This window comes from Microbacterium sp. Au-Mic1 (assembly GCF_021341785.1).
Lineage (GTDB): Bacteria > Actinomycetota > Actinomycetes > Actinomycetales > Microbacteriaceae > Microbacterium.
The window spans coordinates 1-57671 of record NZ_JAJTTF010000011.1 but is presented as its reverse complement, the minus strand read 5'-3'; the positions used below and the strand labels follow the sequence as shown (position 1 = coordinate 57671).

The 57671-nt window shown below is 68.9% G+C and carries 51 protein-coding genes (1 of these 51 running past the window's edge); 31 read left to right on the top strand and 20 right to left on the bottom strand.

The window, feature by feature from the left end; translation table 11 throughout:
* From LXM50_RS14575 to LXM50_RS14545, 7 genes are all read left to right on the top strand, one after another.
* Positions 1-277, top strand: the end of a protein-coding gene (locus tag LXM50_RS14575) for a glycosyltransferase family 39 protein (protein ID WP_233312185.1). The gene continues 1799 nt to the left of window position 1, outside the view; 277 of the gene's 2076 nt are visible here — the last part of the coding sequence; its start codon lies off the left edge, out of view; its stop codon occupies positions 275-277.
* A gap of 26 nt (positions 278-303) precedes the next feature.
* Entirely contained in the window at positions 304-1137 is an 834-nt protein-coding gene (locus LXM50_RS14570) for a response regulator transcription factor (protein WP_233312184.1), read from the top strand.
* A complete protein-coding gene (locus LXM50_RS14565; protein ID WP_233312182.1) occupies positions 1134-2657 on the top strand; it encodes a cell wall metabolism sensor histidine kinase WalK in 1524 nt (507 codons plus the stop codon). Before LXM50_RS14570 ends, LXM50_RS14565 begins: the two co-directional genes overlap by 4 nt.
* Before the next feature lie 59 nt (positions 2658-2716).
* Positions 2717-4219 carry an L-serine ammonia-lyase, iron-sulfur-dependent, subunit alpha gene (locus LXM50_RS14560; RefSeq protein WP_233312181.1) on the top strand — a complete coding sequence of 501 codons (1503 nt, stop codon included), beginning with the start codon at positions 2717-2719 and terminating at the stop codon, positions 4217-4219.
* A 55-nt stretch (positions 4220-4274) separates the two neighbouring features.
* Entirely contained in the window at positions 4275-4862 is a 588-nt protein-coding gene (locus LXM50_RS14555; protein WP_233312179.1) for a TetR family transcriptional regulator, read from the top strand.
* Positions 4863-5075: 213 nt separating this feature from the next.
* A complete protein-coding gene (locus tag LXM50_RS14550) occupies positions 5076-5849 on the top strand; it encodes an ABC transporter ATP-binding protein (protein WP_233312177.1) in 774 nt (257 codons plus the stop codon).
* Positions 5846-6580: an ABC transporter permease gene (locus LXM50_RS14545; RefSeq protein WP_233312176.1), complete on the top strand. Its 735-nt coding sequence runs from the start codon at positions 5846-5848 to the stop codon at positions 6578-6580. Before LXM50_RS14550 ends, LXM50_RS14545 begins: the two co-directional genes overlap by 4 nt.
* On the opposite strand, the gene hrpB is transcribed toward LXM50_RS14545, so the two are convergent.
* The 8 genes from hrpB to LXM50_RS14505 all read right to left on the bottom strand — a co-directional run bounded on the left by hrpB (position 6577) and on the right by LXM50_RS14505 (position 14824).
* Entirely contained in the window at positions 6577-9171 is a 2595-nt protein-coding gene (hrpB, locus tag LXM50_RS14540; RefSeq protein ID WP_233312174.1) for an ATP-dependent helicase HrpB, read from the bottom strand. The two genes, LXM50_RS14545 and hrpB, sit on opposite strands and share 4 nt — an antisense overlap.
* Positions 9172-9243: 72 nt before the next feature.
* The gene (locus LXM50_RS14535; RefSeq protein ID WP_233312173.1) at positions 9244-10848 is read right to left on the bottom strand and encodes an SPFH domain-containing protein; all 1605 of its coding nucleotides are present in this window, start codon (positions 10846-10848) and stop codon (positions 9244-9246) included.
* A 126-nt stretch (positions 10849-10974) separates the two neighbouring features.
* Complete coding sequence (locus LXM50_RS14530; protein ID WP_233312171.1) at positions 10975-12321, bottom strand: HNH endonuclease signature motif containing protein; 1347 nt, start codon at positions 12319-12321, stop codon at positions 10975-10977.
* 126 nt (positions 12322-12447) lie between these two features.
* Complete coding sequence (locus LXM50_RS14525; RefSeq protein WP_233312169.1) at positions 12448-12876, bottom strand: MarR family winged helix-turn-helix transcriptional regulator; 429 nt, start codon at positions 12874-12876, stop codon at positions 12448-12450.
* A gap of 335 nt (positions 12877-13211) precedes the next feature.
* Positions 13212-13640, bottom strand: a complete 429-nt coding sequence (locus LXM50_RS14520; RefSeq protein WP_233312168.1) for a hypothetical protein — start codon at positions 13638-13640, stop codon at positions 13212-13214.
* Positions 13627-13854, bottom strand: a complete 228-nt coding sequence (locus LXM50_RS14515) for a hypothetical protein (RefSeq protein WP_233312166.1) — start codon at positions 13852-13854, stop codon at positions 13627-13629. Before LXM50_RS14515 ends, LXM50_RS14520 begins: the two co-directional genes overlap by 14 nt.
* 47 nt (positions 13855-13901) lie before the next feature.
* Complete coding sequence (locus LXM50_RS14510) at positions 13902-14348, bottom strand: VOC family protein (protein ID WP_233312165.1); 447 nt, start codon at positions 14346-14348, stop codon at positions 13902-13904.
* A 47-nt stretch (positions 14349-14395) separates the two neighbouring features.
* Entirely contained in the window at positions 14396-14824 is a 429-nt protein-coding gene (locus tag LXM50_RS14505) for a hypothetical protein (protein ID WP_233312164.1), read from the bottom strand.
* Between the two features lie 123 nt (positions 14825-14947).
* Here LXM50_RS14505 and LXM50_RS14500 point away from each other — a divergent pair, with 123 nt between their 5' ends.
* A complete protein-coding gene (locus LXM50_RS14500; RefSeq protein ID WP_233312163.1) occupies positions 14948-15508 on the top strand; it encodes an ABATE domain-containing protein in 561 nt (186 codons plus the stop codon).
* Positions 15509-15642: 134 nt separating this feature from the next.
* On the opposite strand, the gene LXM50_RS14495 is transcribed toward LXM50_RS14500, so the two are convergent.
* The 7 genes from LXM50_RS14495 to LXM50_RS14465 all read right to left on the bottom strand — a co-directional run bounded on the left by LXM50_RS14495 (position 15643) and on the right by LXM50_RS14465 (position 23330).
* Positions 15643-17250 (bottom strand): ABC-F family ATP-binding cassette domain-containing protein, encoded by a 1608-nt coding sequence (locus tag LXM50_RS14495; protein ID WP_233312161.1) that lies wholly within the window; start codon positions 17248-17250, stop codon positions 15643-15645.
* A gap of 26 nt (positions 17251-17276) precedes the next feature.
* Positions 17277-18392, bottom strand: coding sequence for a radical SAM protein (locus LXM50_RS14490; RefSeq protein ID WP_233312159.1), 1116 nt, complete (start codon positions 18390-18392; stop codon positions 17277-17279).
* The gene (rpmF, locus tag LXM50_RS14485) at positions 18389-18574 is read right to left on the bottom strand and encodes a 50S ribosomal protein L32 (RefSeq protein ID WP_233312298.1); all 186 of its coding nucleotides are present in this window, start codon (positions 18572-18574) and stop codon (positions 18389-18391) included. Before rpmF ends, LXM50_RS14490 begins: the two co-directional genes overlap by 4 nt.
* 669 nt (positions 18575-19243) lie before the next feature.
* Positions 19244-20629, bottom strand: coding sequence for a DJ-1/PfpI family protein (locus tag LXM50_RS14480; RefSeq protein ID WP_233312158.1), 1386 nt, complete (start codon positions 20627-20629; stop codon positions 19244-19246).
* 59 nt (positions 20630-20688) lie between these two features.
* Positions 20689-21633 carry a GlxA family transcriptional regulator gene (locus LXM50_RS14475; RefSeq protein WP_267920943.1) on the bottom strand — a complete coding sequence of 315 codons (945 nt, stop codon included), beginning with the start codon at positions 21631-21633 and terminating at the stop codon, positions 20689-20691.
* Between the two features lie 294 nt (positions 21634-21927).
* Positions 21928-22599 carry an SGNH/GDSL hydrolase family protein gene (locus tag LXM50_RS14470; protein WP_233312156.1) on the bottom strand — a complete coding sequence of 224 codons (672 nt, stop codon included), beginning with the start codon at positions 22597-22599 and terminating at the stop codon, positions 21928-21930.
* On the bottom strand, positions 22596-23330 hold the full coding sequence (locus LXM50_RS14465; protein WP_233312155.1) for a FadR/GntR family transcriptional regulator: 735 nt from the start codon (positions 23328-23330) through the stop codon (positions 22596-22598). The genes LXM50_RS14470 and LXM50_RS14465 overlap by 4 nt, the downstream gene beginning before the upstream one ends.
* Between LXM50_RS14465 and LXM50_RS14460 the strand changes: the two genes are divergently transcribed.
* From LXM50_RS14460 to LXM50_RS14390, 15 genes are all read left to right on the top strand, one after another.
* Positions 23256-24422 carry a 2-hydroxyacid dehydrogenase gene (locus tag LXM50_RS14460; protein ID WP_233312154.1) on the top strand — a complete coding sequence of 389 codons (1167 nt, stop codon included), beginning with the start codon at positions 23256-23258 and terminating at the stop codon, positions 24420-24422. The genes LXM50_RS14465 and LXM50_RS14460 overlap by 75 nt on opposite strands.
* 44 nt (positions 24423-24466) lie before the next feature.
* Positions 24467-25846, top strand: coding sequence for an ABC transporter substrate-binding protein (locus LXM50_RS14455; protein WP_233312153.1), 1380 nt, complete (start codon positions 24467-24469; stop codon positions 25844-25846).
* Positions 25847-25932: 86 nt separating this feature from the next.
* Positions 25933-26811, top strand: coding sequence for a carbohydrate ABC transporter permease (locus LXM50_RS14450; protein ID WP_233312152.1), 879 nt, complete (start codon positions 25933-25935; stop codon positions 26809-26811).
* A 134-nt stretch (positions 26812-26945) separates the two neighbouring features.
* Entirely contained in the window at positions 26946-27755 is an 810-nt protein-coding gene (locus LXM50_RS14445) for a carbohydrate ABC transporter permease (protein ID WP_233312151.1), read from the top strand.
* 2 nt (positions 27756-27757) lie between these two features.
* A complete protein-coding gene (locus LXM50_RS14440; protein ID WP_233312149.1) occupies positions 27758-29764 on the top strand; it encodes a TIM-barrel domain-containing protein in 2007 nt (668 codons plus the stop codon).
* Positions 29761-30651, top strand: coding sequence for an NAD(P)-dependent oxidoreductase (locus tag LXM50_RS14435; protein WP_233312147.1), 891 nt, complete (start codon positions 29761-29763; stop codon positions 30649-30651). The genes LXM50_RS14440 and LXM50_RS14435 overlap by 4 nt, the downstream gene beginning before the upstream one ends.
* Positions 30641-33319, top strand: a complete 2679-nt coding sequence (locus LXM50_RS14430) for a right-handed parallel beta-helix repeat-containing protein (protein ID WP_233312146.1) — start codon at positions 30641-30643, stop codon at positions 33317-33319. Before LXM50_RS14435 ends, LXM50_RS14430 begins: the two co-directional genes overlap by 11 nt.
* A 22-nt stretch (positions 33320-33341) precedes the next feature.
* On the top strand, positions 33342-34487 hold the full coding sequence (gene dgoD / locus LXM50_RS14425; protein WP_233312144.1) for a galactonate dehydratase: 1146 nt from the start codon (positions 33342-33344) through the stop codon (positions 34485-34487).
* Positions 34481-36262, top strand: coding sequence for an exo-alpha-sialidase (locus LXM50_RS14420; RefSeq protein WP_233312142.1), 1782 nt, complete (start codon positions 34481-34483; stop codon positions 36260-36262). Before dgoD ends, LXM50_RS14420 begins: the two co-directional genes overlap by 7 nt.
* A gap of 58 nt (positions 36263-36320) precedes the next feature.
* The gene (locus tag LXM50_RS14415) at positions 36321-36956 is read left to right on the top strand and encodes a bifunctional 4-hydroxy-2-oxoglutarate aldolase/2-dehydro-3-deoxy-phosphogluconate aldolase (RefSeq protein WP_233312140.1); all 636 of its coding nucleotides are present in this window, start codon (positions 36321-36323) and stop codon (positions 36954-36956) included.
* 73 nt (positions 36957-37029) lie between these two features.
* Positions 37030-39144, top strand: coding sequence for an alpha-galactosidase (locus LXM50_RS14410; protein WP_233312138.1), 2115 nt, complete (start codon positions 37030-37032; stop codon positions 39142-39144).
* A 78-nt stretch (positions 39145-39222) separates the two neighbouring features.
* Positions 39223-39933 carry an FCD domain-containing protein gene (locus LXM50_RS14405; RefSeq protein WP_308192532.1) on the top strand — a complete coding sequence of 237 codons (711 nt, stop codon included), beginning with the start codon at positions 39223-39225 and terminating at the stop codon, positions 39931-39933.
* Positions 39934-39981: 48 nt separating this feature from the next.
* Entirely contained in the window at positions 39982-40533 is a 552-nt protein-coding gene (locus LXM50_RS14400) for an RNA polymerase sigma factor (RefSeq protein ID WP_233312134.1), read from the top strand.
* A gap of 103 nt (positions 40534-40636) precedes the next feature.
* A complete protein-coding gene (locus LXM50_RS14395) occupies positions 40637-41011 on the top strand; it encodes a nuclear transport factor 2 family protein (protein ID WP_233312132.1) in 375 nt (124 codons plus the stop codon).
* Between the two features lie 134 nt (positions 41012-41145).
* Positions 41146-41772, top strand: a complete 627-nt coding sequence (locus LXM50_RS14390; RefSeq protein WP_233312130.1) for a nucleoside/nucleotide kinase family protein — start codon at positions 41146-41148, stop codon at positions 41770-41772.
* A 54-nt stretch (positions 41773-41826) separates the two neighbouring features.
* Here LXM50_RS14390 and LXM50_RS14385 read toward each other — a convergent pair whose 3' ends face one another.
* The 4 genes from LXM50_RS14385 to LXM50_RS14370 all read right to left on the bottom strand — a co-directional run bounded on the left by LXM50_RS14385 (position 41827) and on the right by LXM50_RS14370 (position 47424).
* Positions 41827-42228 (bottom strand): hypothetical protein, encoded by a 402-nt coding sequence (locus LXM50_RS14385; RefSeq protein WP_233312129.1) that lies wholly within the window; start codon positions 42226-42228, stop codon positions 41827-41829.
* A gap of 2 nt (positions 42229-42230) precedes the next feature.
* On the bottom strand, positions 42231-42686 hold the full coding sequence (locus tag LXM50_RS14380; protein WP_233312127.1) for a hypothetical protein: 456 nt from the start codon (positions 42684-42686) through the stop codon (positions 42231-42233).
* Between the two features lie 35 nt (positions 42687-42721).
* Positions 42722-46126 (bottom strand): glycoside hydrolase family 32 protein, encoded by a 3405-nt coding sequence (locus tag LXM50_RS14375; protein WP_233312125.1) that lies wholly within the window; start codon positions 46124-46126, stop codon positions 42722-42724.
* A 254-nt stretch (positions 46127-46380) separates the two neighbouring features.
* Positions 46381-47424 (bottom strand): LacI family DNA-binding transcriptional regulator, encoded by a 1044-nt coding sequence (locus LXM50_RS14370; RefSeq protein ID WP_233312124.1) that lies wholly within the window; start codon positions 47422-47424, stop codon positions 46381-46383.
* 113 nt (positions 47425-47537) lie between these two features.
* Between LXM50_RS14370 and LXM50_RS14365 the strand changes: the two genes are divergently transcribed.
* The 5 genes from LXM50_RS14365 to LXM50_RS14345 all read left to right on the top strand — a co-directional run bounded on the left by LXM50_RS14365 (position 47538) and on the right by LXM50_RS14345 (position 51763).
* Positions 47538-48641, top strand: coding sequence for a substrate-binding domain-containing protein (locus tag LXM50_RS14365; RefSeq protein ID WP_233312123.1), 1104 nt, complete (start codon positions 47538-47540; stop codon positions 48639-48641).
* Positions 48642-48709: 68 nt separating this feature from the next.
* Positions 48710-49759 carry an ABC transporter permease gene (locus tag LXM50_RS14360; protein ID WP_233312121.1) on the top strand — a complete coding sequence of 350 codons (1050 nt, stop codon included), beginning with the start codon at positions 48710-48712 and terminating at the stop codon, positions 49757-49759.
* Positions 49756-50538 carry an ATP-binding cassette domain-containing protein gene (locus LXM50_RS14355; RefSeq protein ID WP_233312119.1) on the top strand — a complete coding sequence of 261 codons (783 nt, stop codon included), beginning with the start codon at positions 49756-49758 and terminating at the stop codon, positions 50536-50538. The genes LXM50_RS14360 and LXM50_RS14355 overlap by 4 nt, the downstream gene beginning before the upstream one ends.
* Entirely contained in the window at positions 50535-50834 is a 300-nt protein-coding gene (locus LXM50_RS14350; protein WP_233312118.1) for a putative quinol monooxygenase, read from the top strand. Before LXM50_RS14355 ends, LXM50_RS14350 begins: the two co-directional genes overlap by 4 nt.
* Entirely contained in the window at positions 50831-51763 is a 933-nt protein-coding gene (locus tag LXM50_RS14345; RefSeq protein WP_233312117.1) for a PfkB family carbohydrate kinase, read from the top strand. Before LXM50_RS14350 ends, LXM50_RS14345 begins: the two co-directional genes overlap by 4 nt.
* Before the next feature lie 50 nt (positions 51764-51813).
* Here the strand turns inward: LXM50_RS14345 and LXM50_RS14340 are convergent, their stop codons facing one another.
* Positions 51814-53385: a Na+/H+ antiporter gene (locus tag LXM50_RS14340; RefSeq protein ID WP_233312115.1), complete on the bottom strand. Its 1572-nt coding sequence runs from the start codon at positions 53383-53385 to the stop codon at positions 51814-51816.
* A gap of 295 nt (positions 53386-53680) precedes the next feature.
* Between LXM50_RS14340 and LXM50_RS14335 the strand changes: the two genes are divergently transcribed.
* The 3 genes from LXM50_RS14335 to LXM50_RS14325 all read left to right on the top strand — a co-directional run.
* Positions 53681-55087 carry an MFS transporter gene (locus tag LXM50_RS14335; RefSeq protein WP_233312113.1) on the top strand — a complete coding sequence of 469 codons (1407 nt, stop codon included), beginning with the start codon at positions 53681-53683 and terminating at the stop codon, positions 55085-55087.
* 10 nt (positions 55088-55097) lie between these two features.
* Positions 55098-57311, top strand: a complete 2214-nt coding sequence (locus tag LXM50_RS14330) for a molybdopterin oxidoreductase family protein (RefSeq protein ID WP_233312112.1) — start codon at positions 55098-55100, stop codon at positions 57309-57311.
* Positions 57308-57671, top strand: a 364-nt coding sequence (locus LXM50_RS14325) for an FAD-dependent oxidoreductase (RefSeq protein ID WP_233312110.1), incomplete at its 3' end; no start/stop codon positions are given. The genes LXM50_RS14330 and LXM50_RS14325, both read left to right, overlap by 4 nt.

Genomic DNA, 57671 nt, shown 5'->3' with positions numbered 1-57671 from the left:
GATCGGCTCGCAGACCGCAGCCGGCTACCAGCTGGGCACGGGGGCGGCCGTGATGCCGATCGGCGGATTCAACGGCAGCGATCCCTCGCCGACGCTCGCCCAGTTCCAGGCCTACGTCACGGCGGGACGGATCCACTACTTCATCGCCGGCGGGCGGATGGGAGGATCGAACGGTGGCGGCGACGCGTCCGCCCAGATCCAGCAGTGGGTCGAGGCGAACTTCACGGCGAAGACCGTCGACGGCGTGACGGTCTACGACCTGACGGCGCAGAATTGAACCGGCAGGGGCGAGGGGAGCAGATCATGGCCGATGCCACGACCGAGTCCGGATCCGCCGCGACGTCGATGCCGCTCGGACTGCCGCCGGTGGTGCGGGCAGACGGATCGCCGGCACGGGCGCTCGTGGTCGACGACGAGCAGGCGCTCGCCGCGGCGGTGGGCGAGTCCCTGGGAGCCGATGGCTGGGAGGTGCGGATCGAGCACCGCGGCCGGAGCGCCCTCATCGCGGTGCGCGAGTTCCAGCCCGACGTGGTCGTGCTCGACATCATGATGCCCGACATCGACGGGCTCGACACCCTCGAGCGGATCCGTGCGATCCGGCCCGAGATCAGGGTGCTGTTCCTCACGGCGCTGGACAGCCACGACGACCGCATCGCAGGGCTCCGCGCCGGTGGCGACGACTACCTCACCAAGCCCTTCGCGATCGCCGAGCTGCAGGCGAGAGTACGGGTGCTGGCCCGCAGCGCCGCGGCGATCGCCCGGCCCGCCGAATCGCAGCTGCGGGTCGGCGACCTCGCGGTGGACAAGGGCGAGTCGACGGCCGAGCTCGCCGGATCGCCGCTCGAGCTGACGCCCACCGAGTTCGAGCTGCTGCTCCTGCTCGCCAACAACGCCGGGCGGGTGCTGCGGCGGGCTCAGATCCTCGAGGCGGTCTGGGGGTACGACTTCGGCACCGAGTCGAACCTCGTCGAGGTCTACGTGTCGAGCCTGCGCCGAAAGCTCTCCGCATCGACGGTGCTGAACCTGGAGACCGTGCGGCTGGTCGGCTACGTGCTGCGCGTCGCGGACGGTGCGGGCGGCGGTACGGTCCCGGTCGACGGTTCCGGTTCCGGTTCCGGAGCCGGGGGAGGCGCATGAGACGCCCTCGCAGCCTCCGCCTTCAGGTGGTGCTCATCGCCTCGGCCCTGGTCGCGGCGGTGAGCATCGTCGTCGGCGTGGTCGCGGTGCTGTCGCTGCACGACTACATGCTGGGTCAGGTCGATGCCCGCCTGAACGGCGCGGCCGCGCGCGGGGCGGACATCGCCGGGGGTCGGGGACCGGGTTCGACGCCCGGCTCGACGCCTCAGAACACCCCGGGACCCACCCCGGCGCCGACGCCGCCGGCCACGCGCCCCAACCGCGACGACGTGGTCGGCGCCCCCGGCCAGTCCGCCGGCACGATCACGGCGATCTTCCGCGACGGCACGTTCGAGATCGGCGGCTGGATCGCATCCGACGGTGTGCGGCACGACCTCACCGCCGCGCAGAAGACGCTCCTGGCGACGCGCCTCCCCACCGGATCCGCGGATCGCACGGCACCGGTCACCCTCGACCTCGGCGGCTCCCTCGGCGCGTACCGGGTCGCCGGGCGCACGACGCCGACCGGCGTGGGCGTGGTCACGGCCCTGCCGCTGGAGTCGGTCACCGCCGTGACAGGGCGGCTGACACTCGTGGTGGCACTGGTGGGCATCGCCTGCATCGTTCTGGCGATCGCGGCCGCGGCGGTCGCGATGGGCCGGGCGCTGCGCCCGCTGCGCCGCGTCGCGCACACGGCCGCCGCGGTCACGGCGGTGCCGCTCGATCGGGGAGAGGTGCGGCTCGCCGAGCGCGTCGAGGCGCGCGACATCGCCTCGACCGCCGAGGTCGGCCAGGTCGGCGCCGCTCTGAACGACATGCTCGACCACGTCGAGAACGCCCTCGCGCAGCGCGAGGCGAGTGAGTCGACCATGCGGCGCTTCGTCGCCGACGCCAGCCACGAACTGCGCACCCCGCTCGCGACGATCCGCGCCTACGCCCAGCTCTCGAGCCGATCCGACGCCGAGGAGCGGGAGGTCCGCGGCAACGCGGCGCTCATCGATGTCGAGGGCGTGCGGATGGGGGCGCTCATCGATCAGCTGCTCGTGCTGGCGCGCCTCGACGCGCTGCCCGAGCTGGCGCGCGACGAGATCGATCTGCGGCTCCTCGTCGCCGAGGCCGTGCTCGCGGCCCGCCTCGCGGGCCCTGACCACGCATGGGTGATGGAGCTCGGCGAGGATCCCGCGCTCGTGCGCGGCGACGCGGCGGATCTGCGCCGTGTGGTCGACAACCTCCTCGGCAACGCCCGGGTGCACACTCCGGCCGGAACGACCGTGCACGTGCGGCTGGATGAGGTGCGGACCGGGCACGAGGTCGGATCCGTGCGCCTCACGGTCTCCGACGACGGACCCGGCCTGCCCGCTGCGGTGCGAGAGAGCGTGTTCGAGCGCTTCGCCCGCGGCGAGACCTCGCGTTCGCGGGAGGGCGGAGGCACCGGTCTCGGCATGGCGATCGCACGTGCCGTGGTCGAAGCCCACGGCGGTGTCGTCGCGATCGGACCGGGCCCCGGCGCGACGTTCGTGGTGACGCTGCCCGCCGTGTGAACGGCGTTGCCGTCACCGGACGCGGATCCGGGAGCCTCCGCGCGGATTACGCTGGAGGGGTGACTGCGTACGTCTCGGCCTTCGATCTGTTCTCCATCGGTGTAGGACCTTCGAGCTCCCACACGGTGGGCCCGATGCGTGCCGGCGTCGACTTCGCCGCCCGGCTCGCCGCGGACGGCACGCTGGACCAGGTGGCCCGCGTCACCTGCTCGCTGTACGGATCCCTCGGCGCGACCGGCCTCGGTCACGGCACGCCCGACGCGGTCGTCGCGGGCCTGCGCGGCCTCACTCCCGAGACCTGCGATCCCGCGGACGTGCGCCGCGCCTGGGCCGATTGGACCGACGGATCCTCACTCGCGCTGAACGGCACGCACGACATCGTGTTCGCCAAGGACGACATCACCTTCGAGCCGCGCACGCGCCTGCCCGGCCACCCCAATGCGATGACGCTGCGCGCCCTCGACGCGGACGGGATCCATCTCGCGCAGGAGACCTACTACTCGATCGGCGGCGGGTTCATCCGCCGTGACGGCGAGGAGGCAGGACGCTCCCTGGGCAAGGCCGCCTTCCCCTTCGCGTACAAGGACGCCGCCTCGCTGCTCGAGCTGTGCGACGAGAACGGGCTGACCATCGCCGAGCTCGCGCGGCGCAACGAGACCGCACTGCGCAGCGAGGAGGAGGTCGCGGCCGGGCTCGACGCGATCTGGAACGCGATGGCCGCCTGCGTCGACGCGGGCCTGCACGCCGAGGGCACGCTGCCCGGCATCCTCAAGGTCAAGCGTCGCGCCGGTGCGATCCGGGAGCAGCTGGACGAGGTCGAGTCCGACGGGCACCCCGCCGTTCCCGGCGAGTGGCTGGGCGCATTCGCGCTCGCCGTGAACGAGGAGAACGCCGCGGGCGGACGCGTGGTCACCGCGCCCACGAACGGCGCCGCCGGGATCCTGCCCGCCGTGGCGATGTACTGGTGGCGCTTCCTCGCCGACTCCGGACTCGGCGCGGGCAATGCGGTCACCCCGTACGGGGAGCTGGTCGGCAGCGCCCTGCTCGGCTTCGGCGCGGAGGCCTCGCTCGTCGCGGTCGGTGCGCTCGAGGATCCCGAAGAGCTCGCGGAGGCCAACCGTCGTCGCGGCATCCGCCGATTCCTGCTGACCGCGACCGCGCTCGGATCCCTGTTCAAGGCGAACGCGTCGATCTCCGGCGCCGAGGGCGGCTGCCAGGCCGAGGTCGGATCCGCGTGCGCCATGGCCGCGGGCGGGCTGACCGCCGTGATGGGCGGCACGAACCGGCAGATCGAGAACGCCGCCGAGATCGCCATGGAGCACCACCTCGGGCTCACCTGCGACCCGATCGGCGGGCTCGTGCAGATCCCGTGCATCGAGCGCAACGCGATCGCCGCCTCCACGGCCGTGACCGCGGCCCGGCTCGCGCTGCGCGGCGACGGCCAGCACTACGTCTCGCTGGACGCCGTCGTCGAGACCATGCGGCAGACCGGCCTGGACATGTCGACCAAGTACAAGGAGACGAGCGAGGGCGGCCTCGCGGTGAACGTCATCGAGTGCTGAGCCGAGTTCTGAGCCCCGGTGCGCGCCCTGTGCGCACCCGTCGTAGGGTGAGCAGATGAGCACGACGCGTCGCCGCGGGCGCCCCAGAGGGGAGTCCGGATCCCGGGAGCGGATCGTCGTCGCCGCGGAGCACGAGTTCGGCGAGAACGGCTACGACGGCGCCACGATCCGCGCGATCGCAGCGCGCGCGGAGGTGGACTCCGCGCTGGTGCACCACTACTTCGGCGCCAAGGCGGATCTGTTCGCGGAGGTCGTCGGCATCCCGCTGCGCCCCGATGTGGACGTGCCGGCGATCGTGCAGGGGCCCCGCGACGAGGTCGGCGAGCGCGTGGTGCACTATGTGCTGGAGGCGTTCGAGCGCCCGGACGTGCGCCGGCGCGGAGTGACGATGATCCGCGTCGCGCTCGGATCCAAGGCGATGTCGCCCGTGCTGGTCGGCTTCCTCTCGCGTGAGCTGATCGGCCGGATCACGGCGCTTCTCGAGGTGCCCGATGCCGCGCTGCGGGCCACGCTCGTCGCCTCTCAGATGGCCGGGCTGATCGTGACGCGGTACGTGGTGAGGCTGCAGCCCATCGCCGATGCCCCGATCGACGAGCTCGTCGTGCGCATCGGGCCGACGATCCAGCGCTACCTGTTCGACTGACTCGGCCTTGCGCCCCGCCTCGGGCTGGGGTCGTTGAGCGAGGACGCCGCAGGCGACCGAGACGAAACGGGGCGATCGTGCGGGGCGCCGCGTTTCGTCTCGCTCCTCGCTGCGCTCGGTGCTCGCTCAACGACCCCGGGGGAGGCACGTGTCGGTGCGCGCAACGACCGTAGACCCTTGACCCTCGCCCCTCCCGGATCCATAATTCATCACATGATGAATAACGCGGTGGTGATCGACGGGCTGCACGTGCGGCGCGGCCGGCACGACGTGTTCGACGGCCTCGCGCTGACGATTCCCCGCGGCGAGGTGACGGGGCTGCTCGGCCCGTCGGGCTGCGGCAAGACGACGCTCATGCGCGCGATCGTGGGCGTGCAGCGGATCCGCTCGGGGAAGGTCGAGGTGCTGGGGCTGCCCGCGGGATCCGGCGCCCTGCGCCACAGGGTCGCCTACGGCACGCAAGGCGCCGCCGTGTACTCCGACCTCACGGTGCGGCAGAACCTGCGCTACTTCGCCGCGGTGCTCGGGGTCGACCATGCCGACGCCGACCGTGTCATGGAGCAGGTCGGGCTGACCCCGTACGCCGGGCAGCGGGTCTCCGCACTCAGCGGCGGACAGGCGAACCGGGTGTCGCTCGGGGTCGCGCTGCTGGGCTCGCCCGAGCTCGTGGTGCTCGATGAGCCGACCGTCGGGCTCGACCCGGTGCTGCGCGCGGAGCTGTGGGACCTGTTCCGCCGGATCGCGGAGGCCGGCACCACGATGATCGTCTCCAGCCACGTGATGGACGAGGCGCTGCGCTGCGACCGGCTGCTGCTCATGCGCGAGGGGCGGATCGTGTCCGACACGACGCCGGCCGAGCTGCTGGCGGACACGGGCAAGACGGATCCCGAGCAGGCGTTCCTCGTGCTCATCGCCCGGGACGAGGCCGCGGAGAGCGGTGCGCAGCCGCATACCCGTCGGCAGCAGCGTGAGGCGGCGGCATCATGAACCCGCGCCGGCTGTTCGCGACGGCGGGCCGGGTGCTCGCGCAGCTCCGTCACGACCCGCGCTCGATCGCGCTCATGGTGGTCGCGCCGAGCCTGCTGGTGGGCCTCTTCGCCTGGCTCTTCACCGACACCAAGGGCGTGTTCGACACGTTCGGCGGAGCGATCCTCGGCCTTTTCCCTTTCATCGTGATGTTCCTCGTGAGCTCGATCACGACCCTGCGCGAGCGGCGTTCGGGCACGCTCGAGCGGCTCATGACGACCCCGCTCGGCAAGGCCGACTTCGTGCTCGGCTACGCACTCGCGTTCGGGCTGATGGCGGTGCTGCAGGCCGTCGTCACGGTCGCGTTCGCGGTGTACGTGTGCGGGCTCACCGTGGACGGGCCGCTCTGGCAGCTCGGGCTCGTCGCGGTCGTGGACGCGCTGCTGGGCACCTCGCTCGGACTGCTCGCGAGCGCGTTCGCGCAGACCGAGTTCCAGGCCGTGCAGTTCATGCCGGTGCTGGTGTTCCCGCAGATCATCCTCGGCGGCCTGTTCATGCCGCGGGACAAGATGCCCGACGTGCTCTACACGATCTCCGACAGGCTGCCGCTCAGCCATGCGATCGACGCGATCCAGGCCGTGACCGCGGGCACCGGGGATTGGGACCTGTGGCGTCCGGTGCTGATCGTGGCCGGCTTCGCTGTGGCGTTCCTCGTGCTCGCGCCGCTCACGCTGCGCCGGCGCACGTCCTAGTCGCGCGCGGCGCGGTTCTTCGTGTGCCGGGTCGGCGCGGCCTGCCAGGGGTCCTCCGGCCAGGGATGCTTCGGGTAGCGCCCGCGCATCTCGGCCCGCACCTGGGCATAGGGCCCCGACCAGAACGACGCGAGGTCGCCGGTCACGGCGAGCGGGCGCCCGGCGGGGGAGAGCAGGTGGAACAGCACCGGGACACGTCCGCCGGCGAGCCGCGGAGTCTCGGCCCAGCCGAAGCACTCCTGCAGCTTCACCGCGACCACGGGGCGGGCGGCGGGGTCGTCGTGGGGTGGATACTCGATCCGGATCCGTGATCCGCTCGGCACCTCCAGGCGCTCGGGTGCGAGCGCGTCGAACTCCGCGGCGGCGGGCCAGGGCAGCAGCCGGCGCAGCGCCGGGCCGAGGTCGATCCGCGCCGTCGGGGTTCCGGTCGCGAGTGCGTCGATCTCCGGGCCGAGCCAGTCGTCGAGGGCGGCGGTCAGGGCGGCGTCCGAGACGTCGGGCCATCCGGATCCGATCGCGTGGTGCAGCAGGGCGAGCCTGCGGCGCAGCTGATCCGCCGTCTCGGACCAGGCGAAGACGTCGAGGCCGTGCGTGCGCAGGGCGCGCCGCACCGCGTCGCGGCCCTCCTCCACGCTCGGCCGCATCGGCACCGATGAGCGCACGATCGCACCGATCCGGCGTTCGCGGCGGGCGACGACCCTGCCGTTCGCGAACTCCGCTTCGACCCGGTCCGTGACCAGGTGGTCGGCGGCTTGCGCGGCCTGCGTCTCGGTGATCGCGGCGGCCGCCCGGATGACGGCTCCTGATGCGCCCGCCACGCGGCCGGAGGCGCGTGCGACGTCGGCGACGGCCAGCCACTCCACCTCCGCCAGTGGCGGCCGCACGCCGGCGCGGGTTCCGGAGGCCAGGAGGAACGTCGCCCCGTCCGCAGTGCGTTCGACCCGACGGGCCACACGTGCGGGGAAGGCCAGAGCGATCACGAGTCCCGCCTGGTCGCCCCCGGTCTCCGCTGACGGAGTCCGCGGCGCCGGCGCGGAGGACGGTGCGGATGACGGCGGCGGCGGAATGAGGCGCCGCAGGCGGTCGGCCTCCCGGGACCAGCGACGGGATTCGGGTCCGCGGCCGTTGCGCAGGGTGATGATCGCAGCCGCCACATCCGCCTCGGGCACGCGCAGGTCTCCGCCGAGCAGAGCGACGACCTCGGAGGCCAGCCGGGAGCCCACGAGGCGGCCGCCGTCGATCAGCGCCCGCGCAAGGCGCGGGTCGACCGGGATCCGGGCGAGCGCGCGTCCTTCGTCGGTGGCGCGGCCGTCGGCGTCCGTCGCGCCGAGATCGTGCAGCACGCGTTGCGCCTCGGCGAGGGCGTCGGCGGGGAGCGGATCGATCAGGCGCAGCCCTGCTCCGCCCGGTGCACCCCAGCACGCCAGGAGCAGCGCGGCATCGGCGAGGTCCGCCGTCGCGATCTCCGGGGCGGGCCGGGCGGGCGCAGCCGCGTACGTCCGCTCGTCGAGGCAGCGGATGACCGTGCCCGGCCCCTGGCGGGTGGCACGGCCGGCCCGCTGCACGGCGGAGGAGCGGGCGGCGCCGGCGGTCACCAGCCCGCTCATGCCGCGGGCCGCGTCGCGCTGCGGGAACCGGGACAGGCCGCTGTCGACCACGACGCGCACCCCCGGGACTGTGAGAGACGACTCGGCGAGCGAGGTGGTGACGATGATGCGCGGCGCTGGGGACGCGTCCCGGCCGCGGATCACCGCGTCCTGCGCCGCGGCCGGGATCTGCCCGTGCAGTTCCCGGACGTCGAAGCCTCGCTCATCGTCGCGCAGGCGGCGCGCGATCTCGGCGACCTCGCGCGCGCCCGGTGCGAACACCAGTACGTCGGCCCAGGGGTCGTCGCGGGCGAGATCCCGCGCGGCCTCGGCCGCGGTGCGGGCCACGTGGTCGAGGAAGCCCCGGGTGACGCCGCGCTCGTCCAGCCGCGGCACGGGGCTCGGCGCCCAGCGCTCGGTGAGCGGATACGCGGGGACGGTGTGCTCGACGATCGTAGCCGGCGCGTGGTCGTCGCCGATGACGGCGGCGATCCGCTCGGCCTCGAGCGTGGCCGACATCGTGACGAGGGTCAGATCGTCACGCAGCTCGCGCACCTCGCCGAGCAGCCCGATCAGGAGGTCGGTCTCGAGGGCGCGTTCGTGCACCTCGTCGATGACCACGGCATCCACGCCGTCCAGACCGGGATCGTCGAGCATCCGGCGCAGCAGCACGCCCGCGGTCACGAACTCGACGCGGGTGTCGCGGCTCATGGCGTGTTCGCCGCGGACGGTGAAGCCGACCCTGGTTCCGAGCGGGGATCCGTCGAGCTGTGCGAGCCGTCGTGCGGCCGCACGGGCCGCGACGCGGCGCGGCTGCGTGACGATCACGCGGCCCGGCGCGCGGGTGGCGAGGAGGGGAGGGATCAGCGTGGTCTTGCCGGTTCCGGGCGGCGCGCTGATGACGACCGCGGTTCCGGCGTCGAGCGCCGTGGCGACCTCGTCGAGCGCGGCGGCGAAGGACAGCCCCATGCCGATCGAACGCAGGTCGAAGGGCGTGGCGGTCATCCGTCCAGTCTGCCGCGAAACGCGAACGGCGCCCGGACCCCGAGGGATCCAAGCGCCGTCCGTCGGGTGGGACTACTCCGTGGCCTCGGCGGCTTCCTTCGCGGCGGCAGCGCGCGTGGTGGGCGCGGACCCCGGTGCGGTCGGCTGGTGCGACTCGGACTGGGCGAGGCCCGCTCCGAAGCCGCGGCCGACCGCCTGGCCCTGGATGATGCCGGCGAGGTCGAGCCCCGTCGCGGCGTGGACGCTGTCGAACACGCTGCGCAGGGCCTTGGCGCTGTCGCCGCCGACCACGCTGGAGGCGCCGTCGTCGCCGGATCCGCCGATGATCGACACATTGCCGATCGTGGAGTATCCCTTGGCGAACTCGGCCATGATCGACGGCAGCACCTCGAGCACGCGCTGCGAGAGGAACGCCTCCTGGTTCGACGCGATGGCCTTCGCCTCGGCCTCGACGGCGGCGGCCCGGGCCTCACCCTCGGCGCGGATGGCGTCGGCCTCGGCCGTGGCACGCACGCGGCGGGCCTCGGCCTGCGCGTCGGCCTGAGCGCGCAGCGAGGTGGCCTCACCCGTGGCCTTGGCGACCGCAGCGGCCGCCTCACCGTCGGCGCGGGCCTTGTCGGACTGCGCCTGCTGCTCGGCGATCCGGGTGGACGCCTCGGCCTGCTTGACCTGCTCGATCGCGGCGGCCTCGGCGGCGCGCTCGCGGGTGTAGAGCTCGGCCTGGGCGCGGGTCTCCGCCTCGTAGCGCTGGGCGTCGGCGACGCGCTTGACGTCGGCGTCGAGCTGGGCCTGCTTGTTCTCGGCCTGCTGCTGCAGCACCGCCTGCTCGGACTGCGCGCGGGCGAGCTGCTCTGCCTGCTCGGCCTCGGCGCGCGCCCGGCCGACGCCGGCTGCGGCGTTCGCGGTGTTGGTGTCGAGCGCGGTCTGCTCGACGAGGTTCGCCTCCTGGTTGGCGATGTACTTCTGGTTGATCGCGCGGTCGGCGTTGGTCTGCGCGATCTCGGCGGCCTGACGCTTCGCCTGGATCTCCGGCGCGCCGAGCGACTGGATGTAGCCGACCTTGTCGGTGATGCCCTTGATCTGGAACGAGTCCAGGATGAGGCCCTGCTCGGCGAGCTCCTGCGAGACGTCCGCGGCGATCTGGTCGGAGAACTTCTTGCGCTCCCGCATGAGCTCCACGACCGAGAGGGTCGCGACGATGCCGCGCAGCGCACCTTCGAGCTGCTCGGTGGTGAACTGCTCGATGGCCTTGTCCTGGGAGGCGAAGCGCTCGGCGGCGCGGCGCACGAAGATCGGGTCGGATCCGATCTTCACGATCGCGACGCCGTCGACGTTCAGCGTGACGCTGTCGAGCGACTGCGCCTCGGCGTTCAGCAGCACCTGGCGCGAGCGCAGGGAGATGATCTCGTGACGCTGCGTGATCGGGTTGACCAGCGACTTGCCGTTCACGATGACGGTGACCGGCGACTCGGACATCTCGGAGCTCGTGGATCCGTCGGGCAGCAGGGTGGCGCGCTGCACCTTCTGCTTGCGGCCCGAGATCACCAGCGCCTCGTCGGCGCGGGCGACCTTGATCCAGCTGCGTGCGAGCAGCAGCACGACGAGAAGGACGATGACGACGCCGACGATCGCGGCGCCGATGATGATGAGCAACCCGACGAGGGCGGCGGGGTCCATATGCACTCCTGTGTTCTCCGGTCGCCCTGGGTGAGGGCGTCACGAACGACTATGCCAGAGCCTATGAAGCAGCCGTGAACGGTGGTGGGCCGCGCCGTTGGGGCGCGGAGTGATTCCCGACCCCCCTCAGGCCGCGAGGTCGAAGCGTGCTCTGCCCCCGAGCCGTGGTGTGCGGCCGGGATCGACGTGAGGGGGCGGGATGAACCAGACCCGGCTGCGCTTGCCCTTGCCTTCGATCCGGATCTCCCAGTCGTTGTCGTGGATGCGATGGTGGCAGCTCTCGCAGAGCAGGATCCCGTTCTCGAGGTCCGTGGGCCCGGCGTCGCGTCTCCACCAGCGGATGTGATGGGCTCGGGTCATCGACGGCGGCAGCCCGCACATCGCGCAGCCTCCGTCGCGCTCGGCGAGGGCGAGGCGTTGTGCGGTGGTGAAGAACCGCAGTCGCCGGCCGTAGTCGAGGACCTCGCTGTCCGTTCCGAGCACGCAGGGGATGACTCCGCCGCTCGCGGCGAGCTGTCGGGCGGCGCCGATGCTGAGCGGCAGATCGGATCCGTCGATCGTGGCGTAGCCGGTGCCGTCGGTGAGGTCGTTCAGGTCGACCCGCACCACCACGGTCGCACCCGCCAGAGCGGGGGCGTCGTTCTCGCAGCCGAGCGCGTGGGCGCAGATCGCGCTGAGCGCCTCAGCGCGCAACGCCGCGACGGAGCGATGGTCGACATCGGACGCGTCCGGGTCCAGCTGACCCTTCTGGGCTGCGAACAGCGCCGACACGTATCCGTTCACAGCGGCGACGATCGGGGCCCCGTGAGCGGCGTCGAAGTCGCCGTCGAGATGGATCCGGCCGTCGCGCTCGTAGAGGGACAGCGTCTGGCGGTCACGCTGATCCTGTTCGCGCGGGGCGACGCCATCCGGGTCCAGCCACGCCTCGGCGCGGGTGACCAGCCGACGTACATCGTCGTGGGACAGGCCTGCAGCCCTGTCGACCAGCAGCTGCTCGGCTTCGATCGTCCGCGTCGATCCGATCTTCAGGCGCACCCTGTCGAGAAGCGCGATGATCACCGCGACGGTCTGAGCGCTCAGCGCACCGGAGGAGAGGGCTTGCTGCGCCGCCGGGTACTTCGCCGGCACCGGTTCCCCGACCAGGTTCGTGCGCGGTGCCGTCGCTTCGCCGACCTTCACCAGTCGTGATGCGTCGCCCGTGGTCGCACCGGTCGTCGTGGCGATCAGCTGTGCGGCGTTGCGGAACCCCTGCTCCTTCGCCATCGACTCCGCGCCCAACTCGGTGCGGGACTCATGAGCCACGCAGGCGGCGACTTCGGCGAGCATCGCGCCGGATCGGCGATGCAGAAGCCCGAGTGCCTCCGTGACAGCCATCAGCTGAGTGCGCGAGAGCGCACCCGCCTCACCGGCGCCACCCCACACCTCATCGAGACGCTGCAGCGCCTCGTGCAGGGGATGGAGATGTCCGGTCATGCATCGATTCTACGCCGGGCCACAACAAGATTCAAATATATATACGAATCTGTGGACAAGTCGCCTGCCTTTTGGCCTGTGCGGAACGAGTGTTGAAGCAACTGTCTTTCGTATCTTTGATCGAAGTCAGCGCTTGCGCAGCTTCTCCGCCAGCGTCGTCAGCGTGCGCAGTTCCTCGTCGTCCAGGGTCGACATGCGCTCGGCGATGGAGCGTCCGTGCGCGGTTGCGAGCTGGCGGAAGGCGCGCCTTCCCGCTTCCGTCGCGTGCACGAGGGATCCGCGTCCGTCCTCCGGATCCGGGCACTTCTCGAGCAGTCCGCGAGCGACCATCCGGTCGACGAGTCGCGAGACGCTCGGCTGGCTGATCAGCATGTTCGCCGTGACCTCGCGCAGGCGCGCCGTGTGGGATGCGCAGCGGGTGACGGTGAGCAGCACGTCGTACTCGGCTGCCGAGAGCTCGGCGCCGTCGAAGTCGGTCGACATCTCGGTGAAGATCTCGTGCTGGGCGCGGAAGAGGGTCTCCCACGCGGCCAGGGCCAGCTTCCGGTCGCTCATCGCCTCAGGATATCCGCCCGCGCGGACAGGGGCCGCGCGCAGTAAAGGCCGGTCGGAGAGGCTCCCGACCGGCCTTTGTCCCTTGCACCAAGAGTGTCCTGCAATCACATGCGGTGAGAGCCACAGCAAACTTTCACCGTGCGATCACTGTATAACGGCGGGGTAACGAATGCAACGGTTTGGTCACGGTCTGGGTGGATTCATAAGTTCCACCCTGTCGTCGTTTCTCACCGGACGTGTGAGTGTCGCTCGGAGCGGTGAGCGCGAGTCCGTCAGGAGGCTCACGTCCGAAGGATGTGGATGCTCGGCTTGCGGGCGGGACCGCTCGCCGGGCGCTATTCGGCGAGGTCGTAGCCGCCGAGGTCCCACGCGCCAGGGTCGTAGGCCTGCGAGACGCTCGAGGGGTCCGATGCGGGGGGCGCCGTGTTCGCAGCGTCGGGCATCCACACGTTGTCCAAGAGGAGTGCCGCGCCGTAGGCGGCGATGGTCGCGAGAGCCGGGACGCCGAACCAGGCGAAGACCTGACGTGACGCGGGATCACCCCGTCGCGCACGGCGGACCGATCGCTGCCATTGCTGACGCCGCTGTTCATGCCGGTCGAACAGCAGTCCGAGCTGTGACGGACTGAGCTCCACGAACGAGTCGATCTCCGCCTCCTGGATCTGACCGCTCCGCGACCGTGCCAGGCGACGCTCGTACGATTCGACGGCGGCGATGTCCACGCGCAGAGCGCGCCTCGTCTCGGCGGCCTCACGAAGCCCCATCGCGCTCACCGCCTCGGGGTGCGTCGGTGAGGGCCTCGGCGGGCGCGATCCGCAGGCCGCGCTCCTCGAGCTGTCGGACCATGTGTGCGGCATACCACTCCGGCCATTGCTCGTCGTAGATGCCGCCGAGATCCTGCGCTTCGTATGCGCCGTGCGCCGTCGCGGCGGCGCGCAGCAGATCGAGAACGAGTGGAGTCGTGTCGATTGTGCTCATGTCGGGAAGACCTTTCGCGTTCGTGGGTTCGGTGTGGGGTGCGTCGATCAGCGCCCGGGGAGGCGGTTGATCACCTGCTGCAGGATCCACTCGTTGCCGTCCGGATCCGCGAAGGACGCGTACGACGCATAACTGTCGTGGTCCGGGCTCGGCCCGGTGACCCGGTTAGCGTCGCCGGCCCAGTGGAAGACGCCGTCGGCGTCGTGCCAGATCTCGCTGACGGCGGCGCCGCGGGCCAGGAGCTCGGAGCGCGCGTTGGCGAGGTCGGGAGTGACCAGGTGCAGTCCGCGGGTGGATCCGGGAGTCGCAGTGGTGAGCTTGTCGCCGAAGATGATCGACGCGGTCCCGGCGCCGGGAGGGGTGACCTGGACCACGCGCAGGCCGCGGTCGGTGGTGAAGTCGGCGTCGAGGCGGAATCCGAGCCCGGTGTAGAAGGCCTTGGTGCGGTCGACATCGGTGACGGGGAGGACGAAGATCTCGAGGGTGAGCTCCATGGCAGTGCGTATTCCTGTCTCGTGCGGCTGTGTGCGGAAGGATGTGGTCAGCGCGCCTGCAGCGCAGTCGCGAAGGACTTCTTGAGCGAGGTCGGCCCGACGAGGGGGAGCAGGGCGGCGAGCATCCTGCCTTTCACGCTGCGGGGTTCGCGCACCAGTTCTACGTCGACGAGGGTGCCGTCGGCGACCGGCGTGAGCCGGAAGGTCCAGCCGCCGCCCGCTCCGAACAGCTTGGAGTCGTGAGTGGTGACATCGACGCGGGTTCCCGTTGTGTCCCACTCGTAGCGCGAGCGTTCCCAGGCGGCGTCCGTTCCCTCGGTGACCTCTGCCCAGTTCTCGCCACGGTCGTGCACCTGCAGGTGATCGAGATCGATGGACGGCCAGATGTCGGCGCGCGTCGCGCTGAAGTCGGTGAGCACGGCGAACGCCTGCGTGGCGGGAAGGGCGGAGGTCAGCTGGAAGCGGACGGTGGTCATCGAGGGCTCCATTCAAAGTAACTGGTTGGACTGGTTATGAGTATGTGGGATCCGGCGTAACCTGTCAAATGGGTTATTTGAAGATGTGGCCCTGAGGAGAGGATCACCTGTCAGACTGGTTACATGAACCATGCTTTCCCCTGCGGAACCCCCGCCCTCGACTTCGTGGGCACTCTGCGGGCGCGGCGCAATGCCGCGCCGCTCGAGAAGCTCGACAGCGATGCGATGCTCGATGCCTGGTTCATCGAGGCGGGGCTGGTCGACGAGGCACCGGGCGCTGCCGGTTCCGACCGGGATTCAGCGATCGAACTGCGGGAGGCGATCTACGATGTGGTCACTGCACGCAGGCTCGGCGAGAATCTGCCGGCGCATGCGGTGGACATCGTCAACGTCCACGCTGCGGAGGTGCCGATCGGGGTGCGACTGGATGGGCTGGATCCCACTGCGGTTCGCGTGCGTCGTGGCGGCACAATCCGACAGGGGCTCGCCGCCCTCGCCCGCCAGACCGTCGAGATCGTCGGTGGTGAGGAGGCGGCCTTGCTGCGTGAGTGTGCCCGCCCGGAGTGCACCCAGGTGTATCTCGATCGGTCGCGGGGTCACCGCCGGGAATGGTGTGCGATGAAGACCTGCGGCAACCGCGTGAAGGCGTCGAAGTTCCGAGAACGCCACAGGCCGGACGCATAGCGGTTGCGGGGGTGCTGAAGCGCCCGCGACGGTTCGACCCCTGTGACAGGCCCAAGGGCCGAACCGCCGCAACCGGCCGGCGCGGCTCATTCGGCGATCGACGTCGCCGCGTGAGCAACCGCGTCGGCCACCGCCTATGCGCCGAGATCCTGACGTTGAACCATGGTCCCGTCTGCTCCGAGCTCAAGGATCGTGTCGATGCCGATCCGCTTGAGGAATGCCGCGTCATGGCTGACGATGAGCAGCGCCCCGCGGTAGGCGTCGAGCGCCTCGGCGAGCTGCTCCACGCTCGCGATGTCGAGGTTGTTGGTCGGCTCGTCAAGGATAAGCAGTTGTGCGGGCGGCTCGGCGAACAAGAGCCGAGCGAGAGAGACGCGGAAGCGCTCACCGCCGGAGAGCGTGCACACGGGGCGGTCCACACTGTCGCCACGCAGCAGCAGGCGAGCGAGCTGATTGCGAACGGTGCCTGACGGGGTCTGCGGCGCGACGGCTTGCACATTCTGCATCGCGCTTGCTCGGTCATCGAGAGCATCGAGGCGCTGAGGCAGAAAACCCACAAGGTCGGTGAGCAGTCGGCCGTGCGGGCGTCCGGGTACCGGATCCGAGGCGTGGAGGAGCTGATCGATCAAGGTCGACTTGCCGGCACCGTTCGGACCGACGAGAGCAACACGTTCCGGACCCTGGATGACGATCGTCTCACCGTGATCCGCGAGCTCGGCGATCCGTCGGCCGCGAGGGACGTCCGGATCGGGGAGCGTCAGATGGATATGCTCCTCGTCGCGTACGCGCGCATCGGCAGCGTCGACCGCGGCCTGGGCCGACTGCACCTTGCCGTCGAGCGTGGACCGCAGTGTGCCGGCGGAGGTCTGAGCCTTGCTGGCGCGGTTTCCGGCGAGGATCTTCGGGATGCCGCCGTCCTTCTGCGTCTTCTTGCCAGTGCGCTCCCTGCGGGCGAGCTTGGTTTCGATCTCGATGCGTTGCCGCTTCTCGACCTTCAGCGCCTGCTGCGCTGCGCGGGCCGCCTGCGCCGCCGCGGCTTGTTCTTGTTCCTGATGCGCGCGCCAGGCACTGTACGGGCCGCCGAAGGTGCTCAGTGCGCCGTCGTGCAGTTCCGTCGTGCTGTCCATGCGTTCGAGCAGCTCGAGGTCGTGGCTGACGATGACGAGCGTGCCAGGCCACTGATCCACGAACTCGGCCAGTTTCGCACGCGTCACACGGTCGAGGTTGTTCGTGGGTTCGTCGAGCAGCGTGATCGGGGTACGGCGGACGCGCAGTCCGGTGATCGCGATGAGCATCGCCTCGCCGCCCGAGACCTCAGCGACGCGGCGGTCGAGGTCGGCGGCGGAGAAGCCGATCTGATGCAGGGCTTCGTCGGCGCGGGACTCGATGTCCCAGTCGTCGCCGATCGTGTCGAAATGGCGCGCATCCACGTCGCCGGACTCGATCGCGGCGATCGCTTCGAGGACAGGGCGGATTCCGAGCAGATCCGCGATGGGGGCGTCCCGGCGCAGGGTTAGCGTCTGCGGCAGATAGCCGATCTCGCCGCCGACGTCGATGCGTCCCTTGGTCGGCTGCAGTTCTCCGGCGATGAGTCGCAGCAGCGTGGATTTGCCGGCGCCATTGCGTCCGACCAATCCGGTGCGCCCGACGGGGAAGGTGCCGGAGATGCTGTCCAGTGCGAGGGAGCCATCGGGCCATTCGAGGGTCAGGTCACGCAGGGTGATCGCGGGGGCAGGAGCCATGGCGGGTCTCTTTTCGTTGTCGGGAATCACCGCTGCGGCGATGAAGGATTCAAGGTGTATGTCTGAGGTGCTGCCACGGGAGGCGGCGATGCCAGGTACTTCGCGTGAAGCTGACCGCAAGCCGCATCGATGGCCGTGCCGAGTTGGCGTCGTCGCGTCGCGCGGACGCCTCGAGTCTGGAGGCCGCGCACGAAGTCATCGACGCGGGCTGAAGATGGTGCTCGATAGTTCGCGGTGAGACCTGCAGCTTCGTTGTAACGAATCACGCTCACATGAAACAGATCCGGCCGTGAGCGAGTCAGGACCAGGTCGGCGAGGGTTCGGAGGTCGTCATGGCGGTCATTGACGCCGGCAATCAGCAGATAGGCGAGATACACCTTCCGCCGGGTGCGCGCGACGTGCTCATCGAGGACGCTGAGATTTCGTTCCAGCGAGAAACGTTCCTCCAGAGGAATGATCCGTGCTCGCTCTTGCGGGAACGGCGAGTGCACCGACAGCGTGATATTCACCTGAGGGTGCTCCTGGACGAGTCGTTCGAGGTTGGGTGCGAATCCGACCGTAGAGACGGTGATACGTCGTGCTGCCATCCCTGCGTACTCGGCGTTCGTGAGCAGAGTGAGAGCGTCGAAGATCTGGGGATTGGCGAGGGCCTCTCCCATGCCCATGAACGCCACGCTGGCCGGGCGAGGCGCCCCCGATCGCGTCCACTGCGGGTGCATCACCTGGGCGACGATCTCATCGGCGGTGAGGTTGCGGAGCAAGCCGATCGCTCCTGTGGCGCAGAATGTGCAGCCCAGTCCGCAGCCGGCTTGCGAGGAGATGCACATCGAATCCCACCCAGCCCGGTAATGCGAGACCACCGTCTCGATGCGCGCCCCGCTGTCGGAGGCGAACAGCACCTTCTCGACATGATCGTCGCGCTGGACGTCGAGCACCGAGAGCGGATGCAGGTGTGGTCCGAACCGCGTGGTGAGGTCGGAGCGCACCCGGGAGGGCAGGCTCGCGACATCGGCGAAGGTCTCCGCTGTCGACTGCTGCCAGGCCATGAGGAGCTGGCGGAATCGGAATGCGGGTTCGCCCGACTGCGCGAAGTGCTCTCTGATCTGCATCCATCGGCTACGGGCGGTCAGGGCGCTGTTCATGAGCTCTCATCGCGTCGGGGCTGGACCAGTCGTCCGCGGTAGAAGCCGCAGCGCTGGCAAGCGCGATGAGGGGGCGTAATTCGACCGCACTCGGGATTGGTGCAGGTGGTGAGCGCGGGGGCCTGCGCCTTCCAGTGCGCGCGGTGGTGAAGGGTGCGAGAACGAGATTTTCGGTGCTGCATGATGTCTTTCCGGTACGGGTCGGATGCCGCCGGGTGGGCGGGCCGGGCTACCGGATCACGGAGTGGCGCGCCAAGGGCTGCGCGGGCGCGCGAGTACACGCGCTGCAGAGGCTGTCATCGAGCGGACCCGCCTGGGTGCGCGACGACCACATCAACAGATGCGATGAGGTCGGATGGCCAGGCGCGACGAACCGTGATCAGGTGAGGTCGAGCGTGCCAGCAGAGCAGGACTGATCATCGGCGCCAAGACAGGCGAACAGGAGTCCCTCAGGAACAGGCAGGCCTCATCGTCCGCGCACAGGAGCGCGTGCAACCGGAGGCGCCGCCGACAGCTCGGCGGCTAGTGTCTGTCGACCTCACTGAGTTCCATGCCGCCCAGCATACCGGCTCATGGAGGGACATCGAATCGCGGGCGTGTCGGATTCACTCGAGGGGTACCCCTCGCACCGCGAGGCGTTGTCTTCTGCGGTCGGGTCATCACTTGAGCGGTTGATTGCTCGCCTGCCCTGCTAGCAGCAGCGACTACCCGGAGTCCATCCCGAAGCCGGGCACGGGGGAGGAGCCCTGGTCCGCCGTGCGCACGCAGGCGAATCGTCAGGCGGTGGTGCTCGGGGGTGCGCAGGGTCTGGAGCTGTCGGTGACGGTGCTGCCCGGTCCACACGCGGAAGCCTAGGGAGTCGACGCCAGGTCCCCGTCGTCCGTCACGGTTCGAGCGCGTCCCGCCTGACGCCGCCGCATCCGGCCGATCGCCACAGGGAGGAGTCCGACGGCCGCGCTCACGAGGAGCGCGAGGATCGCGAGCACGGAGATACGGGTCGGGAACCCGCCGCCGGCGGGCAGCGCCGGGAGCGGGTACTCGATGTACTTGGCTGCGGTCGTGGCGACGGAGCGCCCTTCCGTACGGGCGATGTCGGCAAGCACCGGATCGAAGCTGGTGTTGCCGCCATTCGCGGTCGCGGCGGGAACGAACACGGGCACTCCGGGTGCGGCCTGGGTGAGCTGTGACGACGTGACGCCGGGGATGACGAGGCGGTCGATGGGACCGGCGTCGGTGATCGGGGTGGCGAGCAGTGTCATCCCGTGGCGGGTGGTGACCTCGCCCGTCTCGGCGACAGGGATGACGTGGGCGGTGAACGCGGCGCCGCCGTACAGCTCGGCGGCGGCGGCGACGTCGATCTCGTCGACGCCGGGAGTGAGGCCGAGGCCGTAGCGCGGTTGCCCCCAGGGGAGCGTGGCGCCGAGCACGTACGGGTAGTCGGCCGGTGAGACGGTGTTCACGGGAATGTCGGTTCCGCCCTCGGGCTGCCAGTGGGGATATCGGACGTCATCGGCGATGCGCACGGCCTCTGCGGTGCCGGCGAGCCGCTGTACGACGTGCAGGCTCGCGGCGATGCCGGAGCTCACTCCGGCGGTGGTGAGGACGTTTCCGTCCTCGACCCAGCGCTGGCCGCTGATCCAGGTCGTCTCCGGATGAGTCGCCCTCATGTCGTCGAGGTCGGACCAGAACGAGGTGGCCCTGCGTCCGTCGAGTACGGCGGTCTCGACGAGCACTCGGGCGCCGGCGCATACCCCCATCACCGTGCGGTCCGAGGCGTGCGCGGTCTCGATAAAGGCCCGAAGGTCGGCTTCCTCGGTCGCAGCAGGATCGCTGATCGCCGGGACGACAACCAGATCCGGAAGGGTGAGCCGCCCCGAGGCGTAGTCCTCGTACGCGGCATCCGGCACGACGGTGAGCCCGCCGGACAGTGCGACCGGTGCGCGGGACGAGGAGACCGTGCGGACGTCGAACCGTTCCGAGGCTGCGAAGACCCCGTACGGGCCCATCGCATCGGTAGCGACGGTTCCGTGTCGCCCCAGCAGGACCGCCACCTTGATCCGGTCGCCCTGCGCCGTTTTGGTCGTGCTCGCCGCGGTCGGCGGGTGCGGGGGTTCGAGCGCGGAGAAGTCGTGAGCCATGGTCGTGGCGAAGCCTGCGGCGGCGATGCCGGCGAGGGTGGCGGCGCCGAGGACGAGGCCGCTGACCGTGAGGAGGGCGCGACGAAGGACGGTATGCATGCAGGGCTCCGGGAGAAGAGAAGAGAAGAGAAGAGACGGGGAAGAGGGCGAGCGCGGGATCAGCGGCGCACGGCGTTGCGGTAGGCCCGCGGTGAGACGCCCTTGACCTGCCGGAAGGCGCGCCGAAGCTGACGGGGATCGCCGTATCCGCAGGCGAGCGAGATGTCTTCGATGGACAGGTGGGTGGAGGACAACAGGGTCTTGGCGTGACCGATCCGGAGCGTCTGCTGATACTGCAACGGCGTCATACCGATCGTGCGCACGAAGTGGTCGGTCAGCGTTCGAGGGGCGACATGAACCGCGGCGGCGAGCTCGGCGAGCGTGTGGCGTCCGGCGAAATCGTCGGACAGAAGCTGCTGGACCGCTTGCACCTCGGGCACGACATGGTCGCGCAGCTCGACGAAGGGACTGGTCGGCACTTCCGCTCCGTTGCGCCGGAGGTACACCACCAGCTCGCGCGCGACGCGGGCGGCGAGGGCCGAGCCGTGATCGCGCTCGACGATGGCCAGCGCGAGATCGATCCCCGAGGCGATGCCGGCGCTGCTGAGGACCGGCCCGTCCATCACGAAGAGGACGTCATCGATGACCCGCGCCCGAGGGTAGCGATCGCGCAGATGCTCGAGCACGCTCCAGTGCGCGGTGCACCGGCGTCCGTCGAGCAGGCCGGCCTCGCCGAGCACGAACGCCCCTGTGCATACCGACGCGATCTGTGCGCCCGCCTCCGCGGCTTCGCGGATCCAGGTGATCGCGCGCGGATCGATTTCCTGAGAGATCGTCAGGTCTGCGCCCGGCACGAGCACCAGATCCCCGTGGGTCGCGGAGGGCAAGGGCCCCAGCGCCGCCAACGTCAGCCCCTGGGCCGAGACGACCGAGGGGTCGGCGGCGACGAACGACACCTCGTAGTCGGCGCCCAGGTGCGTTGCGGCCGAAAGCACCTGAACCGGACCGGACAGATCCAGCACATTGACATGAGGAAGGACCAGGACGAGGACGCGGGGCGGCATGACTTCAACCTATGACGATCCTCGCTGGTCGACCAGGCCGCTTCTGGTGGGTCTGCCGGACGTATCCGGCAGGCGTCGAGTCCGAGGTCGTGAGCTAGCGGAGTGGATCTCCGGGCCGCGACGACAGGGTGGCGATGAGCTGTTCCGCACCCGTGCGGGCTTGAGCGGTGCGCTCCGGGGACGGTTCCAGATCGTTGGAGTAGGTGTTACCAAGAGCGAGTGAGGGCGCGGCTTAGGCGGTGGCATCGAACCGGCTCGCGTACTCCGCGGACAGCTCCCACGCGAAGATCGTGATCAGCGAGTGCTGGATCGAGCGGTATGCCCGGGGTGCGATCTCTTGGATATCGGGCATCGTCCTGCGACGGCGAGCCATGCGTCGGCGATGAGGCGATGGCCGCGCGGAGACGGGTGGATGCCGTCCGGCGCGAGGTCCGCAGGATCGAGCTCGGCGGCTGCCTCGATGAAGAGTCGGCTGAGCGGCACCACGGGAGTGCTGTATTCCGTGCCGAGCATGTTGATGATGCCGATCTTCTCCTCCAGCTCGCTGAGCCAGCCCCACTGGCCGGGCTCGACCGGCAGGAGGAAGGGCTCCATGAGAATCGCCCGGGTGCCACGGGTGTGTGCTCCGTCAAGAATCGTGCGCAGATCCGCCGCAAACGCATCCGGCGGTGTGTAGTCGTCCCTGTCGAAGTGGCGCCACACATCGTTGATGCCGATGAGAACGGTGAGCGTATCCGGCTGCGCCGCGACCACGTCGTTCCAACGGCTACGAAGGTCGCGGACCCGATCGCCTCCGATGCCCAGGTTGACGATGCCGGCAGGCGAAGTGCGCTCAGCGATCATTCGAACGTAGCCCTCGCCGAGCGCGTTGCCGCCCGGACGGCGCCGGCCCGCCTCGGTGATGCTGTCACCGAAGAACACCAGAGTGTGTGCCATCCCTGGAGTGGCTGGGGTCGTCGCGGTCACGAGAGTGCCCCCGACCGGTCCCAGTGCCCGAGCGCGGCGCGCGCCTCGCCATGGGCCTCGCGGATGAGGGTGCGCGATGTCGACTCCACGTTCGGGTTGGCCGTGGCGATCTCCTCGACAAGGCGCTCGTGCATGTCCAGTCCTTTCGTCGTCTCCTCGACAAGCGGGAACACCAGAGTCTCCCGAGTTCTCACGGCTGCCGCGATCACGGTGGTGAAACAGCCGAACATCTCATTGCCGGAACGCGTCAGCAGTTCCGTGTGGAAGAGGACATCGGCCTCTGTGAAGGCGTGGAGATCGCGCGCGGCCATCGCCTCGCGCATGCGCGTGATGAGCGCGCGAAGCTCTTCGACCGCATCGGCGTCGGCGAGCCCGGCGATGAGTCGCGCCGCCACCGGCTCGACGGCGAGTCGGGTCGCGTAGAGCTCCTCGACCTGGTTCGACCTGTCGTCGCCGTGAAGGCGCCAGGAGATCACGTGCGGATCCAGGAAGTTCCACAGAGCCCTCGGAGAGACGCGCGTGCCGATCCGCGGGCGGGCCTGCACGAGTCCCTTCGACTCGAGTGCGCGGAACGCTTCCCGCAGCACGGACCGTGAGAGGCCCAGATCCAGTGCCAGCTGGTCGGGCGCGATCGGTGCACCGATCTCGAAGTCTCCTTGAACGATCGCGCGTCCGATCTGTTCGACCGCCTGGTCATACAGTCGTGCGCCCGATGTCGGCGAGATGGTCATGTCTCTCACGTCACTCCTGTCTGCGCCACCGTCTCAGAAAAGTTCGCTCGGACGGTTGACGCTAGATCATTTAAACATAATAATCTGATTATTCGAGAATCGATCGAGGAGAAACTGTTGCACGTAATCGTTGCTGATCCCATGCAGGTGCGCTTGGCGGAAGAGCTGCGCGCCGCGCTTGGCGAAGGCGTGAGCTGGGAGTTCCTTGATCGGCCGGAGCACATCGCGCACGCGTCGATGGATGCCGATGTCTTCGTGGGTTCACGGATGGACGCGGACCAGATCCGTCAACGCTCGAAGCTGAGGCTCATTCAGGTCGCCGGTGCCGGATACGAAGGAATCGAACTTTCCGCTGTGCCCCGAGACGTGGTCGTGGCCAACACGTCGCATCACGGGCGGGCGATCGCGGAGTACTGCCTGATGTCGATGCTCGCCCTCTCACGCAACCTCCTCGTCGAGGACGGCGCGCTCCGAGAGGGGACTTGGCTGTCCGTGTTCCAGGATCCGACCGCGCCGGTGCATGACACGCTCGCCGGCAAGACCGTGGGGATCATCGGCTACGGAGAGATCGGCAGCCACATCGGAAGGCTCGCCCGCGCGATCGGTATGCGGGTCGCGGCGGTCCGGCGGAATCCGCAGTCGACGGCCGCCGACGAGCTCGACTGGGTCGGCTCTCCCGATCAACTGCCGTACCTGCTGCGCACCTCGGACTTCGTCATCGTCACGGTGCCGCTCACCGAGAGCACCGTGGGGCTGATCGGCGAGAAGGAGCTTGCGCTCATGCCGAGGAACTCCGTGCTGATCAACGTGGCTCGTGGCCCGATCGTCGACGAGGAAGCGTTGTATGCGGCTCTGCATGAGAAGAGAATCCGAGGGGCGGCGATCGACGTCTGGTGGCGATACCCCGCAGAGGGGAACCGTGCAGATCCATCGAAGCTGCCATTCGGAGCCCTTCAGAACGTCCTCGTCACCCCGCACACCTCCGGCGTGACGACCGACGTCTTCCACAACCGCATGAAAGATGTCGCCGCGAACATCGCGGCGTTGCGAGACGGGCTTCCGCTGCGCAACGTCGTCGTCCCGGCGCGCTAGAAACACACCCGAGCACGTACACCACTCACAAACAGGAGCAATCAATGAAGATGACCCTCAGATGGGGAGCGGTGCTTGCCGCGACCGCGGCCATCGGGCTGGCGCTGTCGGCCTGCACCGGGTCGGGAAGCCCGGATCCCAGCAAATCGGCAGAGCCCGTCACCATCACGGTGATGGGCATCCCCGCGACCACCAAGCCCGCAGCGCGTCAGGCGTTCATGGATGACATCGCCGCCTTCGAGAAGGCGAACCCGAACATCACGGTGACCCCCACGGATGAGAAGTGGAACGCCCAGTCGTACGTCACCGAACTCGCAGGCGGCACGGCGCCCACTCTGCTGTGGGTGCCGCTCACCGATCCGCCCGGGCTCATCGCTCGGAAGCAGGTGGCAGACCTCACCGACGACTTCCACGGGCTCTCCGCCTCCAAGCAGTTCAACGCGAAGGTGCTGGAGCCGTTGAAGAGCAACGGAAAGCTCTACGGCGTGCCGACCGCCGAGTATGCGCTCGGCCTGGCCTACAACCGCGATCTCTTCACGAAGGCTGGCCTCGACCCGGACAAGCCGCCCGCGACCTGGGCGCAGGTGGAGGCCGCCGCCAAGAAAATCACCGATGCGACCGGCGTTCCCGGCTTCGCGGAGATGACCGCGAAGGGCTCAGGCGGCTGGCATCTGACCGCCGGCACCTACTCCTACGGCGGGACGATGGAGACCCTCGGCAAGAACGGCAAGTACTCGGTCCAGGTGGACAACCCCGACGCCGTCTCGTACCTCAAGCAGCTTCAGGCGATGCGCTGGAAGGACGGCTCGATGAGCGCCAACGCGCTGCTCGGCTACGACGACATCAACAGCGGGTTCGCGGCAGGCAAATACGCGATGATCATCTCCGCACCCGACTACTACACCAACTACATTCAGCAGTATCAGGGCGACCCGAATGCGTTCGGCATCACGGCCTATCCGCAGTCGGGCGGGAACACCACCCTCGCCGGTGGAAGCGTGGCCATGGTCAACGCCAAGGCGACGAAGGCCCAGACGGCCGCGGCTGTCAAGTGGATCGACTATCGCTGGCTCCGACCCCAGTACGACGCTGCGGCCGCGGCGAGCGTGGCGAAGTCGAACGCGGCCGCGAATATCCCGGTCGGCATTCCCGCGGTCCCGTTGTTCAACACCGCAACTCAGGACAAGATCGCCGCAGCGATCAAGCCATACGTCACGATCAAGACGGCGAACTTCGAGCCGTTCGTCACCGGGACGGCGAAGCTCCAGCTGAAGGCTGAACCGCCGATCGCGGCGCAACTCGTCTACCAGGCGCTCGACCCCGTGATGCAGGCCGTGCTGACCCGGCAGGATGCCGATCCGGCGGTGGAGCTGAAGAAGGCGCAGTCCTCTGCGGAGCAGGCTGTCGCCCAGGCGCAGCAGTGACAATGAGCATTGACGCCCTGGGGGAGGCTGCGGCGTCGCCGTCAGCCTCCCCCGGAGGGACCCCTTCGGCGCCGGCCCCTCCGCAGATGAAGCGACCCCGCCGCTGGCGGCGTGACCTGGCGGCACTCCTCTTCCTGCTGCCAGCGCTCGTGCTCTTCGGTGTCTTCTCGTGGTGGCCGATCCTGCGGAGCCTGCTCCTGAGTGTCCAATACAACAACCTGGTGGATCCGCCGAAGTGGGTGGGGCTCGAGAACTTCGTGCACGTCTTCGCGGACCCGATGCTGCTCACTGCCGTCGCGAACACCGTGAAGTTCGGGGCGCTCTCCGTCCTCATCGGCTTCCCTCTCCCTCTGCTGCTGGCGATCATCATGTTCGAGCTTCGAAGACTGGGTGGGGTTTTCCGGGTGCTCGTCTACATCCCCGTCATCATTCCGCCGGTCGTGTCGGTGCTGCTCTGGAAGTTCTTCTACGACCCCGACAACGGGCTCTTCAACACTGTCCTCGGCGCGTTCGGGCTCGGCCCGATTCTCTGGCTGCAGACGCAAGCGACCGCACTTCCGAGCCTGGTCGTTCTGATCGTGTGGGCGGGGGCAGGTAGCACCGTCCTACTGTTCCTCGCTGCTCTGTCCGGAGTGGCGCCCGAGCTGTACGAAGCGGCAGAGGTCGACGGCGCGTCGATCTGGCGTCGTGTCTGGCACGTCACTCTTCCTCAGCTCAGGGGGATCATGCTGATCCTCCTGCTCCTGCAGATCATCGGGACCCTCCAGATCTTCACCGAGCCATACGTGATGACCGATGGAGGCCCGGAGAACTCGACCGTGACGATCCTGATGCTCATCTACCGCGCGGCATTCCTCAACGGCGACTTCGGCTATGCGACCGCACTGAGCGTGCTCCTGGCCATCGCCCTCGGAATCGTCTCGGCCGTCTACCTCCGCCTCACGCGGTCTTGGAGCAAGAACTGATGTCAGCAGAAATGCAATCGCCAATGCTGAACGACCAGCATCCCCGCCGCAGACGGAAAGCGCCTGAAACCGCCGTCCGCAGCGTCATCTCGCCCGCAGATCTTCGTCGGCCGGGCGTGCGCGCCGGAGTCCGCTTGACCCAGGCCGTGCTCCTGGTCCTCGTCGCGCTCGCCGGCGTCGGACCCCTGTGGTGGCTTGTGAAAGCTGCTCTGTCGGGCACCCAGGAACTCCTGAGGAATCCCGCATCGCTGTGGCCCGGGATCACTCAATGGTCCAACCTCGGCGACGCCTGGACTCAGCTCGACATCGGGCACTACCTGCTCAACACGGTGGTCTACGCCGTCGGTGCCGCCCTCACCCAGGTCCTGGTCGCCGTCACAGCGGGATTTGCGCTTTCGGTACTGCGACCCCGATTCGGCCCCGTCGTCTACGGCGCGATCCTCGCGACGCTCTTCGTCCCCGGTACCGTCTCGCTCGTCGCGCTCTACCTCACGATCATCGATCTCCCCGGCCTTCATGTGAGCATCGCGAACACGCCGTGGGCGATCTGGCTGCCCGCCGGCGCGCACGCGTTCAACGTTCTGATCGCGAAGCAGTTCTTCGACACGCTTCCGCGTGAGCTCTTCGAGGCCGCTTCGGTGGACGGTGCGAGCTCGCTCCGCATGTTGTGGCAGATCGCCATGCCGCTCTCGCGCCCGATGATGTTCGCCATCGGCCTGCTGTCGCTGATCGGCGCATGGAAGGACTTCATCTGGCCCCTCATCGCGATGAGCGACCCCACCAGGCAACCCTTGTCCGTGGCTCTTCCCCGGCTCGCTCAGAACGCCGATCAGGCCCTGGTGCTCGCCGGGATGCTGATCTCGACCATCCCGCCGCTGATCGTCTTCATCATCTTCCAGCGCCAGGTCGTGCAGGGCGTCGGCTTCAGCGGGCTGAAGGGCTAACCGTGACACACGACGACACTGCGATCATCGAGCGCCGTCATCGGGGCGAGACGCTCCGGGTCGAACCCTGGGGGCCGGACGCCATCCGGGTGCGGGCGACGAGACGCGCTCGTATCGACGAGACACGCCTCGGCGGGCTCGAGCACGGATCCCCATCGTCGACGGGAACCCTCACCCGCTCCGACGACGGTGGAGCCGCTCTCGAGAACGGGCGGATTCGCGTCACCGTCGATCCTCGAGGGAATCTCACGTTCACGGATCCCGTCGGTCGGATCCTCCTGGCCGAGGATCCCCAGACGCTCGCGTCGACGCCTCCGCGCTACAGCCGCCGCGAGGGCGGATCCACGCGACTGGACGTGCGCTTCGCCGCACGCGCGGAAGAGCGGCTCTTCGGGTTGGGGCAGCAGCAGCACGGTCTTCTGGATCAGAAGGGTGCGGTCATCGACCTGATCCAGCACAACTCGAACGTGTCCATTCCGTTCCTGCTGTCGAACCGCGGCTACGGCCTCCTCTGGAACGACCCGAGCCCCGGCCGGGTGGAGCTCGGCCGCAACCGTACGCAGTGGTCGGCGCAGAACTCCGAGCAGGTCGACTACATCGTGATCGCGGGGGAGACACCGGCCGACATCCTCGGGCGCTACACCGGCCTCGTCGGGCGCGCTCCCCGCTTCCCGGACTGGGCGTCCGGATTCGTCCAGTCGCGTCTGCGCTACGCCTCACAGGAGGAGGTGCTCGCGGTCGCTCGGGAGCACGTCGGCCGAGGCCTGCCGCTCGCCTCCATCGTCATCGACTACTTCCACTGGAACTTCTTCGGCGATTGGTCCTTCGACGAGGCCCTCTGGCCCGACCCCGCGGCGATGGTCGCAGAACTGCGCGACCTCGGCGTCGAGCCGCTCGTCTCGGTGTGGCCCGCCGTGAACGAGAGCAGTCGCAACTTCCGCGCCATGGAGCGCTCCGGTTTCCTCATGACGCGGTCCGAGGGGCTGGGCGTCGCCGCACGGTTCCTGGACACGGGCCAGGACGGACCGGCGTTCCTGCACTTCTACGATCCGAGCAATCCCGACGCGCGCGCCTTCGTGTGGGACGCCGTGACACAGGGATACCGCCGTCACGGCATCGAGAGCTTCTGGCTCGACGCGTGCGAACCCGAGATCGTGCCTCAGGAGCCGTCGCAGTGGGACTATGCCGCCGGCCGCGCGGACGCCGTCGGCAACCTCTACCCGCACTGGAACGCACGCGCCTTCAGCGAGGGGATGACCGGCGACAACCCTCGCAACGCGCTCAACCTGACGCGGTCGGCCTGGCACGGGACGCAACGCTACGGCGTCGCACTGTGGTCCGGAGATGTCCCTTCCACTTTCGCCTCCCTTCGCGCCCAGATCCCGGCAGGCATCAACGCGGGACTCAGCGGCATGGCGTGGTGGTGCAGCGACATCGGAGGATTTCACGGTGAGGAGACCAACGACTCCGAAGCGATGCGCGAGCTCATGGCGCGCTGGCTGCAGTTCGGTGTGTTCAGCCCGATCATGCGCCTGCATGGTCACCGCATCCCCGATGTCCCCGGCGAGCTGAAGCATGGGGCGCCGAACGAGGTCTGGAGCTTCGGCGATGACGTGCTCGCCATCGCGACCAAGCTTCTGGACGTCCGTGAGACGTTGCGCCCCTATCTGCACCGTGTGATGGAGGAAGCACGCGACACCGGCCTCCCCGCGATGCGCGCACTGTTCCTCCAGTACCCGGAAGAGGAACGCGCCTGGGAAGTCGAGGACCAGTTCCTGCTGGGCTCGGACGTCCTCGTCGCCCCTCTCACCGAGCGGGGAGCCGAAACGCGCGAGGTGTTCGTGCCCGCCGGCGAATGGATTCCCCTTCAGAGCGGGACGGTCATCTGCGGGCCTGTGACGACGAAGATCGCTGTGCCGCTCGATGGTCTGCCGGCACTGGTGCGTGCGGGCACGGAGGTCGCGGCTGAACTCGCCACGTGGATCCCCCGGGCGGAGACCGAATCATGACCTGGCTTGTCACGGGAAGTGAAGGAAAGCTCGGGCGGGTGCTCGTGCGGCACCTGGACGCCGCAGGCATCCCCTGTAGGACCTTCGATCGTTCGCCCGGTGAGCGCCCGGATCACCGGACGGGGGACGTCGCGGATCCGCACGACGCCTCGGAAGCGCTCTCCGGCGTCGAGGGTGTGATCCACCTTGCGGCGCTCCCGAGCGACAGTGCGGGTACACCCGCCGAGATCCTGAGAACGAATGCGCTCGGGACCATCGCGCTCGCCGACCGGGCACTCAAGGCCGGCTGTGAGAGGTTCGTCTACGCATCCAGCATCAACGCGCTCGGAGTGACCGGACCGGGCAGGCCCGATGACTTGCCTATCGACGCTCGGCAGCGGGCGCATCCGGTCACCCCCTATCAGATCTCGAAGCGCCTGGCTGAGGAGTACTTGCTCTATCTCCACCGTGCCACGCCGCTAGAGGTCGTCATCCTCCGCCCGCCGTACATCGCGGATGCCGGCGACTACACGACGTGGCACGCACCGGACTTCATCGGGCTGCCTCGCTCGGCGAGCGAACTCTTCGCCTATGTAGACCTCGACGACTGCGCACGCGCGTTCGTCCTCGCGGCCGTCGGAAGTGGCGCCGGTCCCGGTCCCTACTTCCTCTCTGCGGAGGACACCTGCTCGGAGGAACCGACTCGCCGGTTGCTCGACTGCTGGACGGGTGCCGTGCGAGAGGACTTCGATGCCTCGCTGGACAGCAACGAGCACCGATCGCTCCTCGATTTCACCCCGACCGCTGCCGCTCTTAGCTGGTGGCCCACCACAAGCTGGCGCGCAGCATCTACCGCGCCATTCGACCATGCAGTGCAACGGAGAACGGAGTACAACGATGTCACCTGAACTCACCCGCCGCTCGTTCATAGGTGCGGCAGCCGTGGCAGGCGCAGCAGGTGCCACGGCCGCTCTGGTCAGCGGGGCAGGCGCCGCATTCGGACTTCCCTCCCGGCCCCGCCTTACGACGCCAGGTGCCATCGGCAACCTCACACCGAGCGGCACAATCGCCAACCTCCCGGCGTCGTTCTACGGGCGGCCCGGTCTGGAGGGCATGCCCATCATCGACTATGCGAGCATGCCCGTGGTGAACGTCATGGATCACGGCGCCACCGGCAACGGAACAACGTCTGATCGCGCTGCCTTCGACAGCGCCGTCGCTGCGGTGAACGCCCTCGGCGGTGGAATCGTCTACCTTCCCGTCGGCCGATATCTCTTCCCGCCCAACGCTGCGGGAAACGTCAACTGGTGGAACCAGCAGACCATCGCGAACGTCCATTTCGTGGGGGAGGGGGAGGGGAGCGTTGTGGTCTTCCGGCGACCGAAGATGACGACCAATGGCCAGGAAGCACCTCTGTACCCAGCGGGTGCGGGCTGGACGTTCGTCAACGCGACCAACGTCTCGCTGCGAGACTTTGCGATGCAGTGGATTCCGCTCAACCTGATCCGGCATACGACCACCGCGACCGCTCTGCTCGTCCGGGTTCCGGAATCGATGCAGATCCTCCGGATGACAGTCGATCATTGCCAGCCGGGCATCATCCTCCCGCACGCGAATAACAGCTGGATGGTGGACAACGTCCTCCGCAACAGCGGTTCAGATGCCTTCAACTACGGCGGCGCCAAGAACAGCGTTGCAGCGTACAACTGGGCGGAGGCCATCGGGGATGACGGATTCGCCAACTACCAAGACAGCAACCTGTTCCCAGACAGCACTGCCATCCCGAACGTCCGCTTCACACGAAACACGGTTGTCAGCGCGTGCTGGGGTCGCGGAATGACCCTTGGCGGATCGCACCAGTCGATCGACAACAACTGGATCGAGAACACCATGGGTGCCGCGGTCCTCAGCGACATCAGCAACACAGCGTCGCCTGCAACGTTGATCGACGCCACCGTACTCGCCAACACGATGGTCCGCTCCAGCATGGAGATGCGACCGGACAATCGTGCTCTGGCGAGTGGGGGCGGCTATCACGGCGCCATCGCCTTCCTGAACAAAGTCGACACGCTCACCGTCAAGAACAACTGCGTCCGAGCGTCCGAGGACAATGACATCGCCGTCGGGATCACGAACTGGCTCGGGGTGACCGGGAGCAACATCGAGATCTTCGGCAACCATCTCTACGCCGCTGATGGAACCGGGATCAACCTCCCGGTCAACAGCACCATCTCCGGCCTGGACATCAGCCAGAACAGGATCATCGAGAACACCGGTCCCTCCGTCATTGTCAAAGGCACAGCGACCGGCGTCACCTCGAGCGGCAACCACGTCACGGCTCTCCCCTCTGTGACCGGATCTGTTGGCGGTGACATGACGGGATTCACAACGACGACATCCGCCCCCTATAGCGACCCATATGCATCCCGTCGTGCTGAACCGAGCGAGACGGCATGGGCGGACCCCCAGCCACAGAGCACGGCAGGCCTGCCGAGCGCGAGCGTGACCAGTTACGGGGCGGTGGGAGACGGCGTTCACGATGACACCCCGGCGTTCCGAGCAGCTCTGGCTGCGCTGCCGCTCACCGGAGGCATCATCGTTGTCCCCGCGGGACAGTTCCGCCTCGTTGTAGACCCGTCGTCATCGACGTTCCGCGACACGAAGATCACACATCACTTCGCCATCGCCGAACGCGACAACGTACACATCGTAGGTGTGGGAAGCACGTCCGTGATCGTATGCACAAGCCCAGACGCCCAGGGCATCCGCATCATCGGCGGTGAGGGATGCTCGGTCTCCAACGTCGCGTTCTCCCTTCCGGACCGGCCGGACCTCCGTCGAAACCGCGCGCTGCTGGATGTCACAGGTGCGAAGAACGTCTCCGTGACGGACGTGTCGCTGTCGGGTGCGAGCGGCTCAAACCTCGTGATAGACACCTGCACCGGTGTCTATGTAGGAGCTGTCACGAGCTCTGGCGCCAACATGTACGGCATCGACGTCGAAGGTTCACGTCAGGTGCGAGTGACTGGCTGCACCGCCGATGACAACCGCGATGGGGGCATTCAGGTCGGTTGGGTAGGAACCGTGTACAGGGAAGCCCAGTTCGTGCACGTCGACGACAACACGATCGATGGCTCCGTCGAAGGCGGGGGCATTCTGGCAAGCAGCGGCGCCGACCTGGTCATCGATCACAACACGGTGAGCAACACCTGCCAGGCGGGAATCTACCTCTGGGGACGCGCTCCGGGCTTCCCGCTGTTCAGCGCCGAGATCACGAACAACACTGTCACGAACGCCTGCACCGGTGATTACACGTACTGTCCGGGCGCCATCTCGATCCACTCCATTCGCGAAACGGCGGGGATGACGGCTGGCACGTTCACCGTCTCCGGAAACACGATATCGAGTGCCCCGTTCTCCGGAGTCTGGGTGGGCGGTAAGTCACCGATCGGCACCGTTCTATGCCAGATCAACACGCTGACGATCTCCGGGAACACGTTCACCGGGGTCGGCGGCAGCAACGTCCTCATCGCCGCCGACCAGCAGGCGAAGATCGCCAACTTGACCATCGTCTAGAAGGATCAGCAGGAATCAGACAGTGAGAATCGAACGAGTAGAGACCTTCCAGGTTGCGCCTCGATGGCTGTTCGTGGCCATCACCACGGACGACGGCCTGACCGGCTGGGGAGAACCCATCGTCGAAGGCCGGGCGGCGACCGTCGCGACGGCGGTGGCCGAACTGAGCGAATATCTCGTCGGGTCGGATCCGACGCGGATCGAGGACACCTGGCAGGTGCTGACGAAGGGTGGCTTTTATCGGGGCGGCCCGGTCTTCGCCAGCGCTGTCGCCGGCATAGATCAGGCCCTGTGGGACATCGCGGGGAAGCGCCTGGGCGTGCCGACCTATGAACTGCTCGGCGGCGCAGTCCGCGATCGAGTCCGCATCTACGGGTGGATCGGCGGCGACCGCCCCAGCGACCTCGCCGCCGATGCCGAACGTCAGGTCGAGGCAGGTCTGACCGCCGTCAAGATGAACGGATCCGAGGAGCTCTCGGCCATCGATGTCCCGGAGTCCCTCAGCCGTCTCGTCGACAGAGTCGCCGAGGTCCGTGCGGTCCTCGGCGACTCCCGGGACATAGCGATCGACTTCCACGGCCGGTACTCCCCTGCCATGGCTCGGCGCGCGCTTCCACTGCTGGAGCCGTACCTGCCTCTCTTCGTCGAGGAGCCGGTCGTCCCCGAGCTCTCCTCCTTGATCGGTCAGATCGCGCACGAGACTCCCATCCCGATCGCGACAGGCGAGCGGCTCTATTCGCGATGGGACTTCCGTGATGTCCTCGCGGATGGGATCGCCGTCGCGCAGCCGGACCTGTCGCACGCCGGGGGGATCTCCGAGGTGCGGCGCATCGCCGCGGCTGCCGAGACGTATGGGGTGTCGCTCGCACCGCACTGCCCGTTGGGACCGATCGCGCTCGCCGCGTGCATCCAGGTCGACGTGGCTACGCCGAACTTCCTCATCCAGGAGCAGAGCCTCGGCATTCACTACAACGTGCAGACCGACCTGCTCGACTATCTGCTCGATCGCTCCGTGTTCTCCACGGCGGACGGGTACATCGAAAGGCCGCTCGGGCCAGGACTGGGCATTGAGATCGACGAGAAGGAGGTGCGTCGCGCAGCCCAGTCCCCGCACAACTGGCACAACGCGGTCTGGCGGCACTTGGATGGGAGTTTTGCAGAATGGTGATCATCGCATCCGGGCCGCAGCTGCCCGACGACCCGCAGATTGCACGCCGTGACCCTCGGCTGCTGGAGAACGGGCCTGTGATCCAGGCGAACGGCTACAGCGATCAGCCGTACGTGGTGGTCAACCGATCGGGGTCGTGGCTGTGTGTCGTGACCAGCTCGGACGCCCACGAGGGCGATTCCTCGCAGCGCATCATCGCGCGGACGAGCGCGGATCGCGGCCGCACGTGGTCCCAGCCGATCGACATCGAACCGGCGGACGGCCCCGAGGCGTCCTGGGCCGTCCCCCTGGTCACGCCTTCCGGCCGTGTCTACGTGTTCTACACGTACAACACGCAGAACATCCGAGAGGTGCCAACCGACACCGGACGTAGCCCTCGCGTCGACACGCTCGGCGACATGGTCTTCCGATACTCAGACGACGAGGGCCGGTCCTGGTCCGCCGATCGGTTTCAGGTCCCGATCCGCACCTTCGACATCGACCGCCGCAACCCGTTCGGCGGCGACGTCCTGTTCTGGTGGTCGGTCGGCAAGCCCGAGATCGTCGGAACGAGCGTGTTCATCGCGGCCTCCAAGGTCGGGGAGTTCCGAGAGGAGTCCCAGGGATTCCAGAAGACCAGCGAGGGGTTCCTGCTGCGCAGCGACAACATCCTGGAGGTGCAGGACGCCGCCGAGATCCGCTGGGAGACTCTCCCCGATGGCGACTTCGGGCTGCAGGCGCCTGACGGGGAAGTCGCCGAGGAACACAAGGTCGTCGGACTCGGTGGCGGCGATCTCTTCTGCGTCTACCGCAGCGAGAAGGGGTACGTCGCCAGCGCGACCAGTCGAGACGGCGGGCACACCTGGTCGACACCGGAATGGGCGACCTACGCTTCCGGGCGACCGATCAAGAACCCGCGGGCGGCGACGTTCGCCTGGTCGTGCGGCGACGGGCGACACCTGCTCTGGTTCCACAACAACAGCAACACCTGGTTCGGAACGTATCGGAACCCGGCCTGGCTGAGCGGCGGGATCGAGGTCGACGGCGTCATCCGATGGTCGGAGCCCGAGATCGCGGTCTACGCCGACGACCCGCAAGTGAGCATGAGCTACCCGGACCTCGTGCGGTTCGACGGACGGTTCTACCTCACCGAGACTGAGAAGCACACCGCGCGAGTCCACGAGGTCGACGATGCGCTGGTGCAGGGACTCTGGGGCGAACCATCGACGCGGCTCGAGGAGGACATCATCCTCGACTACGTCGACGGCGCGGCGATGGTGCCGTTCACAGTCACTCCGTTCCAGCTGCGTCGGGGCAACTGGAAGATCGAGGAGGCGAGGGCCGGATTCACGCTCTCGGCCGCCGTGAAGATCCAGGATCCGACTCCGGGGCGGATACTCCTCGACAACCGAGACGCCTCGGACCGCGGGGTCTGCGTGGAGATCGGCGACCAGGGCCGGATCCGGTTCACGATGTCCGACGGTCGAAGGCAGTGCTCGTGGACGTCCGAGGCCGGCACCTTCACCGTCGGCATCGAGACGCACATCGGGATCATCGTCGACGGCGGGCCGAAGATCATCATGTTCGTCGCGGATGGCAGGCTGCAAGACGGCGCCGAGGCCCGCCCCTATGGATGGGGACGATTCAGTGATGACCTGCGTGACGTCAACAGCGCAGCGCCCTTGTCCGTGCATGGGCTAGCGCATCGCGAAGTCCGAGCCCTCCGGATCTACGATCGGGCTCTGCGCGTTGCGGAGGTCGTCGAACTCCAGGGACGGGGGAACCGTGGCGGCTGACGCGGACCCCGGGGCCGGTCATCAGCGTGCCGAGCACGAACGCGAACGAGGGCCTTCCATGCCGACCGGCGTGACGGGGTTCGCCGCTGTCCTGCGCGGTCGGCCGCTCGTCGCCATCCTGAGAGGGCTGGGTATCTCCCGTGCGATCTCGGTCGCCGAGCGGGTGTGGGAACGCGGAATCGGGATCGTGGAAGTGCCTGTCCAGGACCTCGCCTCGTTCGAGACGTTCCAGGCGGTCGTCAGGCGCGGCGCCGAGCGCGGGGAGCCCGTCGGAGCAGGCACGGTCGTCGACCAGGGATCGCTCCTGCGCGTGATCGATGCCGGTGCCTCGTTCACCGTCGCGCCCGGGCTCGATCTCGGCATCGCGCGGGCGAGCATGCGGGCGGGAGTGCCGCACCTGCCCGGCGTCGCGACGGCGACCGAGGTGCAGACGGCGGCGCGCGCCGGATTCGCCATCTCGAAGGCGTTCCCCGCGTCCAGTCTCTCTCCGCGTTGGGTGAGGGAGATGCGAGGCCCGTTCCCCGAGGCGGGTTTCGTCGCCACGGGAGGCGTCGACGCGAGCAACGCCGTTGACTTCCTCTCCGCCGGGGCGATCGCGCTCGGAATCGGATCCGTCCTCCAGTCGGCATCCGCGGCCGCAGATCTCTTCGACGTCGTCGAGGAGCACCTTGCGTCGCGGCGAGAAGTCCAGTGAGAGGACGACCCGTGTGCGCCCGCCTCGACGGATCGCACCGCCTCATCGTCATCGGTGCGGGTGGGCCTTGCTGATGCGTCTGCCGTCCGAGTACATTCACCTCGCGAAGGACGATGTCAGCCTGCTCCTCAGGACGACGGACGGCAAGCCCGAGTTCGTGCATTGGGGTGCTTCCCTCGGAAGCGATCTGCCGCAGGGCGATCGGATCTCGGGTCCCGTCCCGCAGTCGTTCTTCAATGCTCGCGTCCCGCAGCACCTGGTGCCGGAGGCCGGTTCGGGGTGGCTGGCGACCCCGGGGCTCCGCATCGGGAGGGAGGGCAACGAGCTCCACGGCACGTTCACCATTCGCGACGTGTCACGGGAGGCCGCCCACGCCGCTGTCATCACGCAGCGCGACGTCGAGAACGAGATCGAGCTCATCACCGAACTCCGTCTGGAGGATGCAGGACTCGTCCGCATGCGTCACACCCTGGCGAACACTTCCTCGGTGCCGCTCGACGTCCACCACCTGCTCCTGACGTTTCCGCTGCCGGATCGTGCCCGCGAGCTTCTGGACACCACGGGTCGCTGGTGCCGCGAGGTACAACCCCAGCGGCACGTGATGGGATTCGGTACCTGGATGCGGCCGACGCGCCACGGGCGGACCGGACACGACGCGCCCCTCGTGTTCGCGGCGGGAACCCCCGGGTTCGGCTTCCGGCACGGCGAAGTGTGGTCTGTGCACCTCGCCTGGAGCGGAAACGCCCAGCATTACGTCGAGAAGTCGCCGTCAGCCGGCTACGCGATCGGCGCGGGGGAGATCCTGGAGCAGGGCGATGTCGTGCTTGCTCGGAACGAGGCGTACAGCACGCCGTGGATCTTCGCTTCATACTCGCGCAACGGCCTGGACGCAGCAGCGGCGCAGTTCCACCGGTGGGACCGCGCCAGCCGCGTCGGCGTCAGACCCCGGCCCGTGACCGTCAACAGCTGGGAGGCTGTCTACTTCGAGCACGAGTCGGCGACCTTGCTCGAGCTCATCGAGGCTGCAGCCCGTATCGGAGCGGAGCGATTCGTGCTCGATGACGGATGGTTCCTCGGAAGGCGAAGCGACGCTGCGGGCCTCGGGGACTGGTCGGTCGATCCCGCCGTCTGGCCTCGAGGACTCGGTCAGATCGTTGACCGGGTCCACGATCTGGGGATGGAGTTCGGCCTCTGGGTCGAACCGGAGATGATCAGCCCGGACTCCGACCTCGCCCGTGAGCATCCGGACTGGATCAGTCGCCTCGGAAAGACGCGGCCCCTGACGTGGCGGAACCAGCAACTGCTCGACCTCACGGATGCGGCTGCGTGGGACAACACGTACGCCCAACTCGATCGGCTTCTGAACGAGTACCGGATCGACTACCTGAAGTGGGACTACAACAGGGACAGCACGGAGATCGGCGACGGCCACACGCCGCGGGCCCACGCGCAGGTGGAGGCCGCTTACCGGCTCCTCGACACCATCCGCGCCCGGCACCCCGATGTCGAGATCGAGAATTGTTCCTCAGGCGGCGGACGGGTCGACCTAGGGATCGGCGCCCGCACCGATCGGGTCTGGATCTCCGACACGAACGACCCCGTCGAGCGCTATCCGATCCAACGCTGGGCGATGCAGCTGATCCCTCCGGAGCGCCTCGGATGCCACATCGGCGCTCCCCGCTCGCACACCACGGGCAGGGTCACCGATCTCGCCTTCCGGGTCAGCGCAAGCTGGATGCACCATCTGGGTGTCGAGTGGGACATCCGAAGCCTCAGCGCCGAAGACGAGGGAGTCCTCGCGAACGCCATCCGGTTGCACAAGACGTACCGGGAACTGCTTCATTCGGGGGAGGTCGTCCGGGGCGAGGGGCCTGACGGCGCCCATCTGCTGCACGGCGTCGTGTCTCCCTCCAAGGACCAAGCGATCTTCCAGTACGTTGCGCTGCAGCCGTCGACGACGGACACGCCCTCTCCGGTGGGTCTGCCCGCCTTGCAGAGCGATGCCGTGTACCGAATCCGGATGCTGCTCAGCGACGCGCGCGATCGTCCTGAGCAGGCACCGCCCAGCTGGATGCTGGACGGCATCGAGGCAAGCGGTCGCTTTCTCCGGGAGGTGGGGCTCCACATGCCTCTCCTCCATCCCCAATCGGCCGTGACCTTCTCTGCGGAGCTCGTGAGCGACGTGTGATGGTCTGACTCAGAGATCCAGGTGGTCTGCCACCCTCGTCCGGGGTCTTGTATCGTGTTGGTGACCTGAGGCGGGAAATTGTCACCATCAAACGATCAAGGCCCTGCAGGCTTGCATCGCGATGTCCTGGAATGGCTGGGGGCGCGGATCGTGACGCACGCACTCAGCACTGGACAGAAACTGAGCCCGGAGGAACTGGGCGCTGAGCGCCAGGTGTCGCGTGCGGTGCTCCGGGAAGTGTTCCGCGTGCTGCAGGCAAAGGGCCTCATCACCGCGAGGCCGCGTCAGGGGACGCTCGTGGCCGCGCCCGAACATTGGGATTTCATGGATCCGGATGTGATCCGATGGCGACTGCGTAGTCCTGATCGCGCGGATCAGGTCAAGGAGCTCTTCTCCCTTCGGCTCGGGGTGGAGCCGGTCGCCTGTCGGCTGATGGCCTCTAAGGCAGAGCCGGCAACGATGGACAAGCTGGACGAACAGATCTCAGCGATGCTGACCGCGTACGAACGCCGGGATCTGCATGCGTTCGCGACTGCGGACGTGAGGTTTCACGCCCACATCCTCGAATCCTGCGGGAGCAACATGTTCCGTTCGCTTGCCGGACCGGTCGCTTCAGCAGTGAGCACGAGGGAGACGTTGCAGTTCCCCCTGGAAGATGTGATTCTTCGAGGGCTGGATCTGCATCGGAGGCTTGTGGCCGAGATTCGAGCGAACGGGCCGGAGATCGAAATGATCTCCCGTGCGTTGATCCTCGACGCGCGCCACGAGATCGAGACGGCGCTCGGCTAGGCCTCGCCTCCGGGCGACATGTCGGAGCAGGGGAGTCACGGGAGTTCTATGGCAGGGGAGCGCGAGGCGGATGACGCGCGTCGGGCGTCGTTGACGGCGATGATCGCAGCGGATCCGCAGCGGCTGCGCCGCCGCAGCATCTCTCTGGGTGTCCCGGTCGACGACGCGGACGATGTCGCGCAGTATGCGCTGCTTCGGGCGTGGCGATCGATCGAACAGCTGCACGCACCGGAACCGGGGCAGATGTGCTCCTGGCTCGACGCGATCGCGCGCAACGCCGCGATCGATCTCGCGCGCCTGCGGCTCCGGCGGCCGGAGTCGATGCTTCCGCAGGACGTGCGCGACGAGCAGGATGTGAGCGGCGAGGTCGAGATGCGGGTGATTCTCGACGGGGCGCTCGAGGCGCTGCGCGGGTTGCCCGAGGCGCTCCGAGAGCCGTTGCTGCTGAACGTCGTGGATCAGCTCTCTGCCACGGAGATCGCCGAGCGGCTGGGCATCACCCCGGTGACGGCGCGGCAGCGGATCGCCCGCGCGCGCAAGGCGCTGAACAGCTGCCGGCGTTCCGGCATGTCCGAACACGCCTCGCGGGTCGGGGCCTGACCCGGGCTGCTGCCTCCTCGTCGGCTTTGTCACACTTCTGTGTCAGGGGCGTCTTCCTCTCTGAAGGCCCGCACCGTGCGGGTCTCGGAAGAAGGGAAACCTCATGACCGTGACCGCTCTCGACCAGCTCAACCTTGCCTTCGCGGACCGCTTCAACGCACGCGATCTCGAGGGACTGATGGCGCTCAACACCGAGGACGTCGTGTTCGTGCCCGCGCCGGGCACCCCCGTCACCGGCCAGGACGCCGTGCGCGGCGCGCTGGAGCAGTTCCTCGGGCTGAACCTGCCCATCACCATGACCGTGCGCCACGTGTTCCAGACGGGGAGCACCGGTCTGGCGATCGCCGACTGGACGATCAGCGGCACCGGCCCCGACGGGTCCGAGATCCACCTCGCCGGCACGACGGCGGACGTGGCCGTTCACGACGAGCGGCACGGATGGCGCTACGTCATCGACAACCCCTTCGGCACCGCCTGAACCGCGGGCGCCGGCGATCCAGCCGCGCGACGGCCGGGATGCGGCGGGATCCCGGCCGTCCGCCCGGGCGGTTCCCGAGGCCGGGCGGACGGCGGGCACCGGTCCGGCAAGGCCTGATCCGGTACCATTCCCGGGTGCCGACCGTCGCCCCTGCCCTCATCGACCGTGCCGAACGTCTTGCGGGGCGCGCGGACCGTGTGGCGCTCGGCATCGCAGGGGAGCCGGGATCCGGCAAGACGACGCTGACCCTGGCCCTGATCGCGGCGCTGGAGGAACGAGGGGTCGCGGTCGCGTGGCTCCCGATGGACGGGTTCCATCTCGGCGACGGCAGCCTCCGGTCTCTGGGGCTGGTCGACCGCAAAGGGGCGATCGAGACCTTCGACGGATGGGGGTACGCGGCGACGTTGCGCCGGGCGCTCACCGAGGTGGACCACCCGGTCTACGTCCCCGGATTCGAAAGGACTCTGGAGCAGCCGATCGCCGCGGACCGGCGCATCGCCGCCGGACCCGCCCTGATCGTGACCGAGGGCAACTACCTGCTCGACGCGGAGGAGCCGTGGGCGGTCGCGCGCGGTCTGCTCGCCGAGGTCTGGTTCGCCGAGACGCCCCAGGACCTGCGGCGGGAGCGACTCGTCGCCCGGCACGTCGCGTTCGGGAAGACGCCCGCCGAGGCCGAGGCCTGGGTCGCGGCCGTCGACGAGCCCAACGCCGAGCGGATCCGCGCGCGCCGGGGCGTCGCGGACCTCATCGTCGCCGACTGACCGCCGTCGGCGACCGGCCGGGCACCGGCGCCCGTCGAGCAGGCACGGTCACGGTCACGGCGCGACCGTGATGTCGATCTCCTTCGACTGCGCATCCGCGGCGACGCGCACGGCGATGGTGCCGGGCGAATCGGCATGGAGCTGAAGAGAGGTCGCCACACCGGCCTCGTCGGTGGTGTCCGTCTCGAATCCGTCCGGGTAGATCCCGGGTCCCGAGAGGACGTCGAAGGTGACATGCGCACCGGCGACGGGTGCCCGGCCGTTCGTCACCTCGACGATGATGCGAACCTCGTCGCCGAGCGTGACAGGGCCGTCCGGCGAAACGAGTCTGATGCCGTGTGTGGCCGTCGGCGTCGGCGTCGCGACGCGGCTCGTGTCCGACGGCGCGGTGCAGCCGGACACGAGCACGGCGACCGCGAGCACGGACAGGACCGCGGTGAGCGGGGGCGTGCGCATCGTCAGCTCAGCGTGACCGAGAAGGTCCAGGTGCTGCTTGCGATCAGCACCGTCACCGAGAAGGACCCAAGCGCTCCGACCACGATCGGCAGCGACAGTTCGCCGCCGTCGACGGGAGCGGAGGCGCTGTTCGGATCGGCGCCGACGTCGAGGAGGTCACCGTCCCAGGTGGCGATCCCGGAGGCGCCGGCGAGAACGGCGGACGCGCTGCCCGAGTACGGAGTGCCGTTGTCGCTGACCTGGATGATCAGCGCGATGGAGTCCCCGGGGGAGACTCCATCGAAGTCGAACGCCCGCCCCGCTCCGTTCAACGCTGTCGCGTCGAGGAGGGGTGTCGAGGCGGCGGCCAGGGGAGCTGCCACCGCCGCGGCGATGACGGGCACCGACCAGGCGCCCGCCACGAGTGCGGCACGTCGCGTCAAGCCCTCGGGAGCGGTGGGGGAATCGTGTTCAGTCATGTCTTCTCTCCGCGGGTGAACCGTTGTCCGGGATGTCATCGGGATGCGTAGGGGGTGGTGGTGATCGCGGTGCCGGATGCGTCACTGAGCGAGATCGTGGCCTCTCCCGCCGGGATCGAGGCGAGATAGGTCTTGAACTCGTTCGTCACGGACGCCCCCGGTGCCACGGCTGTGAAGGTCTTGGAGCCGTACTTCGTCAGGAGCTTGATCGTCACGGGATTCGCGCCCGTGTTCCTGGCCGTGACCTGGACCGACACTTTGCCCGACACGATCTTCGACTCGGCCGTGCTCTCCGCGCTGAGCGTGGGCACCGGCGCGACGACGGCGACCGTCGGCAGTGCCACCGATTGACCCGCCCCGACGGCGGTGACCGACATGGTCCCCGGGGTCGAAGAGGATGCTGCCGGGGCGATCGCGATGCCGGCCGCGTTCGTCGTGGCCACAGCCGTCGTCGCACCGTGGGCGAACGTCCCGCCGGTGAGGGTGAAGGTGATGTCGGTGCCCAGAACGCCGCCGCCGTTGCCGTCGACGATCTGCGCCGCGAACCCGTTGGTCGCCTGCCCCGTCAGGATCGTCTTCGTCGCGCCGAACGGCTTGAGCACGGCATCGGCTCCGACGCGCGTGGCGGCGACGGTCACGGCGACCGGTGAGCTCGTCGCTCCGCGAAGGTCCGTCGCCCGGAACGCGATCGGGACCGACTGATCGCCGTCCACGGCGAACGGGGCCGAGTACTGCTGCCACGCGCCGTTGTTCACGGAGTACTCGATCCGAGCGATCCGGGTATCCGTCGCGGTGGCGGTCAGCGACACCGTACGTCGGTCCACCGTCGCGAAGGCCCGTGGCGCGGGATGGTTCACGAACATGCTCTGCGTCAGAGGCGTGACCGTGATGCTGTCGATCGTCGCCGTTCCGCCCTCCGACCAGGCGCTGATCGCGGTGGCTCCCGCGTTCGGAAACACTTGATCGGTCAGGCTCGTGCGCCCGTCCGCGGTGAACAGCTCCACGGAGGCCCGGTCGAGATACAGGTCGAGAGCGATTGTCCCATCGCTCTGCAACGAGACGGGGGTGCCGTCCACCGAGGGGAACCTGCTGTCAAAGCCCACGTTGCCCGAGTTCGTGCGGTCCAGGAACAGGCGGCCTTGGGTGGTGTCGTAGCCGATCTTCGTCCCGCTGCCGCCGTCCCCGAAGACCGTGATACCGGCTCTCGTCGCCGCTCCGGGATTCAGCACGACGTGAACCTTGGCGACCTCGCCGGACAGGCCGAGGTCCGTCGCTCCGTTCACGGCGACCGCGGAACGCGTCTGGGCATTCGGCTGATCGAGCAGGGCATCGACCTGGGGTGCCACGCGCTGACTCAGCCGCGGACCGTCGGGAGTGCTCACCAGCTTCACCTCGCGCGGCAGCGCCATCGAGCTGCGCCACGTCGATGTCGGGATGTTCTCGGCGTAGTCCCAGTCGTTCATCCAGGCCTGCATGATGCGCGTTCCGTTGGCCGGAGTGCCCCCGTAGGAGACGCCCGCGTAGTAGTCGCGCCCGTGGTCGAGCCAGTCGTAGCCGTCGAGCGCCGACGCGGCCGACGTGTCGCCGAACATCACCTGATCCAGCAGGATGTGACCCCAGCCGAACCGGTTGTTGTCGACGACCTGGATGCTCGCCTGCTTGCCCCGGAACTGACGGACGTTCCACGACGCCCAGTCGAGGTTCTCACTGTTCGCCCCGGTGGCGGTGCGGACGACCTTTCCGTCGACGATGAGATTCACCGCCGTCTCGTCGGAGCGCACCTGCGCCGGCTCGTCACCGATCACCACGTTGTCGAAGGTGAGGTGCCCCCATCCGCCCGTCGCGCCATCGTGGATCCGGATCTGCGCCTGCTTGCCGGCATAGTCCTGCACATTCCACGAGGCCCAGTTGAGGGCGCCGTCGTCCTTGCCCATCGCCGTCCTGACCACGGCCCCGTCCACGATGAGCTCGGCTTCGAGGCTGCCGTCGTCGCGGTGTCCGCCGCCGATCAGGAACGAGACGTACGCGCCGTCGAGAGTGAAGGCGGGGGAGGTCATGTCGCCGGTGTTGTCGTCGCCTCTGGGTCCTCCTTCGAAGGTGTTGATGCGCTTCGCACCGAGGTAGTAGTCGCCGCCGGCTGTGGACGGGTTGCGGTTCGGATCCGTCGCGAAGTCTCCCGTGAGGGTCCATCCCGAGCCGGCGAGGTTCTGGCCGTCCGGCAGTTCGAAGTCGAACAGGGTCCGGCCGGCGGGCGGGTTGTTGGTCAGCTGCGAGTCGGGAACGTGCGGGTGCTTGCCCCCGCCGACGAGGAAGTTGACGTAGTCGTCGGTGATGGTGAACGTGGGGGACTGCAGCGTGCCGACGGCCCAATCGTGATCCATGAAGCTGTTCACCAGCCCCGATCCGACGAAGCCGCTCACCGGGCTCTGTCCGTCCAGCGCGCCGGTGGCGGGGGCGGATCCCCACGGGCCGTTGAACCGGTTACCGGGTTCGTTGTTCACGGTCCAGCCGTCATAGCTGCCGTTCTCGAAATCGGCGAAGGTCGTCCCCGCGGGCAGGGCGCCGGGGCCGTCCGTCGTCTCGCTGGTGAATGTCGTGCCGTCGAAGTCGCCCACGAAGTACTGTCCCGCGCTGCCCTGGTTGGGGCCTCCGGGGTTCAGGTTGACGACCATGACCCATTTGGTGCGGGTGGGGTCGCCGTCGACCGGAAGCGGGAACAGATCCGGGCATTCCCACTGGCCGCCGACGGCGTTCGCGGGCCCGAAGTCCGACAGATGCGTCCAGGTCTTGAGGTCGGTGCTCTTGGAGATCACCACTTTGTGATCGGTGGCCTCGACGGCGACCATCACCCAGTACTTGCCCGCGGGGCCGTCGTACCAGGACACTTTGGGGTCGCGGAAGTTCGCCGAGTTCCGATTCAGCACCGGGTTCCCGCTGTACTTGGTCCAGGTCTGCCCGTGATCGAGGCTGTAGGCCAGGGACTGCGCCTGGATTCCCGCATAGGTCGGATTCTTGTCCGTGTACGCCGAGGTGTAGATCGCCACGAGCGGGGTCGGCCCACCGGGGGCGCCGAACCCGGAGGTGTTGTCCACGTCGGCGACGACGGATCCGGAGAAGATGTCCTCGACGGACTGGCCCTGATCGTTGAGGGTCTGCGGGATGGCCAGCGGCTGCTCGACCCAGTGCACCAGGTCATCGGATGTGGCGTGGCCCCAGCTCATGTTGCCCCAGCGTGTGCCGGACGGGTTGTGCTGATAGAAGAGGTGATAGGTGCCGTCGACATAGACGAGACCGTTGGGATCGTTCATCCAGTCGGTCGTCGGCGTGTAGTGCACCAGCGGCCGATACTGCTGCGACGCCGGCGGCGGAGCGTCGGCAGCCTGAGCGGACACGGCGACCGAGGTGCTGAGCAGCAGCGCACACGCTGCGATGCCCGTCATGAGCGTGGAGGACCTGCGGCTTCTTTGCCTTCTCACGATGAGAGTTGCCTTCCTGTGAAGTGGCTGACAACGATGTCACCCGCGCCGACAATAGTGAGAGCCGCGCGATTGCGCAAGTGTTCCTCGCGAAGTGACTCCTCTCGCCTTCATTCGCGACACCGTTGTCGGGCAGGGCTCGGGGCTCGGCGCTGGGCGCGAGCGACGGGGTCGGCTCGTCAGTCCTCCGACGTCCCGACGTTCGCGCCGCTGCCTGCTCAGGCCCGCGGCGGCCGGATCTCGCCGGAACCCCGTGGGATCAGATCCACCGGGATGACGATGCGTTCGGCGGCCAGACGCTGGCCGGCGTCGAGGGAGGTGAACAGGCGTTCCGCGGCAGCGTGCCCCATCTCCTGCGGGCGCTGCGCGACCACGGTCAGGCCCGGCTCGAGCAGATCGGCGAGCTCGACATCATCGAAGCCGACCAGGGCCACGTCGCGATGCCGCCCGAGCTTGCGCAGCGCGTGCACGGCGCCGATCGTGATCAGGTTCTGGCCGCTGACGATCGCGGTCGGCGCATCGGGAGCGCCCAGCAGCGTCATCACTGCGCGCTCGGCGGCATCCTGATCGGACAGGTCGGCAACGATCGTCGCCGTGTCGGCCGGCACGCCGAAGTCGGCCAGCGCGGCGAGGAACCCGCGCTCTCGCTCCCGGGCCGTCCAGATGGAACGGCGATCGATGAGCAGAGCCAGGCGGCGATGTCCGAAGCTGAGCAGATGCCGCGCGGCCACGCCGGCCCCCGCGAGGTTGTCCGAGTGGACGCTGTCGGCGGCGTACCCGCTCGGCTCGCGGTCGACGAAGACCACCGGCATCTCCGAGGGGACGAGCTCGGCGAGGTAGTCCTGGCTCTCGGCGACGCAGGTGAGGATCAGGCCGTCGACCTTGCGCCGCACGAACGCCTCGACGGCGGCGACCTCGCGCTCCGGATCGTCGTCGAGGCTGGAGGCGAACACGGCGACATCGCGGTGCGCCGCGACGTCTTCGATCGCGCGGTGCATGGTCGCCGCGAACGGGTTGGACACGCTGCCGAGCAGCAGTCCGACCGAGCGCGTCCGCGTCGTGGTGCGGCGTAGGTTCGCTGCGTGCGCGTCCGGCTCCCAGTGCAGTGCCTCGATCGATGCACGGACACGGGCCGCGGTGGCGGGTGCGACGTTGGGCTCGTCGTTGACCACCCGGGAGACGGTCTTGATGCCGACTCCCGCGTGCCGCGCCACCTCGCGGATGGTGACCCGTGGTGGTTTCGGCGCTGATAACGATGTCATATACCCGTTGTGTTTCCTTGACGTTTCGGTTGCGCTGCGCGAACCGATGCATTAAACATACCTCTGACACCGTTGTCAGGGGTGTCGCCCCGAATCCTGTTAGGACAGCAAAGATGCCAATCCACATGACCCGCCGCGCGAAGCTCGCCGTCGCAGCCTCGTTCGCCACCATCGCCGCTCTCTCCCTCAGCGCGTGCTCGTCGACCGGCGGGGCCGGTGCGACCGCCGGTCCGAATGACGAGGTCGGCGTGACCCTGATCGTCAAGACCACGACGAACCCGTACTTCGTCTCGATGGAGGACGCCGCTCAGGCGGACGCGAAGAAGGCCAACGTCAAGCTCACCCTCGCGGCGGGCAAGAAGGACGGCGACACCGACAGCCAGATCCAGGCGATCGAGAACGCGATCTCCCGTGGCGACAAGGGGATCCTGATCACGCCGAACGGCTCCGCGGTCAACAACGAGATCGCGAAGGCGCGCAAGGCGGGCCTGTACGTGATCGCCCTCGACACGGTTCCCGACCCGGCCGATTCCGTCGACATCACCTTCGCGACCGACAACTTCGCGGCCGGCGAGCTGATCGGCAAGTGGACCGCCGCGAAACTCGACGGCAAGAAGGCCACCATCGCGATGCTCGACCTGTTCAGCGACCAGATCGTCTCGGTCGACACCAACCGCGACCAGGGCTTCCTGAAGGGCCTCGGCATCGAGGTGCCCGACAAGAGCAAGAACGGATCCGAGGCCAAGAGCGGCTCCTACACCGGCGGCAAGGGCGGCGAGTACACGATCGTCGGTCACCAGGCCACCCAGGGTGCCGAGGACGGCGGTCGCTCCGCGATGGAGACCCTGCTCTCCAAGAACCCCGACATCAACGTCGTCTACACGATCAACGAGCCGGCCGCCTACGGCGCGTACCAGGCGCTCAAGGCCGCAGGCAAGGAGAAGGACGTCACGATCGTGTCGATCGACGGTGGCTGCACGGGCGTCGGCTACGTGAAGGACGGCATCATCGGCGCGACGGCGCAGCAGTACCCGTCCAAGATGGCCTCGCTCGGCATGGAGGCCATCGCGAAGATCGCCCGTGGCGGCGAGAAGCCGAAGACCACGGACGGCCTGGACTTCTTCAGCACCGGTCAGAAGCTCGTCACCGACCAGGCCCAGACCGGCCTGGAGAGCCTGACCTCCGCCGACGCCGGCAGCACCTGCTGGGGCAAGTGATCTACCGGGGCGCCGGCGGAGTCGCCGGCGCCCCTCTCCCCACCTCCTCTCCGAACGGGAAAGTCACCATGTCAGACACCACCACCACGCCCGAGGCGGGGCCGCCGACCTCGGCGCTGCATCTCGCCGACGAGTTCCTCGCCCGCCAGACGCCGGTGCAGCGGATCCGCGCGATCCTGTACCGGTACCCGGCCATCAGCCCCGCCATCGTGCTCGTCGTGGCGATCATCATCTTCGGCGTGATCAACCCGCGGTTCCTGGCCCCGAACAACCTGTCCCTGGTCACCCAGCAGGTCGCCGTCATCGGCACGCTCGGCGTCGCGCAGACGCTCGTCATCCTCACCGCCGGCATCGACCTCTCGGTCGGCGCGGCCATGGTGCTCAGTTCGGTCGTGATCGGCAACGCCGCCGCAGGGCTCGGACTGCCCGGGATCCTCGCCCTCGTCATCGGTCTGATCGCCGGCGTGCTCACCGGCGTCGTCAACGGCTTCCTGGTCACCCGCCTCAACCTGCCGCCGTTCATCGTCACGCTCGGCACGCTGAGCATCTTCACCGCCCTCACGCTGCTGCTCTCGAACGGCGCGACCGTGCAGGGCAACAAGCTGCCCGACATCATCACCTGGACCGGATCCACGTTCCACCTCGGCGTCGATGTCACGTACGGCGTGCTCATGATGATCCTGCTTTACGTCGTCGTCGCCTTCGCGCTCGGCCGCACCGCCTGGGGGCGCCACGTCTACGCGGTCGGCGATGACCCCGAGGCCGCCCGACTCAGCGGCATCCGGGTGAACCGCGTGCTGCTCAGCGTGTACGTGGTCGCGGGAGCGATCGTGGCGCTCGCCGCCTGGATCCAGATCGGCCGCGACTTCGGGTCCAGCCCGAACGCCGCCGTCGACGCCAACCTGAACGCCATCACCGCCGTCGTCATCGGCGGGACCAGCCTCTTCGGCGGTCGCGGCAACGTGTGGGGCACCCTGCTCGGTGCGCTCATCGTCGGCGTGTTCCGCAACGGTCTCGCCCTCGCCGGTCTCGACGTGCTCTACCAGACCCTCGCCGTCGGCATCCTCGTGATCGTCGCGGTCTCCATCGATCAGTGGATTCGGAAGGTGCGCAAGTGAACGCCGCAGCCACCACGGAAACCCGCACGCCGGTGCTGTCGGCGAAGCGGCTCGTCAAGACGTACGGTCATGTCGTCGGCCTCGACGGCGTCAGCCTCGACCTGTACGCCGGTGAGGTGCTCGCCATCATCGGTGACAACGGCGCCGGCAAGACCACGCTCATCAAGTGCCTGACCGGCGCGGAGATCCCGGACGGCGGCGAGCTCCTGCTCGACGGCAAGCCGGTGCACTTCCGCCGCCCGCAGGACGCCCGCGACTCGGGGATCGAGACGGTGTACCAGTCGCTCGCCGTCTCGCCGGCACTCGACGTCGCCAGCAACATGTATCTCGGCCGGGAGCTGCGCCGCCCGGGTTTCCTCGGATCCACGCTGCGCATGCTCGACACCAAGGCGATGCGCAAGAACGCCCGTGACGAGCTCACGCGACTGGGCATCTCCACACTGCAGGACGTGACGGTGCCGATCGAGAACCTCTCCGGCGGTCAGCGTCAGGCCGTCGCCGTGGCGCGCGCCGCGGCCTTCGGGTCCAAGGTCGTGGTCCTCGACGAGCCGACCGCGGCGCTGGGCGTGCGCGAGGGCAACCAGGTGCTCGAGCTCATCAAGCGCCTGCGCGACACCGGCGTGCCGGTGATCCTGATCAGCCACAACATGCCGCACGTGTTCGAGGTCGCGGACCGGATCCACATCCAGCGCCTCGGCAAGCGCGCCGGCACCATCACGCCGCAGTCGCACACCATGGGCGAAGCCGTGGCGATCATGACGGGTGCGCAGACGCTGTGACCTCGACACATCTCTACGCCGAGTTCCAGGCGGTGCCCGGAGCAGGGGACGCGGTCGCGACCCTCGTCGCCGGGTACCGTCGGAGCGTGGCGGCCGAGCCGGGTAACCTGCGCTTCGACGCGCACCGACTGCGGGAGGATCGCGACCGCTTCTTCGTGTACGAGGAGTACGTGGACGAGGCGTCTTTCCAGGCGCATGTCACTGCGGCGTACTGCGCGGCGTTCAACGAGGCGCTCGCTCCACTCGTCGTCGGCGGCGGCTCGGCCCTCACCTGGCTGGAGACGATCCCCGCATGAGTGAGAGCCCGCGCTCGCCCGCGCTCGTGATCGGCGAGGCGCTGATAGACATCGTGGATCGCGGGGACGGATCCGGGCCTCTTCGCCACGTCGGCGGAAGTCCGCTCAACGTCGCTTTCGGTCTCGGCAGGCTCGGCATCCCGACGGTGTTCGCGACCGAGTACGGCGACGACGCGGACGGCGCGGCGATCACGGCGCATCTCGCCGGCGCCGGGGTCGCCGTGGTCCGCACAGCCGGCGGTGCCCGGCGCACGGCGACCGCGCGGGCGCGGATCCAGGCCGACGGATCCGCCGTGTACGACTTCGACATCGACTGGACCCTGCGACACCCGCCGACCGTCGGCGACGCGTCCGTGGTGCACGTCGGGTCGATCGGCGCCCTCCGCGCGCCCGGAGCGGAGGGCGTGCTCGCCCTTGTGGAGTCGCTGGACGAAGGCGTGCTGGTGACGTTCGACCCCAACGTGCGTCCCGCACTCATGCCGCCGCAGGCCGAGAGTCGGGCGCTCGTGGAGCGCTACGCCGCGCGCGCCGCCGTGGTCAAGCTCAGCGACGAGGACGCCGAATGGCTGTACCCGGGTGAGGCCGGGACCGCGGCCCGGCGGCTGCTGGCGGCCGGCGCGCGGCTCGTCGCGGTCACCCACGGCGCCGCCGGGAGCGAGCTGCACACCGCGACCCACCGGGTCGGGGTGCCCGTGCGGGCGACGAACGCCGTGGACACGATCGGCGCCGGGGACTCGTACATGTCCGGCCTGATCGCCGCGATCGTCGAGCGCGTCGGCATCGACGCCGCCCTTTCGGGCACGCTGACGGTTCAACAGCTCGCCGAGATCGGCCGCATCGCCTCCTCCTCCTCGAGTCTCACCGTGGCCCGAGCCGGCGCGATGCCGCCGACCGCCGTGGAACTCGCGAGCGCCCTGACGGCTGCCTGATCCTCCTCCGCGGCGCGCCGATCCGGTGCGTCGCGGAGGACACCAGGTGGTCAGTCGTGCCGCTCCGCCGACGCTGGGGTGAGGTGCAGGGCGTCGCGGTCGAGCCGCGTCTGCAGCCGGTGCAGGGTGGCGTCGCTGATCGCACCGTCGTTGCGGAGGCGGATCACGACATCGCGGGTGTGGTCCACCAGGGCGAGGCTGAGCGCGGCGTAGTCGTGATCCAGGTCGCGTCGGGTGCGTCGTCCCGGCTGCGGTGAGGAGTCGATCCGCTCGAGCCGTTCGCGGTACTCGTTCACGACCCGCTCCCGCACGTGGTCCGGGGCATCGATCCCCTCGGCGAGAGAGGGGGTCGCCCGGATCGCCGAGCGTAGGGCGGCGCGATGCGCGTGGGTGAACTCGGCCGACACCATCGAGTCGGGCTCGAGGCGCGCCCAGCGGATCACGACGGGCAGGAGCATCCCCTGGGCGAGGATCGTGAGGACGACGACCCCGGTTGCGACGAAGATGATCTCGGCGCGACCGGGCATCGCCGCGGGCACGGCCAGCGCGACGGCCAGGGAGATCGCGCCGCGGAACCCCGCGACGGTCGAGACGACTCTGGCGCGATGCGTCATCCGCTTGCTCCGCTGGGCGGCGCTGCGGTCGACGAGCCGTATCGTCCAGGTCGTGACCATCTGGAACGCGAAGCGGATGAGCAGGATCGCGATCCAGATCAGCACGCACAACCCGAGCAGCATCGGGATGCTCTGCAGCGACACCGCGCGCATCGCCGACTGCGCCTCGATCCCGATCAGCACGAACAGGGCGCCGTTCAGCGTCGTGGTCGCGAGCGTCCAGAAGCCGTCCCGCTGCTGCCGGGACTGCGGGGTGCCGGAGCGCGGTCCCGTGCGGCTCAGGTACAGCCCCGCGATGACCACGGCGATGACGCCCGAGGCGTGGATCTGCTCGGCGGCGAGGAACGCGGCGAAGGGCACGAGCACCAGCGCGGCGTTGTGCAGGAGCGGATCCTGGAGGCGGCGGAGCACCACTGTTCCCAGAAGACCGGCGAGCAGGCCGATGGCGGCGCCACCGCCGTAGGCGAGGACGACGAGGCCCGTGACGTCCCAGCCGGAGTAGTGCGCGCCGCTCGCCGCCAGCCCGATCACGATCGTGTAGACGACCAGGGCCGTGCCGTCGTTGACCAGGCTCTCGGCCCGGAGCTGGACGACGTTGCGGTGCGGGAGCGCGCGGGCGAGGGCTCCCACGGCGGTGGCGTCGGTGGGCGCGAGCGCGGCGCCGAGGACGAGAGCGGGCAGCCACCCCCATCCGAAGGCGACGCCGATGCCCGCCGTGCCGAACGTCGTCGCGACCACAAGCAGGGTGCTCAGCAGCAGGATGACCCGCAGATCGCGGCGGACCTCGCGCAGCGGCGTCATCAGCGCCTCCCAGAACAGCAGCGCCGGCAGGAACAGCACGAGCACCGCATCGGACGGGAGGTGGATGTCGCGCACCGCCGGGATGAACCCGACGAGAAGTCCGAGGAGCAGCTGCAGCAGCGGGGCGGGAACGCGCAGTCTCGGGGCGAGCCAGGACGCCCCCACCACGAGGGAGCCGACCAGGACGAAGGTGATGAGCGGATCCATGAGCAGTCCTCTCCGGCAGACGGATGGAGCCGGGAACCGGGGATCCCGCCATCGCGACGTCGGCTCGAAGAGGCTCCGTTCCCCTGAGCGTCGCACACCGGTGTTTCGAGGCCGTTGCGTGCAGGGGAGGGATCCGTTTCGTCCGCCGCACCTCGCACCGCGTGTCGTCGGCGCGGCACCTCACAGCACCGCTCCTGGCCGGAGAGGACTTCGACATGCAGTCGTTACGGCGCGCGCGACAGCCGGAAACACGGACTTCCTAGCGTGATCGCACACGCACTCCTGGGAGGTCCGCATGACCGGCATCGCCACGAACAGCACCACCACGCCCACCGCGGAGAGGCCAGCGACCGGCTCCGCGCTCGGCTTCCTGCCGGGACGCTGGATCTCCGGATGGAACGCCGAGGACCCCGATCAGTGGCGCACCAGGGGCTCTGCGATCGCGCGGCGCAACCTGCGCTGGTCGATCTTCGCCGAGTTCCTCGGCTTCGTCGTCTGGCAGCTCTGGTCGATCGTGGTCGTGGCGCTGCCGGCGGCAGGATTCCACTTCACCGTCTCCGAGACGTTCTGGCTGATCTCGATCCCGAGCCTGGTCGGAGCGACCCTGCGCTTCCCGTACACGTTCATGGTGCCGCGCTTCGGTGGACGCAACTGGACAGTGGTGTCGGCGCTGCTGCTGCTGATCCCCGCGCTCGGGCTCGCGCTGTGCGTGTCGAACCCCGGCACGCCGTTCCCGGTGATGCTCACCGTCGCGGCGCTCGCGGGCCTCGGCGGAGGCAACTTCGCGAGCTCGATGGCGAACATCACCTCCTTCTACCCGCAGCGGCAGAAGGGCTGGGCCCTCGGGCTCAACGCCGCCGGCGGGAACCTCGGCGCCGCCGTCGCCCAGTTCGTCGTGCCGATCGTGATCACCCTGGGAGCCGGTGCCACCCTGCATCTGCCGCTCGCGGGTCTCATCTGGGTGCCGCTCATCCTGATCGCGGCCCTCGGCGCCTGGCGCCGAATGGACAACCTCACGAGCGCCCGCGCCGACATCTCGGCGTCTCTGGCCGCGCTGCGCTATCCCGAGCTGTGGCTCATGGCGCTGCTGTACATCGGCACGTTCGGATCCTTCATCGGCTTCTCCGCCGTGTTCCCCAAGCTCATCGCCGATCAGTTCCCCGCCTTCACCGCCTTCCCGGTCGGCGGCGCGATGCTGTCGCTCGCGTTCGTCGGAGCGCTGGTCGGGTCGCTCGCACGCCCCTTCGGCGGACGGCTGGCCGACCGGTTCGGCGGCAGCGCCGTGACGATCGCCGCCTTCGCGGTCATGGCGCTCGGCGCCCTCGCCGTGGTGCTCACCCTGCCGCTGCACTCCTTCTGGCTGTTCCTCGGCTTCTTCCTGCTTCTGTTCGTCGCGAGCGGCGCCGGTAACGGTGCGACGTACCGGATGATCCCGACTCTGTTCGCGCTGCGGTCCGGTGTGGACGGCCACTCCTCGTCCGGCGACGCTGCCACCCAGCGCGCCGCGGCCGCCGCGCTGGGGATCGTCTCCGCGCTGGGCGCCTACGGCGGCTTCCTCATCCCGCAGGCGCTCGGGCTGTCCAAGGCGGCCACCGGAGGCTACGCCGCCGGTCTCGGCTGGTTCGTGGTCGTCTACGTGGTGCTGTGCGGGGTCACGACCGCCGTGCTGCTGCGCGGGCGCCGTCGCGGGGCGCGGATCTGAGGCGACGGCGATGACGACCGGATCCCCGCGCTCGGCGACCGCCGCCCCTTCGGCCGCGGCGGACACGCACTGCCCGTACTGCGCGCTGCAGTGCGCCATGACGCTCACCCCGGATCCGGCCGGTTCAGCCCCGGTGCGAGTGGAGGGGCGCACGTTCCCGACCAACCGCGGCGGGCTCTGCAAGAAGGGGTGGACCTCGGCCGCCCTGCTCGCCTCCCCGGAACGGCTCACCACCCCGTTGATCCGCGACGCCGGCGCCCTGCGCCCGGCGAGCTGGGACGTGGCGCTGGACCGGATCGCGTCGTCGTTGCGCGCGATCCGCGCGGCCGATGGACCCGACGCGGTGGCGGTGTTCGGGGGCGGCGGGCTCACGAACGAGAAGGCATACCTGCTCGGCAAGTTCGCCCGGGTGGCGCTGGGCACCTCGCGCATCGACTACAACGGCCGGTTCTGCATGTCGTCCGCCGCGGCGGCGGGGAACCGCGCCTTCGGGATCGACCGCGGTCTGCCCTTCCCCGTCTCCGACCTGGACGACGCCGACACGATCCTGCTGCTGGGCTCCAACGTGGCGGCGACCATGCCGCCCCTGCTCTCGCACCTCGCGGGAGCCCGCGCCGCCGGCGGCCTGGTCGTCGTGGATCCGCGCCGCTCGCAGACCGCCGAGCTCACCGCGGACGGCGCAGGCTCGCACCTGCAGCCCGTGCCCGGCACCGACCTCGTGCTGCTGCTCGGCCTCATCCATGTCGTGCTGGCGGACGGACTCGCCGACCGCGACTACCTGGATGAGCGCACCCTCGGCCTCGACGCCCTGCGTCGCAGTGTCGCGCCGTGGTGGCCGGAACGGGTGCAGGCGGCGACGGGGATCCCCGTCGCCGTGCTGCGTGCGACCGCACACCGGCTCGCGCGCGGCCGCGGCACCTACATCCTCACCGGGCGGGGCGTCGAGCAGCACGTCGACGGCACCGACACGGCCACGGCGGCGATCAACCTCGCTCTCGTACTCGGGCTGCCGGGCCGGCCGGGCTCGGGTTATGGCACGCTCACCGGCCAGGGCAACGGCCAGGGCGGGCGGGAGCACGGGCAGAAGAGCGACCAGCTGCCGGGCTACCGCAAGATCGCCGATCCCACGGACCGGGCGGCGGTCGCGGCCGTCTGGGGTGTGGATCCGGACAGCCTGCCCGGGCCGGGAGTTCCGGCCGTGCAGCTGCTGGGTATGCTCGGCCGGCCCGGGGGCGTGCGTGCCCTACTCGTGCACGGCGCGAACGTGGTCGTCTCCGGACCGGACGCGCACGCGGTCACGGCGGGGCTGCGCGCGCTCGATCTGCTCGTCGTGAGCGACTTCGTCCTCTCGGAGACCGCCGCACTCGCCGACGTCGTGCTCCCGGTCACGCAGTGGGCCGAGGAGGAGGGCACACTCACGACGCTCGAGGGACGGGTGATCCGCCGTCGCCGCGCCCTGACGCCACCGCCCGGGGTGCGCAGCGAGCTGGAGATCCTCGCCGATCTCGCCGCCCGGCTGGAGGCGCCGTCGGAGTGGCCGACGGATCCGGCGATCGTGTTCGCGGAGCTCGCCCGCGCCTCCGCCGGTGGGATCGCGGACTACTCGGGGCTCAGCCACGCGCTGCTCGACGCCCAGCTCGCCGCGGGGGTGGCCGCGCACTGGCCGTACCCCGCGGGCTCCGACGGCACGCCGCGGCTGTTCGCCGAGCGGTTCGCGCACACGGACGGCCGGGCGCGGCTCGTGCCGGTGCAGCCGCGGGAACACGAGCCGGAGGCGCTCGACGAGCCGCTCGGCGGCGCGACGACGGGCGCGGGGGCCCATTCCATGCTGCTCACGCTCATCACCGGGCGCCTGCTCGAGCACTACCAGTCCGGGGCGCAGACCCGTCGGGTCGGCGAGCTGACCGAGGCGCAGCCGCGCTCCCGCGCGGAGCTGCACCCCGCGACGGCGGCGCGCCTCGGCGTCGCGGACGGGGATCCTGTCGTGGTCCGAAATCGCCGAGGGCGTGTCGTGGCCGACGCCCTTCTGACCGAGCGGATCCGCCTCGACACGGTGTTCCTGCCGTTCCACTTCGCGGACGAGGAATGCGCCAACCTGCTGACGGCCGCGGTGACGGATCCGATCTCGGGGATGCCGGAGTTCAAGCGCACGCTGGTGGTCGTCGCGCCCGCGGACCGGCGGAGCGGACCCGTGCTCGCGGGCGCCGCGCGGGCGCGGTCATGACGACCCCGCTGCGGATCGTGCTGATCGGTTACGGACCGGTCGGCGCCCGCTTCGTCGAGGAGCTGCTGCCCGCGGTGACGGCGGGGCGGGTGTCGCTCACGGTGCTGGGTGCGGAGGCCGAGGACGTGTACAACCGTGTGCTGCTGGCCGAGTATGCGGTGGGCGCCACCTCACGCGAGCGCCTCGAGATCGCCGACACCGCCGCGGCCCGGGCGGCAGGAGTGCGGATCAGGCTCGACGAGACGGTGGTCGCCGTCGACCGCGCCGAGCGCGTGGTGCGCACCTCCGACGGGGAGGAGATCGGCTGGGACCGGCTCGTGCTGGCCACGGGCGCGCGCGCCAACGTGCCGACCCTCGGCG

Excerpts from the sequence above, each read along its gene's own strand:
- LXM50_RS14545 (WP_233312176.1), top strand. The coding sequence starts at position 5,846 with ATGAACCCGCGCCGGCTGTTCGCGACGGCGGGCCGGGTGCTCGCGCAG.
- LXM50_RS14550 (WP_233312177.1), top strand. The coding sequence starts at position 5,076 with ATGATGAATAACGCGGTGGTGATCGACGGGCTGCACGTGCGGCGCGGC.
- LXM50_RS14415 (WP_233312140.1), top strand. The coding sequence starts at position 36,321 with ATGCCGACCGGCGTGACGGGGTTCGCCGCTGTCCTGCGCGGTCGGCCG.
- LXM50_RS14420 (WP_233312142.1), top strand. The coding sequence starts at position 34,481 with ATGGTGATCATCGCATCCGGGCCGCAGCTGCCCGACGACCCGCAGATT.
- LXM50_RS14365 (WP_233312123.1), top strand. The coding sequence starts at position 47,538 with ATGCCAATCCACATGACCCGCCGCGCGAAGCTCGCCGTCGCAGCCTCG.
- LXM50_RS14475 (WP_267920943.1), bottom strand. The coding sequence starts at position 21,633 with ATGCCGCCCCGCGTCCTCGTCCTGGTCCTTCCTCATGTCAATGTGCTG.
- LXM50_RS14465 (WP_233312155.1), bottom strand. The coding sequence starts at position 23,330 with ATGACCATCTCGCCGACATCGGGCGCACGACTGTATGACCAGGCGGTC.
- LXM50_RS14500 (WP_233312163.1), top strand. The coding sequence starts at position 14,948 with ATGAACCATGCTTTCCCCTGCGGAACCCCCGCCCTCGACTTCGTGGGC.
- LXM50_RS14535 (WP_233312173.1), bottom strand. The coding sequence starts at position 10,848 with ATGGACCCCGCCGCCCTCGTCGGGTTGCTCATCATCATCGGCGCCGCG.
- LXM50_RS14430 (WP_233312146.1), top strand. The coding sequence starts at position 30,641 with ATGTCACCTGAACTCACCCGCCGCTCGTTCATAGGTGCGGCAGCCGTG.
- LXM50_RS14340 (WP_233312115.1), bottom strand. The coding sequence starts at position 53,385 with ATGGATCCGCTCATCACCTTCGTCCTGGTCGGCTCCCTCGTGGTGGGG.
- LXM50_RS14330 (WP_233312112.1), top strand. The coding sequence starts at position 55,098 with ATGACGACCGGATCCCCGCGCTCGGCGACCGCCGCCCCTTCGGCCGCG.
- LXM50_RS14515 (WP_233312166.1), bottom strand. The coding sequence starts at position 13,854 with ATGAGCACAATCGACACGACTCCACTCGTTCTCGATCTGCTGCGCGCC.
- LXM50_RS14345 (WP_233312117.1), top strand. The coding sequence starts at position 50,831 with ATGAGTGAGAGCCCGCGCTCGCCCGCGCTCGTGATCGGCGAGGCGCTG.
- LXM50_RS14370 (WP_233312124.1), bottom strand. The coding sequence starts at position 47,424 with ATGACATCGTTATCAGCGCCGAAACCACCACGGGTCACCATCCGCGAG.
- hrpB (WP_233312174.1), bottom strand. The coding sequence starts at position 9,171 with ATGACCGCCACGCCCTTCGACCTGCGTTCGATCGGCATGGGGCTGTCC.
- LXM50_RS14510 (WP_233312165.1), bottom strand. The coding sequence starts at position 14,348 with ATGGAGCTCACCCTCGAGATCTTCGTCCTCCCCGTCACCGATGTCGAC.
- LXM50_RS14505 (WP_233312164.1), bottom strand. The coding sequence starts at position 14,824 with ATGACCACCGTCCGCTTCCAGCTGACCTCCGCCCTTCCCGCCACGCAG.
- LXM50_RS14530 (WP_233312171.1), bottom strand. The coding sequence starts at position 12,321 with ATGACCGGACATCTCCATCCCCTGCACGAGGCGCTGCAGCGTCTCGAT.
- rpmF (WP_233312298.1), bottom strand. The coding sequence starts at position 18,574 with ATGCAGCACCGAAAATCTCGTTCTCGCACCCTTCACCACCGCGCGCAC.
- LXM50_RS14570 (WP_233312184.1), top strand. The coding sequence starts at position 304 with ATGGCCGATGCCACGACCGAGTCCGGATCCGCCGCGACGTCGATGCCG.
- LXM50_RS14455 (WP_233312153.1), top strand. The coding sequence starts at position 24,467 with ATGAAGATGACCCTCAGATGGGGAGCGGTGCTTGCCGCGACCGCGGCC.
- LXM50_RS14520 (WP_233312168.1), bottom strand. The coding sequence starts at position 13,640 with ATGGGGCTTCGTGAGGCCGCCGAGACGAGGCGCGCTCTGCGCGTGGAC.
- LXM50_RS14335 (WP_233312113.1), top strand. The coding sequence starts at position 53,681 with ATGACCGGCATCGCCACGAACAGCACCACCACGCCCACCGCGGAGAGG.
- LXM50_RS14360 (WP_233312121.1), top strand. The coding sequence starts at position 48,710 with ATGTCAGACACCACCACCACGCCCGAGGCGGGGCCGCCGACCTCGGCG.
- LXM50_RS14480 (WP_233312158.1), bottom strand. The coding sequence starts at position 20,629 with ATGCATACCGTCCTTCGTCGCGCCCTCCTCACGGTCAGCGGCCTCGTC.
- LXM50_RS14450 (WP_233312152.1), top strand. The coding sequence starts at position 25,933 with ATGAAGCGACCCCGCCGCTGGCGGCGTGACCTGGCGGCACTCCTCTTC.
- LXM50_RS14395 (WP_233312132.1), top strand. The coding sequence starts at position 40,637 with ATGACCGTGACCGCTCTCGACCAGCTCAACCTTGCCTTCGCGGACCGC.
- LXM50_RS14410 (WP_233312138.1), top strand. The coding sequence starts at position 37,030 with ATGCGTCTGCCGTCCGAGTACATTCACCTCGCGAAGGACGATGTCAGC.
- LXM50_RS14380 (WP_233312127.1), bottom strand. The coding sequence starts at position 42,686 with ATGACTGAACACGATTCCCCCACCGCTCCCGAGGGCTTGACGCGACGT.
- LXM50_RS14525 (WP_233312169.1), bottom strand. The coding sequence starts at position 12,876 with ATGAGCGACCGGAAGCTGGCCCTGGCCGCGTGGGAGACCCTCTTCCGC.
- LXM50_RS14495 (WP_233312161.1), bottom strand. The coding sequence starts at position 17,250 with ATGGCTCCTGCCCCCGCGATCACCCTGCGTGACCTGACCCTCGAATGG.
- LXM50_RS14385 (WP_233312129.1), bottom strand. The coding sequence starts at position 42,228 with ATGCGCACGCCCCCGCTCACCGCGGTCCTGTCCGTGCTCGCGGTCGCC.
- LXM50_RS14435 (WP_233312147.1), top strand. The coding sequence starts at position 29,761 with ATGACCTGGCTTGTCACGGGAAGTGAAGGAAAGCTCGGGCGGGTGCTC.
- LXM50_RS14555 (WP_233312179.1), top strand. The coding sequence starts at position 4,275 with ATGAGCACGACGCGTCGCCGCGGGCGCCCCAGAGGGGAGTCCGGATCC.
- LXM50_RS14400 (WP_233312134.1), top strand. The coding sequence starts at position 39,982 with ATGGCAGGGGAGCGCGAGGCGGATGACGCGCGTCGGGCGTCGTTGACG.
- LXM50_RS14375 (WP_233312125.1), bottom strand. The coding sequence starts at position 46,126 with ATGACGGGCATCGCAGCGTGTGCGCTGCTGCTCAGCACCTCGGTCGCC.
- LXM50_RS14565 (WP_233312182.1), top strand. The coding sequence starts at position 1,134 with ATGAGACGCCCTCGCAGCCTCCGCCTTCAGGTGGTGCTCATCGCCTCG.
- LXM50_RS14490 (WP_233312159.1), bottom strand. The coding sequence starts at position 18,392 with ATGAACAGCGCCCTGACCGCCCGTAGCCGATGGATGCAGATCAGAGAG.